At 70.0% G+C, this 57,671-nt stretch carries 43 protein-coding genes and 1 other RNA gene (1 of these 44 running past the window's edge); 20 read left to right on the forward strand and 24 right to left on the reverse strand.

Features of this window, described 5'->3' with window-relative positions; all coding sequences use genetic code 11:
* Positions 1-155: 155 nt before the first annotated feature.
* The 6 genes from ACFXC1_RS43385 to ACFXC1_RS43410 all read right to left on the reverse strand — a co-directional run bounded on the left by ACFXC1_RS43385 (position 156) and on the right by ACFXC1_RS43410 (position 7,299).
* Positions 156-437 (reverse strand): HU family DNA-binding protein, encoded by a 282-nt coding sequence (locus tag ACFXC1_RS43385; protein ID WP_019056394.1) that lies wholly within the window; start codon positions 435-437, stop codon positions 156-158.
* Between the two features lie 406 nt (positions 438-843).
* A complete protein-coding gene (locus ACFXC1_RS43390; protein WP_381253836.1) occupies positions 844-2,283 on the reverse strand; it encodes an NAD-dependent malic enzyme in 1,440 nt (479 codons plus the stop codon).
* 306 nt (positions 2,284-2,589) lie between these two features.
* The gene (locus ACFXC1_RS43395; RefSeq protein WP_381253837.1) at positions 2,590-4,902 is read right to left on the reverse strand and encodes a HelD family protein; all 2,313 of its coding nucleotides are present in this window, start codon (positions 4,900-4,902) and stop codon (positions 2,590-2,592) included.
* A gap of 152 nt (positions 4,903-5,054) precedes the next feature.
* Complete coding sequence (locus ACFXC1_RS43400) at positions 5,055-5,816, reverse strand: anti-sigma factor family protein (protein WP_093627213.1); 762 nt, start codon at positions 5,814-5,816, stop codon at positions 5,055-5,057.
* A gap of 38 nt (positions 5,817-5,854) precedes the next feature.
* A complete protein-coding gene (locus ACFXC1_RS43405; RefSeq protein ID WP_019056398.1) occupies positions 5,855-6,376 on the reverse strand; it encodes a sigma-70 family RNA polymerase sigma factor in 522 nt (173 codons plus the stop codon).
* A gap of 329 nt (positions 6,377-6,705) precedes the next feature.
* Positions 6,706-7,299: a CGNR zinc finger domain-containing protein gene (locus ACFXC1_RS43410; RefSeq protein WP_381253841.1), complete on the reverse strand. Its 594-nt coding sequence runs from the start codon at positions 7,297-7,299 to the stop codon at positions 6,706-6,708.
* A gap of 137 nt (positions 7,300-7,436) precedes the next feature.
* On the opposite strand from ACFXC1_RS43410, the gene ACFXC1_RS43415 reads away from it, so the two are divergent.
* Positions 7,437-8,030, forward strand: coding sequence for an anthrone oxygenase family protein (locus ACFXC1_RS43415; protein ID WP_381253843.1), 594 nt, complete (start codon positions 7,437-7,439; stop codon positions 8,028-8,030).
* Positions 8,031-8,356: 326 nt separating this feature from the next.
* Here the strand turns inward: ACFXC1_RS43415 and ACFXC1_RS43420 are convergent, their stop codons facing one another.
* The 4 genes from ACFXC1_RS43420 to ACFXC1_RS43435 form a co-directional block, all read right to left on the reverse strand.
* Positions 8,357-9,517 (reverse strand): uroporphyrinogen-III synthase, encoded by a 1,161-nt coding sequence (locus ACFXC1_RS43420; RefSeq protein ID WP_381253845.1) that lies wholly within the window; start codon positions 9,515-9,517, stop codon positions 8,357-8,359.
* 139 nt (positions 9,518-9,656) lie between these two features.
* Complete coding sequence (locus tag ACFXC1_RS43425) at positions 9,657-11,012, reverse strand: nitrate/nitrite transporter (RefSeq protein WP_381253847.1); 1,356 nt, start codon at positions 11,010-11,012, stop codon at positions 9,657-9,659.
* A 153-nt stretch (positions 11,013-11,165) separates the two neighbouring features.
* On the reverse strand, positions 11,166-12,395 hold the full coding sequence (locus tag ACFXC1_RS43430) for an outer membrane protein assembly factor BamB family protein (RefSeq protein ID WP_381253850.1): 1,230 nt from the start codon (positions 12,393-12,395) through the stop codon (positions 11,166-11,168).
* Between the two features lie 112 nt (positions 12,396-12,507).
* Complete coding sequence (locus ACFXC1_RS43435; protein WP_381253852.1) at positions 12,508-12,957, reverse strand: ATP-binding protein; 450 nt, start codon at positions 12,955-12,957, stop codon at positions 12,508-12,510.
* Between the two features lie 229 nt (positions 12,958-13,186).
* Here ACFXC1_RS43435 and ACFXC1_RS43440 point away from each other — a divergent pair, with 229 nt between their 5' ends.
* The 3 genes from ACFXC1_RS43440 to ACFXC1_RS43450 all read left to right on the forward strand — a co-directional run bounded on the left by ACFXC1_RS43440 (position 13,187) and on the right by ACFXC1_RS43450 (position 14,816).
* Complete coding sequence (locus ACFXC1_RS43440; protein WP_381253855.1) at positions 13,187-14,038, forward strand: helix-turn-helix domain-containing protein; 852 nt, start codon at positions 13,187-13,189, stop codon at positions 14,036-14,038.
* 12 nt (positions 14,039-14,050) lie between these two features.
* The gene (locus tag ACFXC1_RS43445) at positions 14,051-14,245 is read left to right on the forward strand and encodes a DUF397 domain-containing protein (RefSeq protein WP_381253858.1); all 195 of its coding nucleotides are present in this window, start codon (positions 14,051-14,053) and stop codon (positions 14,243-14,245) included.
* Between the two features lie 142 nt (positions 14,246-14,387).
* A complete protein-coding gene (locus ACFXC1_RS43450; protein WP_381253860.1) occupies positions 14,388-14,816 on the forward strand; it encodes a DUF3592 domain-containing protein in 429 nt (142 codons plus the stop codon).
* Between the two features lie 37 nt (positions 14,817-14,853).
* Here the strand turns inward: ACFXC1_RS43450 and ACFXC1_RS43455 are convergent, their stop codons facing one another.
* The 5 genes from ACFXC1_RS43455 to ACFXC1_RS43475 form a co-directional block, all read right to left on the reverse strand.
* A complete protein-coding gene (locus ACFXC1_RS43455) occupies positions 14,854-15,291 on the reverse strand; it encodes a DUF4240 domain-containing protein (RefSeq protein WP_381253863.1) in 438 nt (145 codons plus the stop codon).
* 86 nt (positions 15,292-15,377) lie between these two features.
* Complete coding sequence (locus ACFXC1_RS43460) at positions 15,378-16,658, reverse strand: acyltransferase family protein (protein ID WP_381253866.1); 1,281 nt, start codon at positions 16,656-16,658, stop codon at positions 15,378-15,380.
* A complete protein-coding gene (locus ACFXC1_RS43465; protein WP_381253869.1) occupies positions 16,655-18,832 on the reverse strand; it encodes a bifunctional polysaccharide deacetylase/glycosyltransferase family 2 protein in 2,178 nt (725 codons plus the stop codon). Before ACFXC1_RS43465 ends, ACFXC1_RS43460 begins: the two co-directional genes overlap by 4 nt.
* A 62-nt stretch (positions 18,833-18,894) precedes the next feature.
* Complete coding sequence (locus tag ACFXC1_RS43470) at positions 18,895-19,812, reverse strand: hypothetical protein (protein WP_381253872.1); 918 nt, start codon at positions 19,810-19,812, stop codon at positions 18,895-18,897.
* 429 nt (positions 19,813-20,241) lie between these two features.
* Complete coding sequence (locus ACFXC1_RS43475) at positions 20,242-21,210, reverse strand: LysR family transcriptional regulator (RefSeq protein WP_381253875.1); 969 nt, start codon at positions 21,208-21,210, stop codon at positions 20,242-20,244.
* Between the two features lie 84 nt (positions 21,211-21,294).
* On the opposite strand from ACFXC1_RS43475, the gene ACFXC1_RS43480 reads away from it, so the two are divergent.
* The 7 genes from ACFXC1_RS43480 to ACFXC1_RS43510 all read left to right on the forward strand — a co-directional run bounded on the left by ACFXC1_RS43480 (position 21,295) and on the right by ACFXC1_RS43510 (position 31,938).
* Positions 21,295-22,464, forward strand: coding sequence for an MFS transporter (locus ACFXC1_RS43480; protein ID WP_381253877.1), 1,170 nt, complete (start codon positions 21,295-21,297; stop codon positions 22,462-22,464).
* Positions 22,465-22,669: 205 nt separating this feature from the next.
* Positions 22,670-23,938, forward strand: a complete 1,269-nt coding sequence (locus ACFXC1_RS43485) for an ABC transporter substrate-binding protein (protein WP_381253880.1) — start codon at positions 22,670-22,672, stop codon at positions 23,936-23,938.
* Positions 23,935-24,894: a carbohydrate ABC transporter permease gene (locus ACFXC1_RS43490; RefSeq protein ID WP_381253883.1), complete on the forward strand. Its 960-nt coding sequence runs from the start codon at positions 23,935-23,937 to the stop codon at positions 24,892-24,894. The genes ACFXC1_RS43485 and ACFXC1_RS43490 overlap by 4 nt, the downstream gene beginning before the upstream one ends.
* Positions 24,891-25,715: a carbohydrate ABC transporter permease gene (locus ACFXC1_RS43495; RefSeq protein WP_381253886.1), complete on the forward strand. Its 825-nt coding sequence runs from the start codon at positions 24,891-24,893 to the stop codon at positions 25,713-25,715. Before ACFXC1_RS43490 ends, ACFXC1_RS43495 begins: the two co-directional genes overlap by 4 nt.
* Before the next feature lie 15 nt (positions 25,716-25,730).
* Positions 25,731-27,971 (forward strand): alpha-xylosidase, encoded by a 2,241-nt coding sequence (gene yicI, locus ACFXC1_RS43500; protein WP_381253889.1) that lies wholly within the window; start codon positions 25,731-25,733, stop codon positions 27,969-27,971.
* Positions 27,971-28,981: a LacI family DNA-binding transcriptional regulator gene (locus tag ACFXC1_RS43505; RefSeq protein ID WP_381253892.1), complete on the forward strand. Its 1,011-nt coding sequence runs from the start codon at positions 27,971-27,973 to the stop codon at positions 28,979-28,981. The genes yicI and ACFXC1_RS43505 overlap by 1 nt, the downstream gene beginning before the upstream one ends.
* A 44-nt stretch (positions 28,982-29,025) precedes the next feature.
* Complete coding sequence (locus ACFXC1_RS43510; RefSeq protein ID WP_381253894.1) at positions 29,026-31,938, forward strand: glycoside hydrolase family 3 protein; 2,913 nt, start codon at positions 29,026-29,028, stop codon at positions 31,936-31,938.
* Positions 31,939-31,989: 51 nt separating this feature from the next.
* Here ACFXC1_RS43510 and ssrA read toward each other — a convergent pair.
* The 5 genes from ssrA to ftsE all read right to left on the reverse strand — a co-directional run bounded on the left by ssrA (position 31,990) and on the right by ftsE (position 35,986).
* Positions 31,990-32,377, reverse strand: a transfer-messenger RNA (tmRNA) gene (ssrA, locus tag ACFXC1_RS43515).
* A gap of 105 nt (positions 32,378-32,482) precedes the next feature.
* Positions 32,483-33,025: an SsrA-binding protein SmpB gene (smpB, locus tag ACFXC1_RS43520; RefSeq protein ID WP_043259227.1), complete on the reverse strand. Its 543-nt coding sequence runs from the start codon at positions 33,023-33,025 to the stop codon at positions 32,483-32,485.
* A gap of 46 nt (positions 33,026-33,071) precedes the next feature.
* The gene (locus ACFXC1_RS43525) at positions 33,072-34,256 is read right to left on the reverse strand and encodes a S41 family peptidase (protein WP_381253898.1); all 1,185 of its coding nucleotides are present in this window, start codon (positions 34,254-34,256) and stop codon (positions 33,072-33,074) included.
* A gap of 67 nt (positions 34,257-34,323) precedes the next feature.
* Positions 34,324-35,241: a permease-like cell division protein FtsX gene (gene ftsX / locus ACFXC1_RS43530; protein ID WP_381253900.1), complete on the reverse strand. Its 918-nt coding sequence runs from the start codon at positions 35,239-35,241 to the stop codon at positions 34,324-34,326.
* Between the two features lie 55 nt (positions 35,242-35,296).
* A complete protein-coding gene (gene ftsE, locus ACFXC1_RS43535) occupies positions 35,297-35,986 on the reverse strand; it encodes a cell division ATP-binding protein FtsE (RefSeq protein WP_019065989.1) in 690 nt (229 codons plus the stop codon).
* A gap of 251 nt (positions 35,987-36,237) precedes the next feature.
* Between ftsE and ACFXC1_RS43540 the strand changes: the two genes are divergently transcribed.
* Positions 36,238-36,429, forward strand: coding sequence for a hypothetical protein (locus tag ACFXC1_RS43540; RefSeq protein WP_019056429.1), 192 nt, complete (start codon positions 36,238-36,240; stop codon positions 36,427-36,429).
* A gap of 96 nt (positions 36,430-36,525) precedes the next feature.
* On the opposite strand, the gene ACFXC1_RS43545 is transcribed toward ACFXC1_RS43540, so the two are convergent.
* The 4 genes from ACFXC1_RS43545 to ACFXC1_RS43560 form a co-directional block, all read right to left on the reverse strand.
* Positions 36,526-37,143, reverse strand: coding sequence for a hypothetical protein (locus ACFXC1_RS43545; RefSeq protein WP_381253904.1), 618 nt, complete (start codon positions 37,141-37,143; stop codon positions 36,526-36,528).
* A gap of 311 nt (positions 37,144-37,454) precedes the next feature.
* On the reverse strand, positions 37,455-38,561 hold the full coding sequence (gene prfB / locus ACFXC1_RS43550) for a peptide chain release factor 2 (RefSeq protein ID WP_093627227.1): 1,107 nt from the start codon (positions 38,559-38,561) through the stop codon (positions 37,455-37,457).
* Between the two features lie 444 nt (positions 38,562-39,005).
* Positions 39,006-40,244 carry a serine/threonine-protein kinase gene (locus ACFXC1_RS43555; protein ID WP_381253907.1) on the reverse strand — a complete coding sequence of 413 codons (1,239 nt, stop codon included), beginning with the start codon at positions 40,242-40,244 and terminating at the stop codon, positions 39,006-39,008.
* A gap of 131 nt (positions 40,245-40,375) precedes the next feature.
* On the reverse strand, positions 40,376-42,076 hold the full coding sequence (locus ACFXC1_RS43560) for a serine/threonine-protein kinase (RefSeq protein ID WP_381253910.1): 1,701 nt from the start codon (positions 42,074-42,076) through the stop codon (positions 40,376-40,378).
* 346 nt (positions 42,077-42,422) lie between these two features.
* Between ACFXC1_RS43560 and ACFXC1_RS43565 the strand changes: the two genes are divergently transcribed.
* From ACFXC1_RS43565 to ACFXC1_RS43600, 8 genes are all read left to right on the forward strand, one after another.
* Positions 42,423-45,950 (forward strand): FHA domain-containing protein, encoded by a 3,528-nt coding sequence (locus ACFXC1_RS43565; RefSeq protein WP_381253913.1) that lies wholly within the window; start codon positions 42,423-42,425, stop codon positions 45,948-45,950.
* 155 nt (positions 45,951-46,105) lie between these two features.
* Complete coding sequence (locus tag ACFXC1_RS43570; RefSeq protein ID WP_381253916.1) at positions 46,106-47,491, forward strand: ABC transporter substrate-binding protein; 1,386 nt, start codon at positions 46,106-46,108, stop codon at positions 47,489-47,491.
* 7 nt (positions 47,492-47,498) lie between these two features.
* Positions 47,499-48,839, forward strand: a complete 1,341-nt coding sequence (locus tag ACFXC1_RS43575) for a carbohydrate ABC transporter permease (RefSeq protein WP_381253919.1) — start codon at positions 47,499-47,501, stop codon at positions 48,837-48,839.
* Positions 48,836-49,744 (forward strand): carbohydrate ABC transporter permease, encoded by a 909-nt coding sequence (locus tag ACFXC1_RS43580; RefSeq protein WP_381253921.1) that lies wholly within the window; start codon positions 48,836-48,838, stop codon positions 49,742-49,744. Before ACFXC1_RS43575 ends, ACFXC1_RS43580 begins: the two co-directional genes overlap by 4 nt.
* A gap of 154 nt (positions 49,745-49,898) precedes the next feature.
* The gene (locus ACFXC1_RS43585) at positions 49,899-52,160 is read left to right on the forward strand and encodes a bifunctional glycosyltransferase/CDP-glycerol:glycerophosphate glycerophosphotransferase (protein ID WP_381253924.1); all 2,262 of its coding nucleotides are present in this window, start codon (positions 49,899-49,901) and stop codon (positions 52,158-52,160) included.
* A gap of 150 nt (positions 52,161-52,310) precedes the next feature.
* Positions 52,311-54,497, forward strand: coding sequence for a bifunctional glycosyltransferase/CDP-glycerol:glycerophosphate glycerophosphotransferase (locus ACFXC1_RS43590; protein ID WP_381253927.1), 2,187 nt, complete (start codon positions 52,311-52,313; stop codon positions 54,495-54,497).
* A 7-nt stretch (positions 54,498-54,504) separates the two neighbouring features.
* Positions 54,505-56,727, forward strand: coding sequence for a bifunctional glycosyltransferase/CDP-glycerol:glycerophosphate glycerophosphotransferase (locus ACFXC1_RS43595; protein WP_381253930.1), 2,223 nt, complete (start codon positions 54,505-54,507; stop codon positions 56,725-56,727).
* Positions 56,724-57,671, forward strand: partial view of a hypothetical protein gene (locus tag ACFXC1_RS43600; protein WP_381253932.1) — the 5' portion only. It continues 327 nt past the right edge of the window; 948 of the gene's 1,275 nt are visible here — the first part of the coding sequence; the start codon lies at positions 56,724-56,726; its stop codon lies off the right edge, out of view. Before ACFXC1_RS43595 ends, ACFXC1_RS43600 begins: the two co-directional genes overlap by 4 nt.

The raw sequence follows: 57,671 nt of genomic DNA on the forward strand, positions 1-57,671 counted from the left end.
TCTCTGGGTCGGGTGGGGGGCGGGGGGGGGTGGCGCCGGCTCGCTGGAGATCACACGCGGGACTCCTCCCCGGGGGGGGGCCCCCCCCCGCGGGGGGGCCCCCCCCCATTCGCGTTGCTGAGCCTCGTACGCAATCCCGTCGCGTACGCGAGGGACTACTTGCCCTTGGCGGCTTCCTTGAGCTTGCTGCCCGCGGACACCTTGACGCTGTAACCGGCGGGGATGTTGATGGGGTCGCCGGTCTGCGGGTTGCGCGCGGTGCGAGCGGCACGGTGGGTGCGCTCGAAGGTCAGGAAGCCGGGGATGGTGACCTTCTCGTCGCCCTTGGAGACGATCTCGCCGACGGTCTCGGCGAAGGCGGCCAGAACGGCGTCGGCGTCCTTGCGGGTGACCTCGGCACGGTCGGCCAGCGCGGCCACCAGCTCACTGCGGTTCATGTTGTTACTCCCGTGTTCTTCTTGCCGTTTGAGGCGTGCCACGCGGCGGAGCCGCATATCGGGCACGGTGATGCCGATGCTGCCAGGGTCCTCGGTGAGTCCCCGGACCCGGGTCCGTCGTCCAGACCCTCGCGCCCGAAGACGCATCCTGCCCCTACCTGCGGCGGGAAAGCCAATCCGGCACCCGTAGGAGTCGCGAGAACACCCGTGGGAGTCACACGAAGAGCGCCACTGCATCAGTGTGGTGACGCTCCGTCGGCTCCCGGCAGCGAGGGCCGGGCCTGGAAAGGCCCGAAGCCTGGCCGCCACGATAAACGGCCGCCGAAGGCCCCGGGTTCCGCGACGCGCCGATGTACGGGCGGCCGTGGCGATCCTCACAGCCGCCGCACACACATCGTCCGACGGGCTACGACGCGGCGGGCGTCGCGGAGGGTGCCGCGGCTCCCGCCGCCTTCGCGGCCTCGCGGACCGCGCCGGCCACCGCGCCGGCGACCTTGTCGTTGAAGACGCTGGGGATGATGTAGTTCGCGTTCAGCTCGTCCTCGGTCACCACGTTCGCGAGTGCGGTCGCCGCGGCGAGCATCATCTCGGTGTTGACGGTGCGGGACTGCGCGTCCAGCAGACCGCGGAAGACACCCGGGAAGACCAGCACGTTGTTGATCTGGTTCGGGAAGTCCGAGCGGCCCGTGGCCACAACAGCCGCCGTCTGACGGGCGATCGTCGGGTCGACCTCGGGGTCCGGGTTCGCGAGCGCGAACACGATGGCGCCGTCGGCCATCGCGGCCACGTCGTCGCCGTCGAGGACGTTCGGGGCGGAGACGCCCACGAAGACGTCGGCGCCGCGCACGGCCTCCTTCAGGGTGCCGGTGAGGCCGTCGGGGTTGGTGTTGTCGGCGATCCAGCGCAGCGGCGAGTCGGACTTGGCGTCGACCAGGTCCTCGCGGTCGGCGTGCACGACACCGTGGATGTCGGCGACGACCGCGTTCTTGACGCCGGCGGCGAGCAGCAGCTTGAGGATGGCCGTACCGGCCGCGCCCGCGCCGGACATGACGACCCGGATGTCGCCGATGCCCTTGCCGGCCACGCGCAGCGCGTTGGTCAGCGCGGCGAGGACGACGATCGCGGTGCCGTGCTGGTCGTCGTGGAAGACGGGGATGTCGAGGGCCTCGCGCAGCCGGGCCTCGATCTCGAAGCAGCGCGGCGCGGAGATGTCCTCCAGGTTGATGCCGGCGAAGCCCGGGGCGATGGCCTTGACGATCGCGACGATCTCGTCGGTGTCCTGGGTGTCGAGGCACAGCGGCCAGGCGTCGATGCCGGCGAACCGCTTGAACAGGGCGGCCTTGCCCTCCATGACCGGCAGCGCGGCCTTGGGGCCGATGTTGCCGAGGCCGAGGACGGCCGAGCCGTCGGTGACGACCGCGACGGAGTTGCGCTTGATGGTGAGGCGGCGCGCGTCCTCGGGGTTCTCCGCGATCGCCATGCACACGCGGGCGACGCCCGGGGTGTAGATCATGGAGAGGTCGTCACGGTTGCGGATCGGGTGCTTCGACTGCATCTCGATCTTGCCGCCGAGGTGCATGAGGAACGTACGGTCGGAGACCTTGCCGAGGGTGACGCCCTCGATGCCGCGCAGCTGCTGGACGATCTCGTCGGCGTGGGCGGTGGACGACGCCGCGATGGTGACGTCGATCCGGAGCTTCTCGTGGCCGGAGGCGGTCACGTCGAGGCCGGTCACCGAGCCTCCGTGGGACTCCACGGCCGTGGTGATCTGGGAGACCGCGGTTCCGCTCGCGGGCACCTCCAGACGGACCGTGATCGAGTAGGAGACGCTGGGCGCCGTAGCCATGGCCGACTTCCTCTGCTTTCACCGTTGAGCTGAGTACGCGCTCCGATGGTCGCACCTACTGCCGGGTAGGCGTTAGCCGCCCCTGATTGCGAACGTTTTGTTCGCGAGAAAAAGAGGCCCCCGTCACCTTTCCCGTGACGGAGGCCTCTCTGACAAGCAATGACACCGACCCGCCATGCTCGCCTCGCGGCAAGTGGTCGCTCTAAGCGACGAAGGTTGGGCCCGGGGGCTTGGATCGGGCCGGTGTCACACCCAGGCTAACAAACGGATCCCGTAAGGCCATTCCCATCCCGCAGGTTCACAGAATCAGTCCCTCAGGAGATCCGGCACCCCGTTCGCGTCCGGCTCGTCCCGTTCGGCGGAGACGACCGTGAGCTGCTGGGTCGCGCGGGTGAGGGCGACGTAGAGGACGCGGAGGCCGGCGGGCGACTCGTCGGCGATCTCCGCCGGCGATACGACGACGGTCGCGTCGTACTCCAGGCCCTTGGCCTCCAGGCTGCCGAGGGCGACGACCCGGTCGCCGAGGCCGGCGAGCCAGCGGCGGGCCTCCTCGCGGCGGTTCATGGCGACGACGACACCGACCGTGCCGTCGACCTGGTCGAGCAGCCGGGCGGCCTCCGCGCGGACGGACTCCGAGAGCGAGTTCCGTACGACCGCGAAGTGAGGTTTCACCCCGGTCGAACGGACCGCGGACGGGGACTCGGAGCCGGGCATCGCGAGGGCCAGGACCTTGGCCGCCAGCTCCGCGATCTCGGCCGGGTTGCGGTAGTTGACGGTGAGGGTGAAGCGGCGGCGGGGGCGGGAGCCGAGGGCCTCGTCGCGGGCCTCGGCGGCCTCGTCGGGGTCGGACCAGGAGGACTGGGCCGGGTCCCCCACGACCGTCCAGGTGGCGTGTCTGCCGCGGCGGCCGACCATGCGCCACTGCATCGGGGTGAGGTCCTGGGCCTCGTCCACGATGACGTGCGCGTACTCGACGCGCTCCTGGGCGAGCCGCTCGGCCCGTTCGCGCTGTGTCTCCTCGCGTACGGGCATCAGCTCCTCGAGACCGGTGAGCTGGTCCAGCGGGTCCAGGTCGCGCCGCTTGCGGGGGCGGGCCGGGGTGCCGAGGATCGCCTGGAGTTCGTCGAGGATCGCCACGTCGTGGACCGAGAGGCCGTCCCGCTTGAGGGCGCGGGCGGTTCTGCGGACCTCGCCGGGGTTGAGGATGCGGCGGGCCCAGCGGCCGAGTCTGCGCTCGTCGGACATGGCCTCCAGGACTGCGCGCGGGGTGAGTTCGGGCCACCAGGAGTCGAGGAACGCGATGAACTCGTCCTCGCTCGCCACGTCCTCGTCGAAGGAGGAGCGCAGTTCGGCGGCGAGTTCGGGGTCGGTGTGCCGGCTCGCGGAGCCGGAGCGCTCCCACAGGGCGTCCAGGAGGAGCTTGCGGGCGCGCGGGCGCAGCATGTTGACCGGGGCCGTACCGCTTAGGGCGTTCTGCCGGACGCGCTCCAGGTCGGCGGCCTCCAGTTCGAGCCGGCGGCCGAAGGCGACGACCCGCAGCCGGGCCGGTGACTCGTTCGCTTCGAGGGCGCCGCGCGCGGCCTTCCGCAGCACGCGGAGCATGCGGTACGAGCCCTTGGTGCGGGCGACGGCCGGGGAGTCGTACAGGGTGGCCTCGGCGCCGTCGACGAGCGAGCCGATGGCCCGGATGGCGACCTGGCCCTCCTCGCCGAGGGACGGCAGGACGCCCTCGGTGTAGGCGACCAGCAGCGGGGTGGGCGAGACGATGAGGATGCCGCCCGCGTAGCGGCGCCGGTCCTGGTAGAGCAGGTAGGCGGCGCGGTGCAGCGCGACGGCCGTCTTTCCCGTCCCGGGGCCGCCCTCGACGTACGTCACCGAGGCGGCGGGGGCGCGGATCACCAGGTCCTGTTCGGCCTGGATGGACGCCACGATGTCGCGCATGGTGTGGCTGCGGGCCTGGCCGAGCGCGGCCATCAGGGCGCCGTCGCCGATGACGGCGAGCTTGTCGCCGTCGAGGAAGGCGGTCAGCTCGGGGCGCATCAGGTCGTCCTCGACCCCGAGGACCCGGCGGCCCTTGGAGCGGATGACCCGGCGCCGTACGACCCGTCCGGGATCGACCGGGGTCGAGCGGTAGAACGGGGCGGCGGCGGGCGCCCGCCAGTCGATGACCAGGGGCGCGTACTCCGTGTCGAGGACGCCGATGCGGCCGATGTGCAGGGTCTCGGCGATGTCGGCCGTGTTGTCGTCGCGCACGGAGCCGTCGGCGGGTTCCACGGCGGTGTAGGCGCCGTCGGGCCCCTTCTGGCCGTCCTTGCCGAGCAGCAGGTCGATCCTGCCGAAGAGGAAGTCCTCGAACTCGTTGTTGAGCCGGTTGAGGTGGATACCGGCGCGGAACACCTGCGCGTCGCGTTCGGCGAGCGCGCCGGGCGTGCCGACCTGGCCGCGCTTGGCGGCGTCGTTCATGAGGAACTCGGCCTCGCGGATCTTCTCCTCGAGACGCCGGTACACCCGGTCCAGGTGTGCCTGTTCGCCGCTGATCTCCCGGTCCCGTAGCGAATCCTGGGCGGATTTGTCGGACACCGCATCGAGCGCGGTCTCCTGTTGAGCCTGTGCGGCCACCGGGCCCCCTTCTGACGTGCTGGGCAGCCGTCAACCGTACGCGAAGGGAGGCCGCCGAGGCGAGGGGCCCGCCCGGCGGATCCTGACAAAGACGCGGGGTCCGGTGCGCGCCTGGCGCGTCCCGGACCCCGTCGAACACAGTCGACCTGGTGCTATGCGTCGACTTCCACGAGCTTCTTGCCGTCGAAGGTCATGACCTCGAAGTGGTCGATCTCGTTCGGCGTGAGCGCCGCACCGCCCTGGGCGTAGAGCGGCGCCTTGGCCTCGGCCTTCGTGGCGTTCGCGATGCCGTAACCCCAGGCCGGGACCGACCAGGAGCTCATGGTCTCGCGCTCGCCGTTCTTGCCGACGGCGATCAGGGAGCACTTCAGCGGGCCCTTGACGTTGCTGAGCTCGACGACCCCGAGGGTGCCCCAGTCCTTCTTGGTCATCGCCACGGTCGCGGAGACCTTGGTGGTCTTGTCCGTGGCCGACACCTTGTCGGACAGAGTTTCGAAGGTGTCCTTCGCGGTCGCCGCGGCCACGGTGCCCTTCTGACCGGAGCTGTCGCCACCGTTGGCCGCGATGACGGCCAGCGGTCCGGCAATGATCAGGGCGGCCGCCGCGGCGATCATGTAGAAGCTGCGCCGGCGCTTCATGGCCCGGCGTTCACCTACGTCGTCGACCAGCCGTTCCACCAGCCGCGGGCTCGGCTTGGCCGACAGGGACTCGCCGATCGCGGGGGTGCCGGAGCCCGGCAGGTCCGCGAGCGCCGCGAGCATCGGTTCCATCCCGGCCAGCTCGTCGAGCTGCTGGGCGCACCACTCGCACGTGGCGAGGTGTGCCTCGAAAGCGGTTGCTTCGGCGTCGTCGAGAATCCCGAGGGCGTAGGCGCCGACGGTCTCGTGTTCGTTCGAGCCCTGAGATCCCTGCATGGAACCAGGACTACCCGTTCCGTATCCCCCGTAAATGCTCATGCCGTCACCCCCCGCTCCTCCAGAGCAAGCTTCATCGATCGAAGGGCGTAGAACACCCTTGAGCGCACCGTGCCACTGGGGATGCCAAGCGTCTCGGCCGCCTCATTGACGGTACGCCCCTTGAAATACGTCTCGACGAGCACCTCCCGGTGGGCCGGGGTCAGGTCGTCCAGCGCGTCCGACAGTGTCATCAGCCACAACGCCTTGTCGATCTCGTCCTCCGCGGGGATGACCTCCAGCGGCGACGGGTCCACCTCCTGCGGCCGGGCCTGCCGGCTGCGGTGACCGTCGATGACGATGCGCCGTGCGACCGTCACCAGCCAGGGTCGTACCGATCCGGTCGCCCGGTTGAGCTGGCCGGCGTTCTTCCAGGCCCGGATGAGCGTCTCCTGCACCACGTCCTCGGCACGTTGCCGGTCGCCGGCGACGAGCCGCAGCACATAGGCGAGCAAGGGTCCGGCGTGCTCTCGGTACAGGGCACGCATCAGCTCCTCATCAGGTTCCGAGGACTGGGACATGCGATGTCGGGCCCTCGGCGCTTGTTCATTGGCCACGACGGAATCCTTGCGCACGCCCACCTCCGGTGTCCGGGGGTTGCCCCGGTCGGTCGCTCATGGAGAGGTACGCGAGAGGGCGGGCGGGTGTTCAACGTGAGGCGACAGTTTTCTTCGAAGTGACGTGACGACCGGGACATGAGTGCACATTCCCACCGTACGATCTTTACATTTCCACCACATCAGCAAGATCGCGCGAGCTGCCCGTGCGGTTGCGGAGTGAAACGCACTGTTGTCAAAATCACTTCATCAATTGACGGTACGTCACCTCGCAGAAGCCGCATATGGGATTCTCAGGCGCGGGCGAGTGCCGCGCGCCGACGATGCCGGGCCACTCTCTCCCGATTCCCGCAGACCTCACTGGAGCACCAGCGCCTCCTGCGCCCCCGTGACGTATCCAGGTACACGATGGGGCAGTTGTCGCCTTCGCACTCCCGCAGCGAGGCCCGCGCGACCGGGTCGGTGAGCAGCTCGACGGCGTCCCTCGCGATCACCGCGAGCAGCGCCTCGCACCCCGGCGGACCGGTCAACTCCCGCACCAGCGCCCCGTCTTCCGCCTGTACGGCACGGGGTGCCGGGGGCGCGGCGCGGGCGCGGTCGTTGAGGTGGGCGAGCGCGAGGTCGTAGGACCGGGCCTCGGTCTGCGGCCTGCTGCGCACCAACTGTCCGATACGTCCCCGCAGTTCACGGAAGCCGACGAGCCAGGTCGCGTCGACGTGCGCGAGCTCGGTGGCCGCCGGGACGAGCCCGGAACGGACGATCCACGCGCGCAGCGGCGCCGGCGCGTCGAGCCGTTCCTCGGGATGCGTGGTCGCGAGAAGGTCCAGGCAGATCCGCCCGGCGTCGAAACGCAGCTCGTACGGGGCCATGGTCGTACCCAGTGCCATGTGCCTGTCACCGCCTAGGGATTACCCCGGTCGGGAAACCGTTGCCTCTACAGTGCCTGCCCGCCCGCGCTGCCGGAACCCCTCGTACCGAGTGCGCGTGGGGAGCGCGCGTGGGGAGTGTGCCTGGACGGCCGCGTATGCGTGTGCGCGTCTCGGCGATGTCGGGGGCGGGGCCAGGTCCGTTGACTGGAGGCATGACAGAGAACAGGACTTCCAGCACCGTCGGGACTGCAACGGGTTGGGTATTGGGCGCGGCCACGGTCGCGATGGGGCTGATCGCCGGGGCCTTCTACGTCTTCGCCTGCGCGGTGATGCCGGGGCTGGCGCGCAGCGACGACCGGGTGTTCGTCGAGGTGATGCGGAACATCAACGACGTGATCCAGAACCCGGTGTTCTTCCTGAGTTTCATGGGCGCGCTGGTGCTGTCCGCGGTATCGGCGTGGCAGACACGCGGGCGGCCGTACCGGGGCTGGGTGTGGGCGGGGCTGGCGGCGTACGCGCTCGCTTTCCTCGTCACGGTCGCCTTCAACATCCCGCTGAACGACGATCTCGCGCGTACAGCGGATGTGGGGGTGGCGCGGGAGCGGTTCGAGGGCGCGTGGGTGGGGTGGAATGTGGTGCGGGCGGTGTTGTCGACGGTGGCGGTGGGGTGTCTGGGCCGGGGGTTGGTGTTGTACGGGGGCGATCGACGCGGGTCGGCGCAGGTGAGCCCGTCCCGACTCACTTCCTGACACGGGCCGGGGCAATCCAGCCCGCGCCGGCTCAGTTCCTGACGCGGGCCGAGCAATCCAGCCCGTCCCGGCTCACCTCATGACGCAGGTCCACACAATCCAGCCCGCACCGGCTCGCCTCTTGACTCAGGCGGACACGATCCAGCCCGTCCGGCCCGCTTCACGACGGGGGCCGCGAAATCCAGCCCGTCCCGGCTCACCTCATGACGCAGGCCCACACAATCCAGCCCGTCCGGCGTTTGAGGACGAGGCTCCTTCGGGGCCGATCGGGGGCTGGGGGCGGAGCCCCCGGAGGCGCCCGCATCAAGACCCCGCACGACAACCGCTCAACCGTCGGAGTACTTCTCGTCCGCCGCCGGATCCAGCGCCAGCCGGTACCCCCGTTTCACCACCGTCTGGATCAGCTTCGGCGCACCGAGTGCCGTACGGAGACGCGCCATCGCCGTTTCTACGGCGTGCTCGTCGCGCCCGGCGCCGGGGAGGGCCCGCAGGAGTTCCGCGCGGGCGACGACCCAGCCGGGGCGGCGGGACAGGGCGCGGAGCAGGGACATACCGGCCGGCGGGACCGGCCGTAGCGTGCCGTCGACCAGGACCGCGTGGCCGCGGATCTCCACCCGGTGGCCCGCGATGGGCAGGGTGCGGGCGCGGGCGGGGAGTTCCTGGCAGAGGAGCTGGACGAGCGGGCCGAGGCGGAAGCGTTCGGGCTGGACCGTGGTGACGCCGTGGTTCTGGAGCGGGAGCGCGGTGACGGGGCCGACGCAGGCCGGGAGGACGTCGTGGTGCAGGGCGGCGAGGAGTTCGGGCAGCAGGCCCCGGGTCTCGGCGCGGGAGAGGAGCGAGGCGGCGGCCGGCGCGCTGGTGAAGGTCAGCGCGTCCAGGCCGCGTGAGACCGCCGCGTCGAGGAGCCGGTCCACCGGGGCGATGTCCTCGGGCGGCATCCACCGGTACACGGGGACCACCACGACGTCCGCTCCCCCGGCCCGCAACGACTCCACGAACCCGGGCAGCGGTTCCCCGTGCAGCTGTACGGCGACCCGGCGGCCGTCGACCCCCTCCTCCAGGAGCCGGTCGAGCACCTCGGCCATGGACTCGGAGGACGGTGACCACTCCTCGGTCAGACCGGCGGCCCGTACCGCGCCCTTCACCTTGGGCCCGCGGGCGAGCAGTTCCACCCCGCGCAGCCGGTCGAGGAGAGCCTCGCCGAGCCCCCATCCGTCGGCGGCCTCGACCCACCCGCGGAACCCGATCGCGGTGGTGGCCACCACGACATCGGGCGCCTGGTCGATCAACTCCTTGGTGGCGGCGAGCAGTTCGCTGTCGTCGGCGAGGGGCACGATGCGCAGCGCGGGCGCGTGCACGACCACCGCGCCGCGCCGCTGGAGCAGAACCCCCAGCTCGTCGGCGCGGCGCGCGGCGGTGACGCCCACGGTGAAGCCGGAGAGGGGGCCGTGGGGCGCGCTCTCCGGTCGCTGCGGTTGTTCGTCCATGTCTCTCGTCCCGAACGTAGTCGTGCATGTAGTCGTGCATGCGGTCGTGCAGGAGATGGTGCGGCGGCGCCTACATGCCGAACGAGCCTGTCAACGGTGCGTGACAGGCTCGGTTCGACTTCATGTCAACAGTGTTACGTCACACCTCGGCATAGCTGAGCTGCGGCTTCGCCTCCGATGCGGAAGCTTTGGCCTGCGCCTCGGCGGTCGGGCGGCGAAGGTATACGGCCCAGGTGACCACGAAGCAGAGGCCGTAGAAGGCGAGGAAGGCGACGAACGCGCCGGTTCCGGAGCCGTAGGAGAGGAAGGACTGCCGGAAGGCGAGGTTGATGCCGACCCCGCCGAGCGCGCCGACTGCCCCGATGAGCCCCATGGAGGCACCGGAGAGCCGACGCCCGTAGGCGGCCGCCTCGTCACCGGTGAGCCCCTTCGCGAGGGCCTTGGTCTGGAAGATGCCGGGGATCATCTTGTACGTCGACCCGTTGCCGAGCCCGCTGAGCACGAACAGGACGATGAAGACGGCGACGAACAGCGGCAGCGACTTCTGCATGCTGGCGACGACCAGGATCGCGGTGGCGGCGGCCATGGCGACGAAGTTCCACAGCGTGATCTTCGCGCCGCCGTAGCGGTCGGCGAGCCAGCCGCCGACGGGGCGGATCAGCGAGCCGAGCAGCGGGCCGATGAAGGTGAGGTACGCGGCCTGCAGCGGCGTACGGCCGAACTGGACCTGAAGCACCTGTCCGAACGCGAACGCGTACCCGATGAACGACCCGAAGGTGCCGATGTACAGGAACGCCATGATCCAGGTGTGCCAGTCGCGCGCGGCGTCCTTGGCGGCGCCGGTGTCGTTCTTCACGGACGTGAGGTTGTCCATGAAGAGGGCGGCGAGCGTGGCGGCGACGAGGATCAGCGGGATGTAGATCCCCAGCAGCACGCGCGGCCCGCCGCTCGCCCCGATGATCGCGAGGGCGATGAGCTGGATGACCGGGACCCCGATGTTGCCGCCGCCGGCGTTGAGCCCGAGAGCCCACCCCTTCTTCCGCAACGGGAAGAAGGCGTTGATGTTGGTCATGGAGGAGGCGAAGTTGCCGCCGCCGATGCCGGCCAGCAAGCCGATCCAGAGGAAGGTGTCGAAGGAGGTCCCCGGCTTCATCACCACGAAGGCGGCGATGGTGGGGATGAGGAGGAGGCTCGCGGAGACGATCGTCCAGTTCCGCCCACCGAATATGGCGACCGCGAAGGTGTACGGCACCCGGACGACCGCGCCGACGAGCGTGACCATCGAGGTCAGCAGGAACTTGTCGGCCGGGGTCAGCCCGTACTCCGGGCCCATGAAGAGCACCAGCACGGACCACAGAGTCCAGATCGAGAAGCCGATGTGCTCGGAGAGCACGGAGAACACGAGATTGCGACGGGCGACCTTCTCTCCGGTCTCCCGCCAGAAGGTCTCGTCCTCCGGATCCCAGTGCTCGATCCACTTGCCAGTGGCTGTCATGACGCCTCCACGGTCTGCACTACGGGGTAACGAGCGGTTTGTCTTCCAAGGGCTGCATCCCGAAGGTAGGGAGGGCGGGTTTCCGCGCTGTGGCTGTGAGTGACCGGAAGGGAACGTTGCTCTCACGAGCGGGGGAAGCGCACGGTGAGGTCCTCAGGGCAGCAGGCGCCGGCCCGTCTCCACGTCGGCGCAGTACAGGCGGGTCTCCTTGCCGTTGCGGCTCGGGGCCCTGAACAGGAAACGGTCGCCGTCGAGCGGCACCGGCCGGAAGTCCGGCCGGACGGTGTCCCACACCCACAGCACGCGACCGTCACGGAGCATGCCCACCCCGTCCCGGCCGGAGGCGAGAACATACCCGGGCCCGGCGGTGAGGTGGTCCAGATCCCACAGGACCCGCTCGTACCTGCCCCGCATCGTCAACCGCCGCAGACCACGCCGTCGGCCGACCTCGGCGGCGTACACCCGCCCACTCCAGTTGAGGGCGTACACCCAGTCGCCGACGCACGCCACTTCTCTGGGGGTGCCGTACCTCAGCCGCCCCAGCTTCCAACTCCCCAGCGACTCGGCCCGGTCCAGGCCCGCGTACGCGAACAGCCGGATCCCGCGCTCGAAGGCCCGGGCGAACAACACGCGCCCGCCGTCGACGAGTTCGGGGTGTCCGTAGAAGTGCTTCAGGGCCTTCTCGGGAAACAGGGTCTCGGCGAGTTCTTCACCCGTGTCCGAGGCTCGTACGGCGAGGCTCTTGGGCTCGCGGTATCCGCTGCGCCAGCGAAGGAAGACGGCCGCGTCCTCGACACCCCCGTCCCGGTTGAGCAGCGTCCCTTCCCCTCCGCTCCAGATCTCGTCGCCGCTACGGCCGTGCAGCGCCCGGAAGCGACCGCCGCCCAGAATCACCAACTCCCCCCGCACCAGGAGCCCCTCGATCCCTTCGAACTCGTCCTCCCACAAGGTCTCGCCGCTGAGCGCGTCGACGCCGGCGATCGATCCGCGTTCACCGGAGGTGCCGCTCCACACCACGAAGGTCGAGTCGCCGACGGCGGCGATCCCGCGCAGGACACTCCTGCGGCGGGTCCAGCGCACCTCGCCGGTGGCCGCGTCCAGCGCGGTGACCGCATCGCGCTCCGTCTCCGTCCGTACGGGAACGGCGACCACGGCACCGGCGACGGCCACGTGCCACGGCCACACCTCCGCGACCACGTCACTGCACCAGCGCACCTGCCCACTGCCGACGTCGAGGGCGGCGAACCGCCCGCCCGGCACGGCCACGTACACCGTGCCGCCCACCACGACCGGGTGCCCCACCCCGGCGCCCACTGCCCGCAGCGTCCACAACCGCCGCTCGGCGTCCGCGGTGACGCTCAACGGCACTTTGTCGTCGGCCACTTGTGCCCCCTGGGTCGGTGGCGATCGTGCGGGTCAGTATGCGATATCGGGTGGTGCGGTCGGTGGGGTTGGCGCGGGGACACTCGGGGCCTTCGGTGTGTGGCTCATCTCTTCAACGGCCCCCCACTTCGAACCACAGCAGCTTTCCGGCTCCCCGGTCCAACAACCCGCCATCACCGATCGGCCAGCCGCCCCAGGAAGTGGCGTACGCCTGGATGAGGTGGAGACCGCGTCCGTTGTCGGCGTCGGGTGGGGCGGGCAGGAGTTGTTCGCCGAGCCGCTTGTCGAAGGGGGCGGGGATGTGGGGGTTCGAGTCCCAGACGCCGACCCGCAGTCGTCCGCCCCCGAGCGCGGTGAGACGGAGGGAGGCGGGACCTCTCGTATGCCGGTATGCGTTGGTGACGAGTTCGGAAGTCAACAGCTCGACCACGTCCAGGACTTCGGGCATGCCGTGGCCGTGGAGGGCGGCCCGTACGGTCATACGTGCGACGCGTGCGGCTCGGGGGTCGTGCGGTAGTCGAAGGGCGTACACCCAGGTGGCGGGCGGGGATACGGTGACCATGAAGGCTCCGGGAGGGGGTGGACGGACTCGGGTTTGCTCAACGGCTGCGCCGGGCGGTGGCAGTGCCGAGGGTTCGGTGCGCTTCCGGCTTAGGGCGGGGGCAGTTGGGCGGTACGGGCTCTACAGTAGAGCCGCGCGGGAGATAAATCTCCCGAACTTTAGAGATGTACCTGTAATTACCTCGTGTGAGTTACACGAGCGCCGCGTCGCGGCCCGAAGCGGAGGTGCTGTGCCGCCCACCAACAACCCCACCCTGCGTCAACGGCGACTCGGTACGGAGCTGCGCAAACTCCGCGAACGCGCTGGGCTCAACGTGACGCAGGCCGCCGCACGTCTGGGCGTCAACCAGGGGCGGGTGAGCATGATCGAGACCGGCCGCAGCGCCCTCAGCGCCGACCGCGTCCGCAGCATGACGCGCTCGTACGACTGCTTCGACGACCAACTGATCGACGCCCTGGCCGAGATGACAGGCCGGCGCTCACGCGGGTGGTGGGAGGAGTACCGCGACAACCTGCCCGTCGGCCTGATCGATCTCGCCGAATTGGAGCACTACGCGACCGCGTTGCGCGTGGGACTGGTCGTCCACATCCCCGCGCTGCTGCAGACCACCGAACATGCCCGAGCCCTCTCCAAAGAGGCGGTGCCGCCCTTGAGGCAGTTCGAGATCGAGCACCGGGTGAGTCATCGCGTCAAACGACAGGGCATCCTGCACCGCGAAACTCCGCCCCCTTACACAGCGGTGATCCATGAGGCCGCGCTGCGCATGGGATACGGCGGCCCCTCCACGGTCCGTGGCCAACTCCGCCACCTGCTGGACATGAGCGAACTGGACCACGTCACCGTGCGGATCATCCCGTTCGGGAAAGGCTCGTTTCCCGGCACTGGACAACCCATCGACTACCTCATGGGCGCAGTCCCACAGCTCGACACTGTCCAGTTGGACGCGCACCACGGGTGCGAATTCCTCGATGCCGCTTCGCAGTTGGACAAGTACCGTCACGTCATCGACCGGATGGAGGAGAACGCCTTGAAGCCCGAAGCGTCTCGCGACCTCATCCACCGCATCAGCCAAGACATCTGAGAGAGTCGCACGATGCCCAACCACGTCTGGCAGAAGTCCACTTACAGCCCCGACGCCTCCAACTGCGTCTACGTGTCAGCCGACCACCCCACAGGTACCGTCCGCCTCCGCGAGAGCGACGCCCCCGACACCATCGTCACCGCCACAACCGACGGCCTACGGCACCTCATAGACACGCTGAAGTCCCGCTCCCCCACCGAGATGTAGCCGCCCCCGAACCCCCACCATCGACAGCGGCGATCATGCACGGCAATATGCAATATCGGACTGCCGGTCGAGGACACCTCCGAGACCCCGGGCAATTCCGTCCTCGTCATAGTTCTTCGACCCGACAGACGGAGAGACCGCGATGGTGAGTGGCGTAGTCATCTTGCTGATCTTCTCGCTGATGCCCCTTGCCACGAGCATCGTCACAGTGCACACGTTCCGGAAGTACCGGGCGGCTCTGCGGCTCAAGGCATCCGGCGTCGAGACGACGGGACTGTGCACCTTGCTCTCGTGGCGCGAGGACTATGTCTCGGTGCACTGCTCGTACACCGCCACGGACGGCACGGAACACGACGCGGTTTCGTCCCCGATGCGGTACCAGTCCCTGTCGCCGGGCGACACCGTCACCATCGTGTACCTCCCCGACTCACCCGAAACAGCGGTACTCGCAAGGGACTTGGAAGACGCGAGGAAGGACCACCGTCGCATCCTGTGGTTCGTCACTCCGATGTTCGTCGCGTCTGTCGTCGGATGGGCATTGCTCGTCCTGTGGTTCGCCCTTTCCTGGTGACCCGCTGCCGGGGCAGAAGGGATGGAGGCCTGAGGGGCTACGCGTCGGCCCATCCCTCGGTGTTCGAGTAGGACTCGTAGGAATAGCGCGTACTGCGATCCCACTCCTCACCCGTGATACGGCCGTATGCCTCGTCCGGCACGTAGAGCAGTCTCTCCGCCCAGATGAGGTCTTCGACGTAGGGAGTGAAAAGCCGGGGATCGTGGAGCGTGGCTTCGTAGGTTCCACGGCCGGCGGCGACAACGGCTGCGCGGGTGTAGAGAAAGCCGTCGCCCGACAGGCCCTTCCTGTTCCCGAACTCCCTGCGGTCCAGTCGGTAGAGGGCCCAGGAGAGTTGCTCGGCGAAACCGACGACCGTTACCAGTGGCCCGGCGGAGAGACGGTACGTCAACGCCGCGGCCAGTTGTTCGGCGTCCGGGTCGGGCGTAGGTGGTGTGCAGTCGTCGATGAGCTGCCAGAAGGTGTTCTCGTGCATGCGCAGAGCATGACGCAGGCCTGTGACAATCCCAGCGCGCCGCCCTTCCGGCTTACGGCAGGGCAGTCGGGCGGGGTGCGCCGATTTCAACTCGTCCGTCGGGCCCTCCCACGACGCCCCCCGTCAGGCCACAACCTCGGCACCCGCTTCGCCGCGATGTCCTCGATCCACCCGAACGCGAGAATCGCCACCGCGATGAGCGGCCAGATCAGCAGGAACATCAGGAACGTGTCCGCCTGGTCGAGCAACGAAGTCGCCGCGTCGCTCTCCATGAACGGCAGGTTGTACAGCTGGTCGAGGATCGGGACCGTGGCCATGATGAGGAGGTTGTGCCACAGGTAGATCGTGACGGCGCGGTTGTTGGAGAGGGTCACGAGCTTGTCCAGGCGGGCCAGGCGGCCCGGCAACTCCTGCCAGGACGGGGCGTATTGGAGCAGGATCACCACGATCCCGAAGGACCACGTCGCCTGCGCCAGCGGGATGTCGTTCAAGTCCCAGCCGTCCGGGCCCAGATGACCCGAAGCCCACCACAGGCCGAACCCCATGATGACGGTCGCGCCCGACACCGCGAGATAGCGCGGGACTTGCTTGAGCACGCCCTCGTGGTGCGCGAAGCCCAGAACCCAACAGCCGCCGTACACCGCGAAGTCGGACACCGCGTTGCCCGTCTCACCGGGGATCGTCACAACTCCCGTGCCCACGACCGCCGTCAACGCCAACGGCGCCAGCAGCGTCGCCCACGGAACCCGCCGGAACGCCCACAGCAGCAGCGGTGACGCGATCACGAACCACAGATACGCCCGCAGGTACCAGAGCGGCCCCGCCGCCTGGTCCGCCCACGTGCTCTCCAACAGGCCCGATTCGGAGCCCAGATGCTCGGGGTACGGCGGTGCGCCGAACGGCACGATGTAGTCGAAGACCTTCGCCGCACCCCACCAAGTGCCGCCCAGGTCAGGGTCCTTGAGGGGATTCCAGCCCATCGCGAACATCAGCACCAGCACCACCGCGCTGAACGCCCAGAGCGGGGGCAGCAGGCGCCGTAGCCGACCCTTGATCACGCCCAGCGCGGGACGGTTCAGCGAACGGGCCATCAGGGAACCCGCCAGCGCGAACATCACGCCCATGGACGGGAAGAGGACCGACAGCCAGGCCCAGCCGAAGAGGTGGTAGACGACCACTCGGACGAGGGCGATCGAGCGGAGGAGGTCGAGGTAGCGGTCCCGGCCGCCGCCCCCCGGCTTGGGCTTCGCCTTCGCCGGCTCCTGCGCCAACTCCGGTTCCTGCTGGCGCTGTTGGGGAATCCCGTAGGCCGGCGTCGACTCTGGGCCGGTACCCGTCCCTGCCGTGTATCCGTGTCCGTGCGTCATGCCACAGTCCTCCGATCGTCACTGCCACTGCGGCTGCCGCTGCGCTGGGTCGGTACGGGCCCGCCGGGTGCCTCCACGACCCCCGTGCGCCGCAGCTTCTGCCAGCGCAGGCGGCCTCCGGTGAGTGCGGTGATCCAGGACTGGAGCAGTACGACGTACATGAGTTGGCGGTAGAGGATCTGCTGGAGCGGGAGCGAGACGAGGTGGGTCATGCGTTCGCGGTCCAGGCGGAAGGCGTACGCCGCGCAGACTGCCTGGATGGCGAGCACGCCCAGCCACGCCAGGAACGTCTTCTCCGTCGGGCCGAACACCAGGCCGTAGAGCAGGAATACGTCGATCAGCGGGGCCAGGATGGGGGCGATGACCATGAAGAGGGCCACCAGCGGGAGGCCGACGCGGCCGAAGCGGCCGGACGGGCCGCGGTCGAGCAGCGCGCCCCGGTGTTTCCAGATCGCCTGCATCGTGCCGTACGACCACCGGTAGCGCTGGGACCACAGCTGCTGGACCGTTTCCGGGGCTTCGGTCCACGCGCGGGCCTGCTCGGCGTACACCACCCGCCAACCGTCCCTGTGAATCGCCATCGTGATGTCGGTGTCCTCGGCGAGGGTGTCGTCGCTCATGCCGCCGACCCGCTCCAGCGCGCTTCTCCTGAAGGCCCCCACGGCGCCCGGGATCGTCGGCATGCAGCGGAGGATGTCGTACATCCGGCGGTCGAGGTTGAAGCCCATCACGTACTCGATGTGCTGCCAGGCGCCGATCATCGAATCCCGGTTGCCCACCTTCGCGTTGCCCGCCACCGCGCCCACGCCCGGGTCGCCGAAGGGCTGGACCAACTCCCTTACGGTGGCCGGTTCGAAGACCGTGTCGCCGTCCATCATCACGATGAGGTCGTGACTGGCGTTCGCCAGGCCGCGGTTGAGGGCGGCCGGTTTGCCCGCGTTGTGCTGGCGTACGACCCGGACGTTCGGGAGGTCCATCGCCTCGACGATTCTCGCCGTGCCGTCCGCCGAGCCGTCGTCGACGACGATCACCTCGACGGGGTGCTCGCTCGCCATCAGTGAACGGACCGTGTTCTCAATGCACTTGGCCTCGTTGTACGCCGGCACGAGGACCGTGACCGGTTCGGTGACCGGCGGGCCCCAGGAGAAGTTCTTACGGCGGACCCGGCGGGCGTGGATCACGGAGAGCAGGAGCATCAGCGCGAAGCGGGCGATGACGAGGGAGCCGGTGATCGCCAGGCCGACGACGAGGATGTCGGTGATGTTGTCCGAGGCCTGGACCAGGAAGATCCACGCCTTGCCCTTCCACAGGTCGAGGCCGGTCACCGGGGTGAGCGCGCTGGGCGCGCCGAGGGCCTCGGTGAGGTTGTCGAACTTGTAGCCCTTGGCCTGCATCTCCGGCAGGAACCTGTCGAGCGCCTGCACGGTCTGGTGGCGGTCGCCGCCGGAGTCGTGCATGAGGACGATCGCGCCCTTGCCGTCGCGCGGGGTGGCATTGCTGATGATCTTCGCGACGCCCGGCTTCTGCCAGTCCTCGCTGTCCGTGTTGTTGACGGCGGTGATGTAGCCGCGGGTGCCGATGTACTCGGTCACCGGCCAGGACAGGTTGTCCATCGCGTCGGCGGAGGACGAGTACGGCGGCCGGAACAGCGACGTCCGGATGCCGGCCGCGCCGGAGATCGCGAGCTGGGTCTGCGACAGCTCCCAGTCGATGCGCTTCTTGGACTGGAAGGAGAGGTCGGGATGGCTGAAGGTGTGCACACCGACCTCGTTGCCCTCGTCCACGATGCGTTTGACCAGGTCCGGGTAGCGCGAGGTCATGGTGCCGGTGACGAAGAAGACGCCGTGCGCGTGATGCTTCCTGAGCACGTCCAGGACCTTGGGGGTCCAGGTCGGATCGGGGCCGTCGTCGAAGGTCAGGACGATGTCACGGTCCGGCACGTCCAGACTCGTCGTACGGCCGCTGCGGGTGTCGATGACCGGGCCGCCGTCGAGGATCTTCTCCGGCACCTTGTCGGTGGCCGCCTCGGGGCGGATGCGGTGGTCGGCGAGGATCTCGCTGTGCACGTAGCCGCGCAGCATCAGCATCGCCAGCATCGCGACGAGAAGCAGCATCGGCAGCAGGAACCGCATGGAGAGACGGCGCCGCCGGGAGCCGCGGGCCGCTTTGGGCATGCCTCCGTGACGGCCGCCCGGGGCCGTGTTCGTGGCTGCGGGGCGGCGGTTGTGCGATGCCATCAGACGATGTGCTCCGAGGTCATGGAAGGTGCCGGTGCCGGGGCCGATGCCGGTGCCGATTCGGAGGGCGCGGCAGGCCCCTGTGCCACGGGCGACGGCGAGTTCGGTGCGTCGGCGACCGTGCCGGTGCCCGCCGTCGGGGTCGGGGCCGGCGTCGTCGGCTGCGCCGGGGCGCTCGTACCGCCCGTCGGCGTGCTCGGGTCGGCGGACGGGGTGTCCTGCGGATGCGAGTGCGAGGGCTGTACGACCGGATTGGTCACGGTCCCGCCGGCCGGCGTCGGCGTGCTCTTGCTCGCGGACGGCTTGGCGGACGCGGACGTACTCGCCTTGCTGCCCGGGGCCTTGGACGCGCCGCTCGCGCTCGCACTGGCGCCCGGCGACGGTGTCGTACCGTCGCTCGCCGTCGGGATGTTCCCCGGCGCGACGCCGCCGCCTGCGCCGGACGGCCGGCCCGACTCGGCGGGCAGCGGCGAGGTGTCGACCTTGCTCGCGGGCGGGTCGTCCTTCTGCCCCGGCACCGGGAGCCACGGCGCGTCGGAGCTGCCGGACAGCAGCGTGGCGACGATGACGACGGCGTACACCGCGCAGGCGATGCCGACGGCCATGCCGATCCGGCGGTACCTACGGCTGCGGCGGCCGGACTCGTCGACGAAGACGGGCCCGTCCGATCCGTCGTGACCGGCACCGCCCTTCGCCCCCGGATCGTCCAACTCCTCGGCAGGGCCGTCGAGTTGGACGGTCACCTCGTCGGGGTCGTTCGCCGCGGGCGCACCCCAGGGATCGGCCAGGGCACCGGAGGGACCGACGGACGGACCGGCGGAGGGACCCGCGGAGGGACCGACGGACGGACCGACGAATGGACCGATGGGCGGACCGGTGAGCGGCCCTGCCGGTCCCTTGCGTACTCCCTTGGGCACGACGGGCCAGGACGACCCCGGCGGTCCGGACGACTGGGACGGCTCGGTCCGTATACGACCGGCATGACCGGCGCGGCCACCATGACGGCCGTGCCGACCGCCCTCCAGGATCTCCGATCCGCCGGCCACTCCAGCCGATCCGGCTGCTCCGACCGCTCCGGTCGCCGGGAACGCCTGGGCCTCTCCGCCTACGACCGGTACGTCTCTGGTCGCGGATGCAGCCTGGGGCCACTCCGGTTGGGCGTCTTCTCGCCACTTTTCCACGCGCACGCACATCCCCCCACGGAACTGTTCGGGACGCGCAGACGACTCTGAGCACACGCCGTCGAACCGGGCCCCCACCCGGTCCACGCGCCCCCCTTACCACACCGTGCTCAGGTCCCCGAAGGTAGCGCAACGGAACCGCGCGTGTACTGGGATGCGTAATTTCTACGTCTTTAGCATGTCCACGTCGATGGCCGGAATCCATCCATCGGCAGGCCGACTCAGCCACCCTTCCGCGGCACCGATCTCCACCGCAGCCCGTCGAAGCGCGTCGAATCCGGGGTGCACCAGCCCCTTTCGCCACACGAGCGACACGGGGGACAGAGGCACCGGCTTCACCAGGGGCCGCAGCACGGTCCGACGCATGGCCGGAAAGTCCACTACAGCAAGAATCGGGTTCCGAGTCCGGCCCATCACCCGTTCGAATTCCTCCTCCCCCACGGCCATCGGTGCGGGCGCCGCAACCTCGATGTCACGCCCCTCGAACAACCGCCGCGCGAGATCCGTCCACTCCGGTGTACGCGGATTCCCGGCCCCCGCGTACACGGCCTCCCCCTTGAGCGCGTCCACGGGCACCTCCGGGAGGGACGCCAGCCGGTGATCCTCGGGGAGTACGACCGCCATCGGCTCGTACCGCACGAGTTGATGACCGAGCCCGGCCCGCAGCGCCCAGTCGAGCCCGGCGAACCTCCCGAACGACACATCGAGCCGCCCCGCCAGCAACTCCCCCGCGGCGCCCGTCAGTCCGCTCTCGTAGCGGGCCATCAGCTCCTGCTCCGGGGCGAGTTCACGAGCCCGGCGCAGCACCCGGCGCCCGGTGCCGAGCCCCGGCGAGTTGAGATCCACGAGCAGGGGCCGGGCCCGCCGGAACGCGGCGAGCAACTCCTCCTGCGCGGCCAGCACTTGCCGGGCATACGGCACCAGCCGCGCACCGTCCGCCGTCAGCGTCACCTGCCGGGTGGTCCGCACGAAAAGCTCGGCCCCCAACTCCCGCTCCAGCCGCCGCACATCACGACTCAGCGCCTGCTGGGCGACGTACAGGCGGGTGGCGGCGCGGGTGAAGTGCAGTTCCTCGGCGACTGCGAGAAAGGCGCGGAGGAGTCGGGCGTCCACGTGGGCCGGTATCCGGGGCATCCGGCGAACTTACAACGCAGGTGCGTGAATCGGCGCGGAACAGGTGTTGGACCCCTTGATCGTCCGCGGGTGACGGTGGGAGACATGTACCGCCACCTCTTCTCCCTCCCCGGCACCCGCGCCTTCACCGCCGGGAACCTGATCGCCCGCCTCCCCGCCGGCATGTTCAGCGTGAGCGCGGTCGTGATGATCGCCGGTTCACGGGGCTCGTACGCCCTCGCAGGCGCCGTCACCGCGACCGGCCTCGCAGCGACGGCACTCGCCGGCCCATGGATCGCCCGCCTGACCGACCGCCACGGCCAGTCCCGAACAGCCGTACCGGCAACGGCGGTTGCGACCCTCGGCTCCCTGGCCCTCCTCCTCTGCGTCCACTACGGCGCCCCCGACTGGACCCTGTTCGCCGCCTACGCGGCCACCGCGACGACCCCCAACACCGGCGGCATGTCCCGCGCCCGCTGGGCCCACCTTCTCGACGGCGACACGGAGGCCCTGCACACGGCGAACTCCTTCGAGCAGGCGGCAGACGAGCTGTGCTTCATGCTGGGCCCGGCGCTCGCGGCGTTCCTGTGCGGCACGTTCTTCCCGGAAGCGGGGACGCTGACCGGGGCGGCACTCCTGCTCACCGGCATCCTGATCTTCACGGCACAGCGTTCGACGGAACCACCGCCGAGCCCGACCCCGAGAGGTGGTCCGCCCTTGCGCGTGCCCGGCATCCCTCCCCTCCTCGCCGGTTTCGTGGCGACGGGCGCGGTCTTCGGTTCGACGGAGGTCGCCACGCTCGCATACACGAACGCGACGGGTCACCGTGCGGTGGGCGGCGCGGTGCTGGCCCTCCAGGCGGCCGGCTCATGCGCGGCGGGCCTGCTGTACGGGAGGCTGAAACCGACGGGGGCGCCGGAACTCCGGCTGCGGTGGTGCCTGTTGGCGATGAGCGCCCTGATGCCCCTGCCGCTGCTGGCAACAAGCACGCTGGGCTCCCTACCCGCACTGGCGGCGGCCCTGCTGGTGGCGGGCATGGCAACGGCCCCGACGATGGTCACCGCGATGACCTTGCTCCAACACCGCACGCCTGAGGGCCGGTTGAACGAGGGCATGAGTTTGGCGGTTACGGGCTTGCTGCTGGGCATCGCGTGCGGGTCGGCGGCAGCGGGTTGGACAACGGACCATGCCTCACCGACGGCGGCGTTCTGGGCGCCAGTTGCGTCAGCAACAGCAGCGCTGCTGATCGGCGTACTGAGCAAGTCAACTCCCTAGGGACAGCTCCCCAGGGGCGCGGGGAACTGCGCGACCAGCCCCCACCGACCCGCACCCGACCAACAACTCATCGAACCGCTTGCGCCAATCTCCGCCTAACCCATTGACGCACCACCACCGCCTACATACGTTCCTTCATCGAAGCGCTTCGACACCCATCCGACTCCCCCGGAGGCCCTGGATGTTGACGACCCGAAGGCGAACGATGACGGCTGCGGTGATCGTGACAGGAGCCCTGCTCCTCACGTCCTGCGGCAACTCGGACAGCGGCTCCTCAGACGGCAAGACCCTGAAGCTCTGGCATTACGAGGGCCCGGACAGTGCGATGGGCGTGGCCTGGAACGAGGCCATCAAGGAGTTCGAGGCCCAGCATCCGGGCGTGAAGGTGAAGTTCGAGGAGAAGGGGTTCGAGCAGATCCAGAAGACGGCTCCGATGGTCCTCAACTCCTCCGACGCGCCGGATGTCATGGAGTACAACAAGGGCAACGCGACCGCCGGCCTGCTCTCCAAGCAGGGCCTGCTCACCGACCTCACCGCCGAGGCTACGAAGCGCGGCTGGGACAAGAAGATCCCCAAGAGCGTCGGCACCACGGACCTGTACGACACCAACGGAGTGATGGGCTCCGGCAAGTGGTACGGCGTGACCGACTACGGCGAGTACACGATGGTCTACTACAACAAGGACCTCTTCAAGAAGTACAAGATCGCCGAGCCGAAGACGTTCGACGAACTCACCGCCGCCATGGACCAGTTCGTGGCGAAGGGCGTCACCCCGCTCGCCAACGCGGGCGCCGAGTACCCGGCCCAGCAGTACCTCTACCAGCTCGCGCTGTCGAAGGCCGACCGCGCCTGGGTCGACAAGTACGAGCTGTACAAGGGGAAGACGGACTTCCACGACCCGGCCTGGACCTACGCGGCGACCACTTTCGCCGACTGGGTGAAGAAGGGCTACATCGCCAAGACCTCCAGTTCCACCAAGGCCGAGGACGCCGGTGTCTCCTGGATCCAGGGCAAGGCGCCGATCCTGTTCTCCGGCAGCTGGTGGTACGGCCGTTTCCAGACGGAGGCCAAGTTCGACTGGGGCACGACCCTTTGGCCCGACTCGAACCTCACCCTCGGCTCCGGCGGCAACATCTGGGTCGTTCCCAAGGGCGCCAAGAACAAGCAACTCGCCTACGACTTCATCGACATCACCCTGTCGAAGAAGATCCAGAACCTGATGGGCAACAAGGGCGGCATCCCGGTCGCGGCCGACACCTCCGCGATCACCGACCCCAAGTCCAAGGAACTCATCGCCAACTTCAACACCCTCACTGCCCGCGACGGTCTGGCCTTCTACCCGGACTGGCCGGTCCCCGGCTTCTACGACGTCCTCGTCTCCGAGACCCAGAAGCTGATCACGAGCAGCGAGAAACCGGACGCCTATCTCAGCAACCTCCAGAAGTCGTACGACAAGGGCGTTCCGTCGACATGACGGTCACCGTCGAGAAGGGCGCGCGGGCCGGCAACAGGCACCACACCACCGGCCCGCGCCGCCCTCGCCCCCGCGACTCGTACGCCCTGTTCCTGCTCCCCGGCGCCCTCGCCGCGCTCGCCGTGATCGTCGTCCCGTTCCTGATGAACACGGCCGTGAGCTTCACGAGTTGGCAGGGCGTCGGCGACCCCAAGTGGACCGGCCTCGCCAACTACCGTGACCTGCTGGACGATTCGGAGTTCTGGGCGTCCTTCCGGCACAGCCTGTTCATGGTCGTGGCGATGGCCGCCGTACCGACGATCGTCGGACTCGTCCTGGCCGCCGCCCTGTTCGACTACGTCGGCAAGCACTTCGGCAGCCGTATCGCCTCGATCCTCCGCGCCTGCTTCTACCTCCCGCAGGTGCTCCCGATCGCGGTCGCCGGCATCGTGTGGAGCTGGATCCTCGCCCCGGACAACGGCTCCCTCAACACCCTGCTGAAAGCGGTCGGGTTGGGCTCCTGGCAGCAGGACTGGCTCGGTGACCCGGACATCGCGCTCTACAGCGTCATGGGGGTCATGGTCTGGGTCCAACTCGGCTTCCCGCTCGTGGTGTTCATGGCCGGCCTGCAACGCGTCGACCCCCAGCTCTACGAGGCCGCCGAGCTGGACGGCGCCGGCTGGTGGCGCCGCTTCTGGCACATCACGCTGCCGCAGATCCGCCCCGAGATCTACGTCGTCCTCACCTGGTGCACGATCGCCGCGCTCAAGGTGTTCGGCGCGGTGTACGTCCTCACGAAGGGCGGCCCGGGCGGCGCGACCGACGTCCCGTCCTACTTCTCCTTCACCACTTTCTTCGAGAAGACCCAGGTCGGCTACGGAGCCGCGATCTCCACGGTGCTGACCGTGATCATCCTCGTGCTCTCCCTCGCCTTCCTCAAACTCCAGACCCGCGCGGAGGAAGGTGACCGCGCATGACGACCGCCCTGCGCCGCTACCCGGTGCTCATCGCCCTCTGCATCGCCGCCCTCTTCATGGTCGTCCCGTTCCTCATCGTCCTGATCAACGCCGTGAAGTCACCGGCCGAGTACTCCGAGCACGGCCCGCTCAGCCTTCCCCACGGCCTCTACCTGGACGGCCTCAAGGACTTCTGGCAGCGCGTCGACTACGGCCAGAAACTCTTCAACTCGGTCCTGATCAGCGGCTCGGTCGCCCTCCTCGCGGCCGCCCTCTCCGTCCTCAACGCCTACGCCATCGGCATCGGCCGTATCCGCGGCCGCACCTGGGTCCTGGCCTTCTTCGTCCTCGCCAACATGCTGCCGCAGGAGACGCTGGTCTACCCGATCTACTACCTGAGCAAGCAAGTCGGCCTCTACGACACGAGGTTGAGCGTGATCATCGTCTTCACGGTGATCCAGGCGGCGTTCGGCACGTATCTCCTCTCGTCCGTCCTCGGCCAGTTCCCCCGCGAGATCCTCGAAGCCGCCCGGATCGACGGCGCCAACAAGTGGCAGGTGCTGTGGCGGATCGTGGTCCCGGTCAGCCGCCCCACGATCGGTGTCCTCCTGGTCTTCTTCTTCATCTGGACCTGGAACGAGTTCCTGCTCCCCCTGGTCATGCTGATCTCCAACGACAACCAGACCGTGTCGGTGGCCCTCGGTGTCCTCCAGGGCCAGCGCCTGATGGACGCCACGATGACCAACGCGGCTGCCCTGCTGGGTGTGTTGCCCGCCATCGTCTTCTTCCTCGTCTTCCAGCGGACCCTCACGCGCGGCATCGCCGTAGGTGCCGTCAAGTAGTAAGGGGACCCCCACATGAAGTTCACCGACGGCTACTGGCTGCTGCGCGAGGGCGTCACCGCCGCCCACCCGGTCGAGGTCCTCGATGTCACCGCCCCGGACGGCGCGTTGGAGATCCACGCGCCCACGATGCCCATCCGCCACCGCGGCGACCTGCTGAAGGGACCGGTCGTGACGATCAGCGCGCACTCCCCGATGCCCGACGTCATCGGCGTCACCTTCACCCACTTCGAGGGCGAACAGCCGCGCGGCCCCCAATTCGACGTGCGGAAGGACGAGTTCGCCGTACACACCTCCTACGACGACGAGAGCGCGACCCTCACCTCCGGCGCACTGTCGGTCCAAGTCGCCCGCACCGGCCCCTGGCACGTCGACTTCCTCGCCCACGGCCGCACCCTCACCAGCAGCGGCCCCAAGGGCATGGGCATCATGCGGGACGCGACCGGCGCGCACTACCTCCGCGAGCAACTCGGCCTGGGAGTCGGCACATCCGTCTACGGACTCGGCGAACGCTTCGGCCCGCTCGTCAAGAACGGCCAGGTCGTCGACATGTGGAACGCCGACGGCGGCACCGCCACCGAACAGGCCTACAAGAACGTCCCGTTCTATCTGACCGACGCGGGCTACGGCGTCTTCGTCGACCACCCCGGCCGGGTCTCCTTCGAGGTCGGCTCGGAGGCGGTGTCCCGGGTGCAATTCAGCGTGGAGAGCCAGCAGTTGACGTACTACGTCATCTACGGCCCGACTCCCAAGGACATCCTCCGCAAGTACTCCGCCCTCACCGGCCGCCCGGCGCTCCCGCCCGCCTGGTCGTTCGGGCTGTGGCTGTCGACGTCCTTCACCACCTCCTACGACGAGGAAACGGTGACGTCGTTCATCGAGGGCATGCGGGAGCGTGAACTCCCGCTCTCCGTCTTCCACTTCGACTGTTTCTGGATGCGCGAGTTCAACTGGTGCGACTTCCAGTGGGATCCGCGGGTCTTCCCCGACCCGGAGGGCATGCTCGCCCGGCTGAAGGACCGCGGGCTGCACATCTGCGTCTGGATCAACCCGTACATCGCGCAGCGCTCGCCGCTCTTCGCCGAGGGCAAGGCGCTCGGGCATCTGCTGCGCCGGCCGGACGGCAGTGTCTGGCAGTGGGACCTGTGGCAACCGGGCATGGCCCTGGTCGACTTCACCAGCCCGGCCGCCCGCGACTGGTACGCGGGCAAACTGGAGGCGCTGCTCGCGCAGGGCGTCGACTGCTTCAAGACCGACTTCGGCGAGCGGGTCCCGGTCGACGTCGCCTACGCGGATGGCGCGGACCCCGAGCGGATGCACAACTACTACACCTACCTCTACAACCGCACGGTCTTCGACGTCCTGCGCAAACACCGGGGCGAGGGCGAGGCCGTCGTCTTCGCCCGCTCGGCAACAACGGGCAGCCAGAAGTACCCCGTTCACTGGGGCGGCGACTGCGAGGCGACGTACGAGTCGATGGCCGAGTCCCTGCGCGGCGGCCTCTCGCTCGGCCTGTCCGGCTTCGGCTACTGGAGCCACGACATCGGCGGCTTCGAGGGCACCCCGACCCCCGCCCTCTTCAAACGCTGGCTGGCCTTCGGCCTGTTGTCCTCCCACAGCCGCCTGCACGGCAGTTCCTCGTACCGGGTCCCGTGGCTCTTCGACGAGGAATCCGTCGACGTACTACGGCAGTTCACCCGCCTCAAGCTGAGCCTCATGCCCTATCTCTACGAGACCGCCCGCACCGCCTCCGCCGAGGGCGTGCCGATGATGCGGGCGATGGTCCTGGAGTTCCCGGACGACCCCGGGTGCGCGCATCTGGAACGGCAGTACATGCTCGGCAGCGATCTGCTGGTCGCGCCCGTCTTCAGCGACGACGGCGACGTCTCGTACTACGTCCCCGACGGCACCTGGACCCACTACCTCACCGGCCGCACGGTCACCGGACCGCGCTGGGTGCGCGAGCAGCACGGCTTCGACAGCGTGCCGCTCCTCGTCCGGCCGGGCGCGGTGATCCCGGTCGGCGCGGTGAGCGACCGGCCCGACTACGACTATGCCGACGGGGTCACCCTGCGGGCGTACGGCCTGGAGCGGGGCGCGCAGGTGACGGTGCCGGTCGGCGACGTGACGTTCACCGTCGTACGGGAGGGGGACACGCTCCGGGCGTCGTGCAGTGACGCGTCCGTGGCGTGGGCGCTGGCCGCCGGGGAGCGGTCGAAGCCGGGCAGCGGGTTTCTGACCCTGGAGCTGGGCTGATGGTGAAGATCACCGATGTGGCCCGGCACGCCGGGGTCTCCCCCAGCACCGTGTCGTACGCGCTGAGCGGCAAGCGCCCGATCTCCGAGGAGACCCGACAGCGCGTCGAGGCGTCCATCCGGGAGCTGGGCTACCGGCCGCACGCCGGTGCCCGCGCCCTGGCCAGCAGCCGGTCGAACGTGCTGGCCCTCGTCATCCCCTTACGCACCGGCATCCACGTCCCCGTGGTCATGCAGTTCGCGATGTCGGTGGCGACCACGGCCCGCCGCCACGACCACGACGTACTGCTGCTCACCCAGGAGGAGGGCGAGGAGGGCCTGCGGCGGGTCGCGGACTCGGCACTCGTCGACGCGATGATCGTGATGGACGTCCAACTCGACGACCCCCGGCTGCCGTTGCTCCGCTCCCTGGACCGGCCGTCCGTGCTGATCGGCTTCCCCGCCGAGGCCGACGGGCTGACCTGTGTCGACCTCGACTTCAGGGCGGCCGGTGAGCTGTGCGTGGAGCGGCTCGCGGGGCTCGGGCACCGCGTCGTCGCCCTCGTCGGATCGCCGCCCGAGGTGTATGTCCGCCGAACCGCCTTCGCCCAGCGGGTCGTTCAGGGCTTCACGGCCGCCGCGCACCGCAACGGGCTCATCACCTGCGTCCACCCCTGCGAGCCGGCACCCGCCGCGGCAGCCGCCGTGGCCGAACAACTGCTGCGCGAGCAGCCCGCGTTGACCGGAGTCGTCGTCCACAACGAACCGCTTCTGGAACCCCTCGTCGACGCCTTCGAGCAGCTGGGCCTGCGCGTCCCCGGCGACCTCTCGATCACCGCGATCTGTCCCCACGAACTCGCCGAGTCCGTACGGGTCCCGGTCACCTCGGTCGCGCTGCCCGCCGCCGAACTCGGCTCCCGCGCCGTCGAGCTGCTGATGAAGAAGCTGGGCGGCAAGACCGTGCCCGACGCGACGCTGCTCGCACCCCGGCTGACGGAACGCGCGAGCACGGCACCGCGCAACGCGCCCTGACCTCAACACCGTTGGAGCAAGGCCCTACCCGAAGGAGCCGCGACATGAGAGGCACGAGAAGAAGACACAGAACCACACTCGTCATGGCGTTCACCCTGATCGCCGCCCTGGGTGCGACGGTCCCGGCGGCAGCCGACACCACCCCGTATCCCTTCCGCGACCCGACTCTCCCCGTCACCAACCGCGTTGACGACCTCCTCGGCCGACTGACCCTCGACGAGAAGATCTCCCTCCTCCACCAGTACGAACCCGCGATCCCGCGCCTCGGCATCCAGTCCTTCCGCACCGGCACCGAGGCGCTGCACGGCGTCGCCTGGCTCGGCAAGGCCACCGTCTTCCCGCAGGCCATCGGACTCGCCTCCACCTGGGACCCGGCGCTGATGGAACAGGTCGGCTCGGCGGTCGGCGACGAGGCCCGCGGCTTCCAGCAACAGCGCCCGGACGGCTGGGGGTTGAACCTCTGGGCCCCGGTGGTGAACCTGTTGCGCGACCCGCGCTGGGGCCGCAACGAGGAGGGCTACAGCGAGGACCCCGAACTGACCGGCGCCCTGTCCACAGCCTACGGCGAGGGCCTGACCGGCGGCGACCCGGACCACCTCAAGACCGCCCCCACTCTCAAGCACTACCTCGCCTACAACAACGAGGTCGACCGCGCGACCACCTCCTCCGACCTGCGCCCGCGGGTGGAGAAGGAGTACGACGAGGCCGCCTTCAAACCGGCGATAGAGGCGGACGCGGCGACGGGCGTGATGACCTCGTACAACCTGGTCAACGGCCGCCCCGCCACGGTGAATCCGGACCTGAACGACGTGGTGAGGACCTGGACCGACCAGAACCTGCTGAACGTCACCGACGCCTTCGCCCCCGGCAACCTCGTGTCACCGCAGCAGTACTACCCCACGATCGCGGAGGGCGACGCGGCGGCGCTCAAGGCGGGCGTCGACAGCTTCACGGACAACAGCGCGGACCCGGGCCCGACGTCTACGGCGATCAACTCGGCCCTGCAACAAGGCCTGTTGAAGGTGTCGGACATCGACAAGGCAGTGTCGGACATCCTGTCCGTCCGCGTCCGGCTCGGCGAGTTCGACCCGGGCGGCGGAAAGTACGGCTCGATCGACGCGTCGGTCATCGACAGCCCGGCGCATCGGCAGCTGGCGCGCAAGGCGGCGGCCGAGGGGACGGTACTGCTCAAGAAAAGTGCGTCACTTCCACTGAAAGCGACACAGAAAAACGTTGCGGTGGTCGGCCCCCTCGCCGACACCCTCTACACCGACTGGTACTCCGGCACGCTCCCCTACGCCGTCACCCCCGCACAGGGCATCGCCGCGAAACTGAAGACACCCGTGGCCACCAGCGAGGGAGTCGACCGCATCGCCCTCCGCGACACGACCACCGGCAAGTACGTCACGGCCGGCACCGGCGACACGGGTGCCCCCTTGCAGGAGACCACCAACACCCCAACAATCAGCGCCCAGTTCGACGCCTTCGACTGGGGCTCGGGCATCGTCACCCTGCGCTCGGCCGCCAACGGCAAGTACGTCGGCTACAACTGGTCGAACTTCGTCAACGACCAGACACAGCCCAACGGTTGGTACGTCCAGCAGCAGTTCAAGCTGGAACAGCAGGACGACGGAACGTACTTGCTGAAGTACGCGGGCTACGAGACGTCCGAGTCCTGGTGGTCGAACCCGGTCTACCTCGGCCCGACCGACGCGAACGGCACCCTGGGTCTAGTACCCAAGGACCAGGCGGCGCACTACGCGAAGGACGTGGTCCGCGACGGCATCGACGACGCCGTGACCGCGGTGAAGGGCAAGGACACGGCGGTCGTCGTCATCGGCTCCATGCCGTCGATCAACGGCCGCGAGGCCCACGACCGCACGGACCTGTCCCTGGCCCCCTCGCAAGAGGCCCTGGTCAAGGCGGTCCACCAGGCCAACCCGAAGACGGTAGTGATCGTCGAGAACAGCTACCCGACCACCCTCGGCGCCGTCCAGCAGGAAGTCCCGGCCCTCCTCTGGACCTCCCACGCCGGACAGGAGACGGGCAACGCCCTCGCCGACGTCCTCTACGGCGACGTCAACCCGTCCGGCCGCCTCACCCAGACCTGGTACCAGTCGTCCTCGGATCTCCCGTCGATCCTCGACTACGACATCATCAAGTCCGACCGGACCTACCAGTACTTCCAGGGCACACCCCTCTACCCCTTCGGCTACGGCCTCTCGTACACGACCTTCCGCTACGGCACCCTGAAACCCGTCGCCGGCGGCTACGAGGTCCCGGTCACCAACACCGGCACACGAGCGGGCGACGAGGTCGTCCAGCTCTACACGCACCAGCGCACGTCCCGCGACAAGGAACCCCTGAAACAGCTCAAGGCCTTCCAACGGGTCTCGCTCAAGCCCGGGGAGACAAAGACAGTCCACCTGAAGATCCAGCAGAAGGACCTGGCCCACTGGGACGTCACGCGCTCGAAATGGGTCGTGGAATCCGGCACGTACGACGTCATGGCCGGAGCCTCCTCCGCCGACATCCGCACCCGTACGACCTGGCAGGTCCACGGGGAGACCATCCCGCCCCGGAACCTGTCCCGGACGACCCGCGCCGAGAACTTCGACGACTACTCCGCCGTCCACCTCGTCGACGAGTCCAAGGCGAGCGGCACGGCGGTGGGCGCGGCGGCGGACGGCGCGTGGCTGAAGTTCGCGGACACCCAACTGGGCGCGGGGGCAAGGACGTTCACGGCGCGGGTGGCGGGCACGGCCGCCGGCGCGATCGAGGTCCGGCTCGGCTCCCCGACGGGAAGGCTCGCGGGGACGGTTCACACGGCGGCGACTTCGTCGTCGTACGACTACGAGACGGTGACCGCGGATCTGTCGGGTGCGGCGAAAGGCCGTACGGACGTGTATCTGGTGCTCACCAACGGCCTACGAATGTCGACCTTCTCCGTTCAGTGACAGGAAAAAGCCCCCGCTGCCGAAACAGCGGGGGCTTTACCCACATGGGATGAGTGGAGATGGCGGGAATCGAACCCGCGTCCACCGGTGCAGAATCAGGGCTTCTCCGTGTGCAGTTCGCTGTGCTTTTCTCGGCCCCGGCAATCACGCGAACAAGTCGCCGACGGGCCCAGTCACTGTTTGATTTCCCACCGGACCCCGTGACCGGGCCCGATGGTTTAGTTCCCTAGATTATGCCAGGGTCCGGGTCGGGAACATCCCCGGTCTGACACCCTTTTAGGGTCCTTCAGTCGCTGTTATTAGGCAGCGAGGGCGAAGGACTGGGAATCGCTCTTGGAATTGGCGATTATTGGTTGCGACATATGGTTAACGAGATCATTGCCGCTTCCTCGACACGCTTCACCTGCTTCGACAGCCGCTGTCGAAACCGATCATCCCCATGTTGTTTTTTCAAACCCCTCCGAAGAGGAGCACGCACCCGCTGTGGGGTGCAGTAGCCATCGTACGTGACCAACGCACGCCGATGCCACCGTATTCCCCGTGGCTACTCGCCCCGCTGCTTCCGCTTCGCGGCGGCGATCGCGCGGTCCGACTCCCGGCGGTCCTGCTTCTCGCGCAGGGTCTGCCGCTTGTCGTACTCCTTCTTGCCTCGCGCGAGCGCGATCTCGGCCTTCGCCCGGCCGTCCTTGAAGTACAGGGCGAGGGGCACGATCGTGTGACCCGTCTCCTCCGACTTCGACGCCAGCTTGTCGATCTCCTCGCGGTGCAGCAGCAGCTTGCGCTTGCGGCGGACCGTGTGGTTCGTCCAGGTGCCCTGGCTGTACTCGGGGATGTGGGCGTTGTGCAGCCACGCCTCACCCCCGTCGATCTGGACGAAGCCGTCCGTCAGCGAGGCGCGCCCCTGGCGCAGCGACTTGACCTCGGTGCCGGTCAGGACGAGCCCGGCCTCGTAGGTGTCGACGATCGCGTAGTCGTGCCGGGCCTTCTTGTTCTGCGCGACGATCTTGCGCTTGCCGTCCTTGGCCTTCGCGGCCCCGCCGCCCTGCTTGGGCTGGGACTCCTTGGGTACGTACATTCCCTTGCTCATAGTGCTGCCCATTTTCGCACTACCAGGGGCCATGAGGGAAAGGCGATTACGAAGCGTCCCCGAGGCCGCTCAATACGGTCTCCGCGCGTTCTACGGCGGCCTGCCCCTGCGCGGTGACATCGAGGTCGGGGGTGATGCCCCGGCCGTCGACGGTGTGGCCGGAGGGGGTGCGGTAGTGGCCGACGGTGAGTTCGGCGACGACGCCGTCGGGGAGTTGGCTCGGCATCTGGACCGAGCCCTTGCCGAAGGTCCTGGAGCCGACGACGGCCGCGCGGCCGCGGTCCTGGAGGGCGCCGGTGAGCATCTCGGCCGCGCTCATCGTGCCGCCGTCGACGAGCGCGACCAGGGGTCTGGTGGTGTCGCCGCCGGTGGCCGCGTGCAGGACCTGCTGCTCGCCGTCGACGTCGTACGTGGCGACGAGGCCGCCGTCGAGGAAGGCGGAGGCGGTGGTGACGGCCTCGGCGACCAGGCCGCCGGAGTTGCCGCGCAGGTCGAGGATGAACCCGGAGTCGGCGGGGGCCTGGCGGACGGCGGTGCGGACGATGTCGCCGACGCCCTTGGTGAACGCGGAGATCTTGATGACGGTGACCTCGTCGGCGGGTCTGGTGACGGTCACGGAGTCGGTGGAGAGGCGGGCGCGCCGTACGGTCACGCTCCACGCGCGCGTGCCGCGCTCCAGGCCCAGGGTGACGGCGGTGCCGGCGGCGGCGTCCTGGGCGTCGCCGCGCAGTAAGGCCACGACCTCGGTGACGGGCTGTCCGTCGACGTTCTCGCCGTCCACGGTGCGCAGCCGGTCGCCCTTGAGGATCCCCGCGGTGGCGGCGGGCGACCCGGACTGCACCTTGGTCACCTCGATCCGGCCGTCGCGCTCCCGGCGGGCCCAGAGCCCGACGCCGGTGTACTGGCCGTCGAGGGCCTCCTCGAACTCCTCGTACTCCCCCTGGGAGTACACGGCGCCCCACCGGTCTCCGCTGCGGCTGACGGCGCGCTCGGCGGCCTCCATGGGCGACTTGCCGTCGGCCTTCGCCTCGGCGGCGGCCTTCGCGACGTCCTCGTGCTTGGCGATGGGCGCCGAACGGGCCGTACCGGACGCCGATTTACGGTCCGGCGGGACGGGTTCCTCGAACGACCCGGTCGCCGCACCGGCGACCAGCACGCTCGCGAACACCAATGTCAGGGCTGCCCCGCGGCGGATGCGGCGGGGCTGACAGAACAGGTCACGGCCTGACATGGCGGTGAGTCTAGGACAACGGGAAGGGCCGCACGGGCGGTTGCCCGTACGGCCCTCTTGGCATGCGTCACACCTTCAGATACTTGCGCAGCGCGAAAAACGCTGCCAGCGCGGGCATCAGGAGGCTCGTGGCGAGGATGAGCGGGAGCTTGGTGAGGACGGCGTCCCAGCCGATGAAGTTGATCAGATTGAGTTTGTGGGACAGGTCCAGGCCGTGGTCGATGATGAAGTACCGGGCGACCACCAGGAATCCGCAGGCGACCGTGCCGCCGATCAGGCCGGCGACCGCGGCCTCCATGATGAACGGGGCCTGGATGTAGAAGCCCGAGGCGCCGACCAGGCGCATGATGCCGGTCTCGCGCCGACGGCTGAACGCCGAGACGCGCACGGTGTTGACGATCAGCATCAGGGCGACGACGAGCATGAGGGCCATGACCGCGCGGGCGGCCCAGTTCATGCCGTTCAGGAGGCCGAAGAGGTTGTCCAGGATGCCCTTCTGGTCCTGCACCGACTGGACGCCGTCACGGCCGTCGAAGGCGGTCGCGATGACCTGGTACTTCTCCGGGTCCTTGAGCTTGATGCGGTACGACTCCTGCATCTGGTCCGGGGTGAGCGAACTGGCCAGCGGGGAGTCGCCGAACTGCTCCTTGTAGTGCTTGTACGCCTCGTCCTGCGACTCGTAGACGACCTTCTCGACGACCGACATCTTGCTGAGGTCGGACTTGATCTGCGCCTTCTGGTCGTCGGTCACCGCGCCCTTGGCGCAGTTGGGGTCGGACTCGGCGTCGCTCTTGTTGCAGAGGAAGATCGAGACGTTGACCTTGTCGTACCAGTAGCCCTTCATCGTGGTGACCTGGTCGCTCATCAGGAGCGAGCCGCCGAAGAGGGCCAGGGACAGGGCTACGGAGACGACGACCGCGAAGGTCATCGTCAGATTGCGGCGGAGACCGACACCGATCTCGGACAGTACGAACTGGGCGCGCATGGCGGCTGCTTCAGGCCTTTCCGTGGACGGACATCAGACGGCGGTCGAACGGCGGTCAGTGCTGGTAGCCGTAGACGCCACGCGCCTGGTCACGGACGAGGCGGCCGCCCTCCAGCTCGATGACGCGCTTGCGCATCTGGTCCACGATGTTCTGGTCGTGCGTCGCCATCACCACGGTGGTGCCCGTCCGGTTGATCCGGTCGAGCAGCTTCATGATGCCGACGGAGGTCTGCGGGTCGAGGTTGCCGGTGGGCTCGTCCGCGATGAGGAGCTTGGGCCGGTTCACGAAGGCTCTCGCGATGGCCACGCGCTGCTGCTCACCACCGGAGAGCTCGCCGGGCCGCCGGTCCTCCTTGCCGCCGAGGCCGACGAGGTCGAGCACCTGGGGCACGGACTTGCGGATCTCGCCCTTGGACTTGCCGATGACCTCCTGGGCGAAGGCCACGTTCTCGGCGACCGTCTTGTTGGGCAGCAGGCGGAAGTCCTGGAAGACGGTCCCCAGCTGGCGGCGCATCTGCGGCACCTTCCAGTTGGAGATGCGGGCGAGGTCCTTGCCCAGCACGTGCACCTGGCCCTGGCTGCACCGCTCCTCGCGGAGGACCAGCCTCAGGAAGGTGGACTTTCCGGAGCCGGAGGACCCCACGAGAAACACGAACTCGCCCTTCTCCACTTCCAGGGAGACGTCCCTGAGAGCGGGGCGGGTCTGCTTGGGGTAGACCTTGGAGACACTGTCGAATCGGATCACGGGAGCACCACGGGTAGCCGGGGGTAGGTGAGCGTGACCATACGCGACCCGGGTGGGCCCGCGCAGTCGCCCTCCGGGGTTGTGCGAGGCTTGCACGTTTTGTCGCGGATCTGAAGGGCTGGAACGTACAAGGTCGGGGCAGGATAAGGCGAGCCGCGCCGAATCCCGCGGAACCTGGCACAGTGGAGGGGGAACGTTCTAGTTTCCCGAGGCGTTGTGTCTGTGAAAGCCGGTGCAAGGAGGGCGAGCGCATGACGTACGACCGGTTGGTGTGCGCGAACTGCGCGGCGCCCGTGAACGAGGGCCGCTGTCCCGTCTGCCGCGCGAACCGCGCGCGGCTGCAGCAGGAGAACCCGTGGGGCAATCTCAACCCCATGGCGTTGATCGCCCTGCTCGCGGTGCTGATCGCGGCGCTGGCGCTGGTGGCGCACCAGACCGCGTAGGCGGCCTGGACAAGGACACGCAGAAGGGCCCGGAGCGACAAGCTCCGGGCCCTTCGTCGTACGACGCACGTACGGTCCGTACGCGGACGGCTACCGTCAGGCGACCGTGCCGTTGCGGCCGTTCCCGAGGCGCGGGAGGACGCGGAAGGCGATGCCGCCGGCGATCATCGTCGCGGCGCCGATCAGCAGGAACGCGGTCTGGCCCGCACCGGTCTCGGCCAGCTCGTCACCGCTGCCCTGGGCCGAGGTGTCGGAACCGGTGTCGGTGAGGGCGGAGGTGCCCGCCTCCTGGGCGGAGGAGCCGCCGTCGGGGTCGGTGTTGTTGCCACCGGTGGAGCCGGTGCCGGAGCCGCTGGTGCTGCCGTCCGACGGGCTGTCGGTCGTGGGCTCGTCCGTCGGCTCGGTGGGGTTGTCCGTGGGCTCGGTCGGCTCGTCGGTGGGAGGCGTCGAGACCGGCGTGGACGGCGGGGTGGCCGGCGGCGTGCTGTCCGGCGCGGTCGGGATGCTCGAGTCGGTCGGGGTCGCGGGCGGAGTCGAGCCCGGGTCGCCGGACTCGGTCCCGTCGCCGGGCGCGGGGTCGTCGGCGGTGGTCGCGTTCAGCGTCACGCCCAGGTCGAGCGCCGATGCGGCACCCGCGGCGGTCAGCGAGGCGCCGGCGGCGATGATCGCGCCCGCCGCTATGCGCGCGACACGGATCCGCGTCTTCTTCGTCATTAGGTTGCTACCCCCATGTAGCTCGTCGTCAGTGGCGCGTCGGTGTCCGGGGCCGTGATCGACAGGGGTAGCGGCTGGCGAAAGCTCGACTCCCCCGGTTCACATGCGCCCCGGAGACACGCATGCCACGCTTCACCCTTCCCATTTTTCACAGCAACGTCAAGGCCGTTGCGAGCGCGATGTCCAACTACGGGTTCTTTGCTGGGGGATGGAACCTGTGAGTGTGATGTAAAACCCGGACATCGAAGAGCAGGACGGGAAAGCAAAAGGCAACTGCCGCCCGGTGGGCGGCAGTTGCCTTATCGACAAACTTACTTCTCCTGCTGCTTGCGCCAGCGAATTCCGGCCTCGAGGAAGCCGTCGATCTCGCCGTTGAACACGGCCTCGGGGTTGCCGACTTCGTACTCGGTGCGCAGGTCCTTGACCATCTGGTACGGGTGCAGGACGTACGAACGCATCTGGTTGCCCCAGGAGTTGCCGCCGTCGCCCTTGAGGGCGTCCATCCGGGCCTGCTCCTCCTGGCGGCGGCGCTCAAGGAGCTTGGCCTGGAGCACGTTCATCGCGCTGGCCTTGTTCTGGATCTGCGAGCGCTCGTTCTGGCAGGAGACGACGATGCCGGTGGGCAGGTGGGTGAGGCGGACCGCGGAGTCGGTGGTGTTGACGCCCTGACCGCCGGGACCGGAGGACCGGTAGACATCCACCCGCAGCTCGGACTCGTCGATCTCGATGTGGTCGGTCTGCTCGACGACCGGCAGGATCTCGACACCCGCGAAGGAGGTCTGGCGGCGGCCCTGGTTGTCGAAGGGCGAGATCCGGACCAGCCGGTGGGTGCCCTGCTCGACCGAGAGCGTGCCGTAGGCGTACGGGACGTGCACGGCGAAGGTGGTCGACTTGATGCCGGCCTCTTCGGCGTACGACGTCTCGTAGAGCTCCGTCTTGTAGCCGTGGCGCTCGGCCCAGCGCAGGTACATGCGCTGGAGCTTCTCGGCGAAGTCCGAGGCGTCGACGCCGCCGGCCTCCGCGCGGATGGTGACGACAGCCTCGCGGGAGTCGTACTCGCCGGAGAGGAGGGTGCGGACCTCCATCTCGTCCAGCGCCTTCTTGACCGCCGCCAGCTCGTTCTCCGCCTCGGCGAGGGTGTCCGGGTCGTCCTCCTCCTCGGCCATCTCGAAGAGGACCGAGAGGTCGTCGATCCGGCCGCGCAGGGCCTCGGTCTTGCGGATCTCGGCCTGGAGGTGACTCAGCTTGCTGGTGACCTTCTGCGCCGCCTCCGGGTCGTCCCACAGGGAGGGCGCTGCCGCCTGCTCCTCAAGGACGACGACATCTGCCCTCAGCTTGTCCAGGTCCAGGACGGCCTCGATCGACTCCATGGTCGAGGAGAGGGACTTGAGCTCTTCGGAAACATCGACGACTGCCACGCCCCCAGCGTAACGGCTCCGCCAAGCGGGGTGCGCCGAGCCTGCGGCGCCTGACCGTCCCTGGGGGCTCCGCCCCCGGACCCCCGGCCTTTGCCCACCCACCACCCGACTCGGTCCCTCAAGAGGTGACCCACTTCAAACCCGTCCGACTCGGTCGGTCGAGAGGCGCGCCACCCCCAGCCCGTCCAGCGCTTGAGGACGAGACCCGTGCAGAGCCGAACCGCGGGCCGACTCGGTCGGCCGAGAACCGCATCACCCCAGCCCGCCCGACTCGGCAGACCGAGAGGCGCGCCACCCCCAGCCCGTCCGACTCGGCCTCTCAATCCCGGTCGCGTCACTCAGCCCGTCCGGCGTTTGAGGACGAGGCCGTTCAGGCCGAAGCGGGGGGCTGGGGGCGGCAGCCCCCTGGGATGGGACGGGTAGGGGCGGCGGGGGCGAAATCCCTCACGGCGAAGCCGGTGCCGAGTTCTTCGTGTCCGGGGAGTCCCCGCCGGAGTCCCCCGACGTCGCCGCCCACGTACCGACCCCCACCGCCGCGACCAGCACCACCGCCGCCGCCCCGAGCGTCAGCCGCCGACGCCGGGTGGCGGCCCGGTGCCGGGCCGAACCGGGCCGCGGCGCGCCCGCCGCACGCGGAACGCGGGCCGTGCCGCGCGCCCCGCCGGCGAGCTCGTCCGGCGCGGGCACCCGCATCGAGGTGTGCGTGTCCCGGTTGGAGTCCGCGGGCTTGGCGCCGGGCACCAGCGGCACGGCCCCCCGCCGCACCCGCTCCCCGCGCGCGGGCGCGGCCACCGGCGCCTCCTCCGGCTCCGCGTCCTCCTGCTCGGTGTCCGGCTCGTCGACGTCCAGCGGAGGCATCCCGGCCAGCAACGGCAGCTGTTCACGCAGCCGGGCCGCGAGCTCGGAGGCACGCAGCCGCGACGCCGGCGCCTTCGCCAGACACTGGACGAGCAGCGCCCACAGCTCCTCGGGAATCCCGGGCAGCGGTACGACGGTCTCCGTCACATGCCGTCGTAGGACCGCACCGGGGTGGCCGCCGCCGAACGGGGTGAATCCGGCGAGGAGTTCGTACAGGACGGTCGCCAGGGCGTAGATGTCGACGGCCGCGCGCGGGGGCAGGCCCTCGACGATCTCGGGGGCGAGGTAGTCGGGCGTGCCGATGATCTTCGTGGCGCGGGTGCGGCGCGGGGAGTCGATGAGTTTGGCGACCCCGAAGTCCGTCAGCAGGGCGGGGTGCGCGCCGCCGGGGCCGAGCGGGCCCTGCATGTCGAGGAGCACGTTCTCCGGCTTGACGTCCCGGTGCACGACGCCGGCCGCGTGGGCCGCCGCGAGCCCGTCCGCGATGTCGGCGACGATCGCGACCGCGGCCTCGGGGGCGAGCCGGCGTTCCCGGTCGAGGCGGGTGCGCAGATCGGTGCCGCGGACCAGGTCCATGACGAGGGCGAGGTCGTTGCCGTCGACGACCAGGTCCCGTACGGACACGATGTTCGGATGCTCCAGGCCGAGCAGGGCGGTGCGCTCCTGCACGAAGCGGCCGACGAGCTCCTGGTCGGACGCGAGGTCCTCGCGCAACAGCTTGACGGCGACGGGCCCCTCGGGACCCTCGCCCAGCCACACCGTGCCGGCGCTGCCCCGCCCCAGGATCTGGTTGGCGGTGTACCGGCTGCCGATCTTCCGTGCCAAGACTGCTCCTACCGACGCGTGTGTCGCTAAAACTACGCGTCAGATGAGCCAACCTTCACCGCCAGGGCGGAAATCACCCACTGGGTGTCGACAAATCACCAACCCAGCGTCCGACTTGGGCTTTTCGGGAGTCAGTTGCCCGCGGCCGAACCCAGATCCTTGACCCAGCCGCTCACCTGTCCGGCGACTTGGCTGATCTCCTGCCAGTAGCTCTTGCCGGTGCCGATCCAGTCCTGCAACGGGGTCAGCTCCCAGACCAGCCAGCCCGCGACGAACAGCAGGACGATCGTGAAGAGGCAGCCCTTCAGGCAGCCGAGACCGGGGATCTTCATCGGGTTGGCGCTGCGCTGCCGCGGCTGGCGGGGCTCGCGCGCCGGTTCCTGAGGCCGCTGCTGGGGCTGCTGGGGCCTCGGCGGGGCGTACTGCTGCGGCTGTTGCTGCTGCGGATAGCCGTAGCCCTGCTGGGGCTGCTGGCGCTGCGAGGGCCGCTGCTGCGGGCGCTGCTGGGCGGCCTGGCGGGGTTGCTGCGGCGGCTGCTGGGGGCGGGAGACCTGGCGCTGGGGGCGGCGGCGCAGCGGGTCCTCGCCCGGGTCCAGGTAGGGCTGGAACTGTGTCTGTTCGTTGCGGTCGCGGGCGGCGCGCAGCTGGTTCTGCCAGGGGTGCGGCTGCTCGGGGCCGGGGCCGCCGGGCTGTCCCTGCTGGCCCTGCCCGCCCTGCTGGCCGTACGGGTTCTGCGGCATGACCGTGGTCGGGTCGGCCGCGCCCCGGTTCGGCATGACGGTGGTCGGGTCGGCCGCGCCGAGTGGGCCGCCGGTGTGCGGGAGGACGCTGGTGGCGGCGTTCGGGTCGAAGCCGCCCGCGCCGTGCGAGAGGACCTGCGTCGGGTCGGCGGCGCCGGGCACGCCCGGTACGGCGGCGGGCGCGGGGTCGGGGGCGAGCAGCCTGCCGACGTTCTCGGCGGCGGCGATCTGCGCGGAGTTGGCGTGTACGCCGATGCCTTCGGCGACGGTGCGCAGGCCGCGGGCCAGGTTCTCGGCGCTGGGCCGCTCGTCCGGGTTCTTGCGCAGGCAGCGCTCGATGACCGTCCACAGCGGGTCGGGGACGGTGGAGGGGCGGCGCGGTTCGGCGCTGAGGTGCTGGTGCAGGACTTCGAGGGCGGAGCCGCCGGAGAACGGCGGGTGGCCGGTGACCAGCTCGTACATCAGGATGCCGGCGCCGTAGATGTCGACGGCGGAGGTCTGCGGGCGGCCCTCGGCGGACTCCGGCGCGATGTACGCGGGCGTGCCGACGAACTCGTGGGTGCGGGTCAGGCCCGGGGAGTCGGCGAGGCGGGCGATGCCGAAGTCGGTGAGCATCGGGTGCATCTGGCCGCCGTCCTGCTTGAGCAGGACGTTCGCCGGCTTGAGGTCGCGGTGGACGACGCCGTCGGCGTGGCTCGCGGCGAGCGCGTCGGCGATCTGCGCGGTGAGCAGTGCGGCGCCGACGGGGCTGAAGGGGCCGTTCTCGCGCAGATAGCGGTGGAGGTCGGGGCCTTCGACGATGTCCATGACGAGCGCCAGGAGGTCGCCCTCGACGACCAGGTCGCGGACCCGGACGATGTTCGGGTGGGTCAGGCGCAGCAGCACCGACCGCTCGCGCAGGAACCGCATCACGATGTCGGGATCGCTCGCGAGTTCTTCCTTGAGGACCTTGATCGCGACGGTCTCGCCGGGCTGACCCTGGACAGCCGCCTCGGCGCCCGCGGTCTCACGCTGGCGGGCCCGCCAGACGGTGCCCGTGGCGCCGCGTCCGAGCGGCTCCTCCAGGAGGTACTTGCTGCCTACCGGCCGCACGTCTGCGCTCCCTGCTGCTTGCCTGTGTTCCGGTCCACTGTAGTGCCGCCCCTCTTGGGGCTACCTACGTAAGCATCGCCGTACATGTTCGAAGGAAAGACGCTCACCCCGGTCTCCCGGTTGCCCCAATGGTCACCGAAGCCGGACATGACCGGTCTCACTCGATCACCGGTGCGGCACTGGTCAGGCACTTTTGGGGACAGAGCTGACCAATCAAGATCACTTGCTGCCGGGCCCCGGGCGCGTTGTCAGTGGCAGGTGCGAGGATGCGTGCAGAACTGGCCGATGTGCTCGCGCGGGGTGGGGGAATATTCCGCGCCCGGGGCAGAAGGGACCGCTGACGGCGATGCAGATCCGGCTGACCGTCGTAGACCCGCTGGGGCCGCCCGCGCAGCCGCGGGGCCGCTCCGCGAGCTGCGATGTGCTGGTCACCGCGCCCGCCGGCACGGCCCTGGCCGCGGTGGCCTCGGCGCTGGCCTCGGCGGTCTCCGCCGACCCGTCCGCGCCCGAGCGGAGCCGCGAGTCCGGCGCCCCGGTCGTGCTCTACGCGGGCGTGGAGCGCCTGGACACCCAGCGCTGCACCCTCGGCGAGCCCCCGCTGACGGACGGCGCGGTGCTGTCCCTGGGCGCCCCGGCCGAGCCGGAGGCGCACCCCGAGCTGGACGACGCCCCGACCCAGCTCCATGTGGTCGCGGGCCCGGACGCGGGCGGGGTGCATCTCCTGCACGGCGGCCAGATCCACATCGGCCGCTCCGCCGACGCCGACGTCCCGCTCGACGACCCGGACGTCTCCCGGCTGCACTGCGCGGTCACGGTCGACCCCGGCGGCCGGGTCTCGGTCGCCGACCTGGGCTCGACGAACGGCACCACGCTGGCGGGCACGCGCGTGGGCACCCGCCCGGTGCGCTTCGCCCCGGGCGCGCTGCTGCGCATCGGCGAGTCCGCCCTGCGGCTGACCCCGTCCGGCGGCCCGGGAGCGCGCACCGAGACGACCCCGGACGGCGAGGGCCACGTGCGCGTGTCCCCCGGCACCCCCGCGGGCCCCCGTACGCAGCCGCCCGTGGTGCCCGGCCAGGGCGCCGCCCCGAGCATCGAGCACCGCGTGGTCCCCGACGGCGGGGACACCCACGCCGGCCGCTTCGGATCGCTCGGCGAGGCCCTTGAGGGCGAGCGCGCCGAGGAATCGTTCTCCGCGCGGACGACGACCTCCCGCATCCCCGCGCGCGACGAACCCGGCGAGGACGACGGCCGCAAGGGCACCCCCCTGCGGGGCACCGAGGTGCCGCAGGGCGTGCGCAGGCGCGGCGGCATCGGCAAGTGGGCCCGCCGCCTGACGGGTGGCCGCGGCGAGTCGGCCGGCGAGGACCCCGAGTCGTCGTACGACCCCTCGTACGGCGATTCCTACGACTCCTACAACGGGGAGGGCACCGGCCAGAACGCGCCGACCCCGCCCGTGCCCGCCCAGCAGCCGGACACCTGGCCCGACCCGGCCGCCCTGCTGCTCACCGCCCTGGGCCCGGGACCCCGGCTGTGGGAGCGCGGCCCCGGTCACCCCGAGGCGCTCACCGTGCGGCTCGGCACCGCGGACCGGGCGACACCGGACGGCTCGGCGCTGCTGCCCGCGGTGCCGGTGACCTCCGGGCTCCGCGAGGTCGGCGCGCTGGGCCTGGCCGGACCGCGCACGCGGCTCGCGGGGCTGGCCCGCGCGGTGGTGGCCCAGCTCGCCGCGCTGCACTCCCCCGAGTCCCTGGAGATCGTGCTGATCAGCACGGACCGGGCGCGTCCGGTGGCCGAGCGCACCGCCGAGTGGTCCTGGCTCGGCTGGCTGCCGCATCTGCGCCCCGGGCACGGCCAGGACTGCCGTCTCCTGCTGGCCTACGACCGCGAACAGGCCACGGCCCGCACCGACGAACTCCTGCGGCGCCTGGAGGACCACGCCACGGACCCGTACGTCGGGAGCGGTCCGAGGGCCACCTACGGGAGTTCCCTCGGCTCCGGCCGGCGTACTCCGGGGATCGGCGCGCAGCGCGGTCCGGCGGACGACCGTCCCCAGCCGGGCGCGGGTTCCCCGTCGAGCGCCCCCACCGCGTACTCGACCACAGACGAGGCCCATCACGACCGCTCCGGCGCACCCGGCCCGCACTCCTTCGACGACCCGGACTCCGGCGCCACCAGGCCCCGTTCGTCCGACGCCACCGACTCCGCGCGCGGGGCCTTCCACCGCCCCTCCTGGGCCCGCACCGACGACGGCGACGGCTCGGCGGACGGGTTCGCGGGGCCGTACACCGTGCTGGTGGTGGACGGTGACCCCGGTGGCGCCGATGTGCGCGAGGCGGTGGCGCGGCTGGCCCACGACGGGCCCCGGGCCGGCATCCACGTCGTGTGCCTCGCCGAGACGGAGGCGGCCTCGCCCACGTCACCGGTGACGGAGACCTACGAGGCGGCCTGCGCGGCGGCGCCGACGTTCCGGGAGTGCGGCGCGGTCGCACTGCTCAGCGGTGACGTGGCGACGGCGCTGCGGCTGCTGCGGGTCGCGCACGACGGGGCGCAGCAGCCCGGCACGGCGGAACCACGCCCCAGTGCGCCCGGCTCGGCGGACTCCACTCCCGTGGGCCCCGTCGGCGAAGGCACCGTGGCCGCCGTGGACGCGGTCTCGCTCGCGTGGGCCGAGCGGTTCGCGCGGGCGCTGGCGCCGCTCAGGGCGGACGGCGCGACGGGCGAGCGGCACACGCGCGTGTCGGCGCCGTTGCCCCAATCGGCGCGGCTGCTGGACGAGTTGGGGCTGGCGCGGGCCACCCCGGCGTCCCTACTCGCGCGTTGGGCGGACGCGGGTGACGACAAGGACGCGCTCGGCGGCCGGGCCTGGGCGGTGCTCGGGGCCGGACCGCGCGGGCCGGTCAGCGCGGACCTCGCCGCCGAGGGCCCGCATCTGCTGATCGAGGGCCCGCCGGGCAGCGGCCGTACGGAGTCGCTGCGGGCGGTGGTCGCCTCGCTCGCGGCGGCCGAGCGTCCCGACCGGCTGGGCATCGTGCTGATCGACGGCCGGGACAGTGTCGGCGCGGGCGGCGGTCACGGCGAGGGCCTGCGGGTCTGCACGGACGTACCGCATGTGACCACCCATCTCACGGCCAACGACCCTGTCCGCATGCGGGAGTTCGCGCAGTCGCTGAGCGCGGAGCTGAAGCGGCGGGCCGAGTTGCTGGGCCGGATCGGGTTCGCCGAGTGGCACGCGCGGCACGAGGTGTCGGGCCGGATCGTCGCCCAGCGGGGTTCGTCCGGTGCCGGGGATCTGGAGAGTCCGACGAGTTCGACGATCCGGCTGCGTCCGGCGGCGGCCCGTCAGCAGACGGAGGCGGCACCGCCGTTGCCCCGGCTTGTGGTGGTCGTCGACGATCTGGACGCCCTGGTGAAGCCGCCGTTGGGCTCGCCCGGCCGTCCCGCCGCCGGTTCGGTCATACGCGCGCTGGAGGCGGTGGCCCGCGAGGGCGAGCGGCTCGGCGTGCATCTGGTGGCGGCCGCCGCGTTGGACGCCCGTACGGCCGAGACGGAACCCGCCCGGCACGCCACGCTCCGCGTCACCCTGGACCCGACGACCCAGGGTCCGGAGGAACCGGCGCCCGGCCGGGGCCGGTTGACCCTCGCGGACGGCCGGAGCACCCCCTTCCAGGGTGGCCGCGTGACGGGCCGTATCCCGCGCACGGCGACGCTCCGCCCCACGGTCGTCCCGCTGGAGTGGCAGCGCATGGGCGACCCCCCGGCCCGCCGCCCGGTCCGCGAACTCGGTAACGGGCCGACGGACTTGGCGCTCCTGGCCAGCGCGCTGGAGCGGGCGACGCGTTCGGTGTCGGCGGCGGAGGTCCCGTCACTCCTCTGATCGTTCACAGGTTGCCCACACAACCCCACGTCACGACCCAGTCACGATCCCGGTCTTGACAGCGGACGCCATCTTGCCGCGTTCAAGTACCGGGCGTAGACCAGTGCGCACGGAAGCGTTCGAGCGTTCGACGAGGAACGAAGAACGGGGCAGTGATGCGCATGACGAGCAGCACAATCCGGACACGCACCACCGTACGCACAGCGGCAGTTGTCGCCGCGGGAGCACTGGCGCTCTCGCTCACCGCCTGTGGAGGCAGCGGCGACAAGAGCGACAGCGGTAAATCCAGCACCCCTTCGGAGAGCACCGGCACGGTGACCCTCCCCAAGCTGAACGGCGAGAGCCTCGAAGTGGCCGCCGTGTGGACGGGTGCCGAGCAGAAGAACTTCAAGGCGGTCCTCGCGGAGTTCGAGAAGCGCACGGGTGCCAAGGTCACCTTCGTGCCCGCGCAGGACCCGATCATCAACTTCCTCGGCTCGAAGATCGCGGGCGGCCAGCCGCCGGACGTCGCGATGCTCCCGCAGCCCGGCGCGATCAAACAGGCCGTCGACAAGAAGTGGGCCAAACCCCTCGGAGCCGACGCGCTCGCGGAGTTGCAGAAGAACTACTCGCAGGGCTGGCAGGACATCGGCAAGGTCGGCGGCAAGCAGTACGGCGTGTACTACAAGGCCGCCAACAAGTCGCTGATCTGGTACAACGCCAAGGTATTCGCGAACGCGGGCGCCAAGGAGCCCAAGACCTGGCAGGACCTGCTGACGACCGCGCAGACGGTCTACGACTCCGGGGTCACCCCCTTCTCGATCGCGGGCGCGGACGGCTGGCCGCTCACCGACTGGTTCGAGAACGTGTATCTGTCGCAGGCGGGCCCGGAGAAGTACGACGCGCTCGCCCAGCACAAGATCAAGTGGACGGACCCCTCCGTGAAGGAGGCGCTGACCACGCTGGCGCAGATCTGGGGCAAGAAGGCGTACATCGCGGGTGGTCAGAGCGGCGCGCTGCAGACCGAGTTCCCCGCCTCGGTCACCCAGACCTTCACCGGCGGCGACCAGCCGAAGTCCGCGATGGTCTACGAGGGCGACTTCGTGCAGGTCAACATCGGTGAGACGAAGGCGAAGGTGGGCACCGACGCGAAGGTGTTCCCGTTCCCGTCGGTGGGCTCGACCGCGCCGGTGGTCTCCGGAGGCGACGCGGCCGTCATCCTGAAGGACTCCAAGGCTGCCCAGGCGCTGGCGACCTTCCTCGCCTCGCCCGACGCGGCGACGATCCAGGCGAAGCTCGGCGGCTATCTCTCCCCGAACAAGAACGTGCCGGACTCGGCGTACCCGAACGCGGTGCAGCGGACGATCGCCAAGTCGCTGGTCGCGGCCGGTGACGACTTCCGCTTCGACATGTCCGACCAGGCCCCGCAGTCCTTCGGCGGCACTCCGGGCAAGGGCGAGTGGAAGGACCTCCAGGACTTCCTGAAGAACCCGACCGATATCGCGGGCGCACAGGCGCAGTTGGAGAAGGACGCGGCGGCGGCGTACGCGAGCGGGAGCTGAGCCCGAGATGGCATCGGCAGCGGCGGAGGCCCCCGGGGCCTCCGTCCCTCCCCGCAACCGCAAGAGCGTGACCGGCACCCGCAGGACCGTGGCAGTGCTGTTCCTGCTGCCCGCCCTGGTGCTGCTCGGCGCGCTCGTGGTCTACCCGATCGGGTACTCGCTGGTCCGCAGCTTCGGCAACCAGGCCGGCGACGGTTTCGCCGGATTCGACAACTACAAGGCCCTGTTCACCGACGACGGCATCCGCACCGCCCTGAAGAACAACATCATCTGGGTGATCTTCGCGCCGACGGTCGCCACCGCCCTCGGCCTGATCTTCGCGGTGCTGACCGAACGGGTGCGCTGGGGAACGGCGTTCAAGCTGGTCGTCTTCATGCCGATGGCGATCTCGATGCTCGCCGCCGGCATCATCTTCCGGCTCGTCTACGACCAGGACCCGCACAAGGGCGTCGCCAACGCGGTCTGGGTCGGCATCCACGACACGTTCGTCTCGTCGTCGGCGTTCCCCAACGCCCACCCGGGCCGCGAGTCGCCGCTGAAGGCGGACAAGGGCGGCTTCATCACGAGTACGACGGTCCACACCGGCCAGACCGTCACGCTCCCGCTGGTCGGCGTCGCCCCCGACCAGATGCCCGACAGCGCGAAGAAGGCCGCCGCGGCGAAGCCCGAGCCGGGCAGGATCACCGGCACGACCTGGCAGGACTTCACCCGCGGCAAGGGCGTCGGCAGGCTCGGCGCGGTCGACCCGTCCGAGCTCGGCTACGGCGGGATGCGCGTCGAGGCGGTCAAGGACGGCAAGGTGGTCGCCTCGACGAAGGCCGCGGGCGACGGAACCTTCACGCTGCCCGCGAGCGCGGACGGGGCCCAACTGCGGCTCCCGGCAAGCAACTTCAAGGCGCCGTACAACGGAGTGGAGTGGCTGGGCCCGTCGTTGGTGACGCCGGCCATCATCGGGTCGTACGTGTGGATGTGGGCCGGGTTCGCGATGGTGCTGATCGCGGCCGGACTCGCCGGTGTGCCAAGGGAGTTGCTGGAGGCGGCGCGCGTGGACGGCGCCAACGAGTGGCAGGTGTTCCGGCGGGTCACGGTGCCCCTCCTCGCACCCGTGCTCGCGGTCGTCGTCGTCACGCTGATGATCAATGTGCTGAAGATCTTCGACCTGGTCTTCATCATCGCCCCGGGCTCCTCGCAGGACGACGCCAACGTGCTCGCCCTTGAGCTGTACCGGAAGGGCTTCTCGGAGGGCCAGCCGGGGATCGCCAGCGCCATCTCGGTGTTCCTGCTGCTGCTGGTGATTCCGGTGATGCTCTTCAATGTGCGCCGGCTACGGCGGGAGGTGCGGCGATGACGACGGATGCCGGAACTCTGGAAAAAACAGGGCCTGTTGAGGTAGTCAAGGCGCGGGAGTCGCTCGGCGGGCGGCTCGCGGCGGCGGCGAGCGGCGGGCTGGTCCGCGTGTTCCTGATCGTCGTCGGCCTGTTCTGGCTGGTGCCGACGATCGGGCTGCTGCTGTCCTCGCTGCGCAGCCCGGAGGACATGAACGCGAGCGGCTGGTGGAAGGTTTTCAGCCAGCCGTCCCAACTCACCTTCCACAGCTACAAGACGCTGCTGGAGAACAGCGACATCACCAGCTCGCTGTGGAACACCGTTCTGATCACCGTCCCGGCGACGATCCTCGTCGTGGTGATCGGCGCGCTCGCGGGCTACGCGTTCGCGTGGATGGAGTTCCCGGGCCGCGACTGGTGGTTCCTGGGCGTGGTCAGCCTGTTGGTCGTGCCGGTGCAGGTGGCGCTGATCCCGATCGCCGAACTCTTCGGAAAGATCGGCCTGTTCGGGACCATTTTCGGGGTGATCCTGTTCCATGTGGGGTACGGGCTGCCGTTCGCGGTGTTCCTGCTGCGGAACTTCTTCGCGGAGATCCCGCGCGAGTTGCTGGAAGCGGCCCGTCTCGACGGAGCCGGTGAACTCCGGCTGTTCGCACGGGTCGTGATGCCGCTCGGCGGGCCCGCGATCGCGAGCCTGGGCATCTTCCAGTTCCTGTGGGTGTGGAACGACATGCTGGTCGCGCTGGTGTTCACCAAGTCCAGCACGCAGCCGATCACGGTCGCACTGCAGACCCAGGTACGCCAGTTCGGCAACAACATCGACGTGCTGGCGCCCGGTGCGTTCATCTCCATGGTGATCCCGCTGGCCGTGTTCTTCGCGTTCCAGCGGCAGTTCGTGTCCGGTGTGATGGCGGGCGCGGTCAAATAGCTATAAACCGCACATAGTTCAAGGGGTGGGCCGTCACCGGCCCGCCCCTTCGCGTTCACCGTGCGTCCCCCGTATGCCGTACGGGGCGTAACCAAGTCACTCCATCGGCCGTTCCCGGGCAGAACGCCCGCGCCGACCGACCCATGGATGTCCCTTGCCCAGGTTCAGTGTCATTGTCCCCGCGTACAAGGTCCAGGCGTACCTGCACGACTGCCTGGAATCGGTGCTCTCGCAGTCGTATCCCGATCTGGAGCTGATCGCGGTCGACGACTGCTCGCCGGACGCCTGCGGCGCGATCATCGACGAGTTCGCGGCCCGCGACGCCCGCGTACGCGCCGTCCACCTCCCCGAGAACCACGGCCTCGGCCGCGCCCGCAACGCCGGTCTGGAACAGGCGACCGGCGACTATCTGCTCTTCCTCGACAGCGACGACACGCTCACGCCCGACGCGCTGCGCTCGATCGCCGACCGCCTCAAGGAGACCGGCGAACCCGACGTCCTCGTCTTCGACTACGCCCGCACCTACTGGTCCGGGGAGGCCCAACGCAACAAGGTCGCCGCCCAGTTGACCGAACAGGGACCGGCCCCCTTCCGCCTGGAGGACCGCCCCGGGCTGCTGCGGGTCATCATGGTCGCCTGGAACAAGGCCTACCGGCGGGAGTTCGTCGAGCGCGAGGGCTTCGCCTTCCCGCCCGGCTACTACGAGGACACCCCGTGGACCTACCCGGTGCTGATGGCGGCGGAGACGATCGCGACCCTCGACCGGGTCTGCGTCCACTACCGCCAGCGCCGCCAGGGCAACATCCTCGGCACCACCAGCCGTAAGCACTTCGACGTCTTCGACCAGTACGACCGGGTCTTCGCGTTCCTCGACGCGCGCCCCGAACTCGCCCAGTGGCGGCCGGTGTTGTTCCGCCGCATGGTCGACCACCTCGCGACGGTGTTCACCAAGCCGGACCGCCTGCCGCGCGGTACCCGCGCCGAGTTCCTGCGCAAGGCCCGTGCCCACTACCGCCGTTACCGCATCCCCGGCACCTCGGTCCCGCTGCGCACCCGGATGCGGCACACCTTCGTGCACTTCGGCGTCCACCGCACCTTCCGGGCCGTGCAGAAGGCGATGACCTGGCGCCGCCGGGCGGTCAAGCTCACCGCCAAGCTCCTGCGCAACCTCAAGGCGGCGGTCCTCCAGCTCCACTACCGCGTCCAACTCCGGCTCCCGCTAAGGGATCGCGCGGTGTTCGCCGCCTACTGGGGGCGCGGCCACAGCTGCAACCCGGGCGCGCTGGAGACCGCGTTCCGCACCCACGCCCCGCACATCCGCACCGCGTGGATCGCCCGACCCGAGCACCACCACACGATCCCGGCCGCCACCCGCAGACTGCGCCCCAACACGGTCGCCTACTGGACCGCGCTCGCCCGCTCCAAGTACCTGGTGAACAACGTCAACTTCGACCGCCGCCTGGTCAAGCGCCCCGGCCAGGTGCTGATCCAGACCCAACACGGCACCCCCCTCAAGCACATGGGCCTCGACCTCCAGGAACGCCCGGCCGCCGCACGGGACATGGACTTCGGCGAACTCCTCAAGGGCGTCGACAAGTGGGACCACGTCCTGTCCCCCAACCGCCACACCACCCTGACCTGGGAGCGGGTCTACCCCGGCAGCTACACCACGCTCGCCTACGGCTATCCCCGCAACGACGTGTTCCAGCACGCGACTTCGGCCGACGTGCACCGCCTGCGCGAGTCCCTCGGCATCCCGCAGGACGCGATCGCCCTCCTCTACGCGCCGACCCACCGCGACTACCGCCGCGTCCAGCGCGCCCACTTGGACCTCGACCGCGTACTGCGCCGCCTCGGCCCGCGCTTCGTCGTGCTGGCCCGCGCCCACTACTGGCACGAGGGCCCCCTCGCCGCCGCCGCGTCCGGCCGGATCATCGACGTCACCGACCACCCCAGCGTCGAATCGCTCTGCCTCGCCTCGGACGCGCTGGTCACCGACTACTCGTCCCTGATGTTCGACTACGCCAACCTCGACCGCCCGATCGTCATCCACGCCGACGACTGGGAGGCCTACGAGGCGGCCCGCGGCACCTACTTCGACCTGCGGGCCTTCCCGCCTGGCGCGGTCGCGCGCAGCGAGGACGAACTGATCGACATCTTCGCGACCGACCACTGGCGCGGCTCCCGCTCGGCGCAACTGCGCACCGCGTTCCGCGAGCGCTTCTGCCCCTACGACGACGGCCGCGCCGCCGAACGGGTCGTACGCCACGTGGTGTTGGGCGAGACGGACCTCCCGCCGGTGATCCCGCTCGCCGACCGCCACCCGGTCCCGTCGGCCGCCGCGAGCCGCACGCACTCCCCCCTCACGACCGTGCCGCAGCCCACGGCGTCCCGGCCCGTCACCGACCGCCTCTGAACGCCGTTCCCACACCGGGGAGTTCGCATGCCGTCAAGCCCTTCGCGCCCGACCCCGACCAGGCCGTCCACCTGGCGTCCCACCGGGCGCCCCGGCCGCCGCGCGCACTGACCCGGAACCTCCCCTCCGGACCACTGGAGAAAGAACAGAATGCCCCGCTTCAGCATCATCGTCCCGTCCCACGGGGTCGCCGGCCGGCTCTCCCAGGCCCTGGACTCGGTCCTCGCGCAGTCCTACGGCGACTTCGAGCTGATCCCCGTGTGCGACGCCCCCGGATCCCCGGCCGCCGACGTCGCCGAAGCCCACGCCGGGCGGGACTCGCGGGTGGCCCCGGTCAACTCACCACCCACGGCCGGCCTGAGCGGGGCACGCAACACCGGCCTGCGGGCGGCGACCGGCGCCTACGTCCTCTTCCTGGACGGCGACGACACCCTCGCCCCGGGTGCGCTGGCCGCACTGCACGCCCGGCTGACGGAGACGAGCGACGTCGACGTCCTGTACTTCGAGCACGAGCGCACCCCGTGGTGGGAGGGCGAGCCCACCAACCCGGCCGCCCCGCTGCTGGCGAAGACCCCGGCCGGCGCCTTCTCCCCCACCCAGGCACCGCAGTTGACGGGCGTTCAGCTCCCGGCCTGGAGCGCGGCCTACCGCCGCGCCTTCCTCACCGACCACCAACTCACCTTCCCCGAGGGCCCGTTCACGGACCTCGGCTGGGGCGGCCTGGTCACCCTTGCCGCCGAGCGGGTGGCGGTGCTGCGCTCGGTGGTCGTCCGGCATCTGCTGCGCCGGCAGGGCAGCCGCCTCAACCTGCCGGGCGCGCACCACCACCAACTCCTCGACCAGGTCGACATGGTGCTGACGCGTGCCGCGGGGAGCGAGCTGTCCGGCGCCCTGTTCGAGCAGCTCTTCGCCGTGGTGCTGAAGACGGCCTCCCGGCCGGAACGCCTCCCGTCCGGGCACCGCGCCTTCTTCCGGCGGGCCGGGCGCCTGTACCGCTCGCACAGGCCCGCCGGTTTCCGCGCGCCGGGCGGGAGTGTGGGCGTGCAGCACCGGCTGCTGGCGTCGGGGGCGTACTCGGCGTTCCGGGCGCTGCGCGGCGCCAACCGGTCGGCCTCGGAGGCGGCCGAGCGGGTCCCGCGCCCCCGGATGCTCCGCACCCGCCTGCGCTACGCCCGCGACCTGCGCCGCCCCCTCGACCCCAACTTGGCGGTCTACTGCGCCTATTGGGGCCGTGGCTACGCGTGCAGCCCGGCCGCGATCCACGCCAAGGCGCGTGAACTCGCCCCGCACATCCGCTCGGTGTTCCTGGTCGAGCCGGACGCGGTGGACGCCGTCCCGGAGGGCGTCGAGCACGCCGTCATCGGCAGCCGGAAGTACTGGGAGGTGCTGGCCCGCGCCAAGTACCTGGTGAACAACGCCAACTTCGCGGAGGGCGTCGTCAAGCGGCCCGGCAGCGTGCACGTCCAGACGCAGCACGGGACCCCGCTGAAGAAGATGGGCGTCGACCAGTCGACGTACCCGGTGGTGGCCGCCGCGACCGGCAGCTTCGCCAAGCTCCTCGGCCGGGTGGACCGTTGGGACTACAACATCTCCTCCAACCGCCACTCCACGCAGATGTGGGAGCGCGCCTTCCCGGGCTCGTACGAGGCGTTGGAGTACGGCTATCCGCGCAACGACGTGTACTACACGGCGACGGCCGACGAAGTGGCCCGTATCCGGCGGGAGTTGGGTGTCCCGGAGGGCAAGACGGCCGTCCTGTACGCGCCGACCCACCGCGACTACCAGACGGGCTTCGACACCGGCCTCGACCTGGAGGCCTTCTGCGCGGCGGCCGGCGATGACGTGGTCGTGCTGCTGCGCGCCCACTACTTCTACGACCAGGGCCGGGCCAAGAGCAGCGGCCGGATCATCGACGTGACCGGGCACCGCTCCTCCGAGGACGTGTGCCTGGCCGCCGACGCGCTGGTCACGGACTACTCGTCGATCATGTTCGACTACGCCAACCTCGACCGGCCGATCGTCGTGTACGCCGACGACTGGGACGTCTACCGGGAGACGCGGGGCGTCTACTTCGACCTCATGGAGGCCCCGCCGGGACCGGTCGCGCGCACTCCCGACGAGCTGGCGCAGGTGTTCCGCGACGGCTCGTACGCGGGGGCGGAGTCCAAGGCCCTGCGGACCGAATTCCGCGCCCGTTTCTGCGAGTTCGACGACGGACTGGCCGCCGAGCGGGTCGTACGCCGGGTGTTCCTCGGTGAGCCGCCGGAGGCGGTCCCGCCCGTGATCCCGCTCGCGGAGCGCGTCCCGGCCCCCGCCGCCACCCTCGTAAGGAGCTGAACCCGAAGTGCCCCGCTTCAGCGTCATCGTCCCCGTCTTCAAGGTGCAGGGCTTTCTGCGCGAGTGCCTCGACTCGGTCCTGGAGCAGTCCTACCGGGACATCGAGGTGATCGCCGTGAACGACTGCTCGCCGGACGGCTGCGGCGCGATCCTCGACGAGTACGCGGCCCGCGACCCGCGCCTACAGGTCCTGCACCTGCCGGAGAACGTCGGCCTCGGCCGCGCCCGCAACGCCGGAATGCCCCTGGCCACCGGCGACTTCCTCTTCTTCCTCGACAGCGACGACACCCTCACCCCGGGCGCCCTGCGCGCGATGGCCGACCGGCTCGACGCGAGCGGCGACCCGGACGTCCTGGTCTTCGACTACGCGCGCACCTACTGGTGGGGCGGCACCCGGCGCAACGTCCTCGCGCACGTCCTCACCGAGGTCGACGACACGTTCACGGTCGCCGAACACCCGGAGATCCTCGACCTGTTGATGGTCGTGTGGAACAAGGTGTACCGCCGGGAGTTCGTGCACAAGAACGCCTTCGAGTTCCCGCCGGGCTACTACGAGGACACGCCCTGGACCTTCCCGGTGCTGCTGAGCGCCGAGCGGATCGCCACCCTCGACCGGATCTGCCTCAACTACCGGCAGCGGCGGCAGGGCAACATCCTGTCCACCACCAGCCGCAAGCACTTCGACATCCACGACCAGTACGAGCGGGTCTTCGCGTTCGTCGACTCCCGCCCGGAGCTGGCGAGTTGGCGCCCCTACCTCCACCGCAAGATGGGCGAGCACTGTCTCGACATCCTCGGCAAACCGGACCGCCTGCCCCCGTCCGACAAGGCCGAGTTCTTCCGCCGTACGGCCGAACTGTTCGCCAAGCACAAGCCGGCGGGCGTGACGGTGGATCCCGAAGTCCGTGTCCTGGAAGGGAGTTACGCGCTGTACCGGGTCAAGCGGCAGGCAGGGCGGGCCGCGCGGCAGCTCGAAGGGCGGGCGCTGCAAGCGCGCAAGTCGGCGGCCGGGCGGGTCAAGGGCGGCTGGGGCGCGCTGCACGCCCGCCGCTCCATCGACCCCAACCTCGTTGTGTACTCGGCCTTTTCGCACCGCGGGGTCCTGGGCGACCCGGCCGCCGTGTACCACAAGGCGCGGGAGATCGCCCCGCAGCTCCGGGGCGTGTGGGTCGTACAGGACGCGGAACAGGCCGCGCTGCTGCCGCCGGACGTCGAGCACGTCCTCCTCAACACCCCGCGCTTTCACCAAGTCAGCGCGCGGGCCAGGTACTTCGTGAACAACGTCAACTGGCCCGGCACCCTCACCAAGCGCCCCGGCAGCGTCCACATCCACACCCATCAGGGCACCCCGCTCAAGTACATGGCGGCCGACCTGCTGGACAAGCCCGGCGCCCGCTACGGCGTCGACGTGCCGCAGATGCTGCGCCGCGCCGACCGCTGGGACCACAGCCTGGTCGCCAACCGGCACTCGGAGCTGGTGTGGGAGCGGGCCTATCCGTGTCACTTCGCGTCGGCGCGGACGGGGAGCCCGCGCAACGACGTGCTCGTCGGAGCAACTGCCGAGGCGCAAAAGGCCGTTCGGGAACGGCTCGGCATCTCCGCCGGGCACACCGTCGTGCTGTACGCGCCGACCCGCCGCGAGTACGTCCGGAGCGGCCACGTAGACCGGCTCGACCTGGCGCGGTTCGCGGAGGACCTCGGCCCCGAGCACACCCTCGTCGTACGCCTGCATCCGTCGCTGGCGACCGGTCCCGCGCGGGGCATGGGGCTCGCGGATCTGCACCGGCGGGGTGTGCTGGTCGACGCGACCGACGAACCCTCCGTGGAGGACGTCATGTTGGCGTCCGACGCGCTGGTCACCGACTACTCGGCCCTGATGTTCGACTACGCCAACCTCGACCGGCCGGTCGTCCTCCACGCCGACGACCGGGAGGCGTACGCGGCGAGCCGCGGCACGTACTTCGACGTCACCGCCGCGCCACCGGGCCATGTGTCCGGTTCCTACCGGGAGTTGGCGTGGCTGTTCGCTTCGGGTGCCTGGCGGGACGAGGACTCGACGCGGCTGCGGGCCGAATTCCGGTCGCGCTACTGCGAGTTCGACGACGGGAACGCCGCCGAGCGGGTCGTACGGACGCTGTTGCTGGGTGAGGACGGCTGGCAGCCGCCGGCCCGATCCGCCACGCGCGTCCCCTCGCCCGCCGCCGGTCACGACCAGTTGGCGTCCTCATGAGGCCCCGCACGTGGGTGCTGGTGCTGGCCGCCGTGTTCGCGGTGCTCCAACTCGCCAATGTCACCGGCCGGGACACCCCGGACACCAAGAACTACCTTTCGTACGCGCTGAGTCTGAGCGGTGAGAGCAAGCGCGCGGCGGCGACCGTCACCATCGACTACTACTGCGCGAGCAGGGGGGCGATCGCGCGGCGCGACCAGAGCGTGAACGTGCTGAACTTCCACGGCAAGGACCCGGCCGCGCGGGTCGCGAAGAAGTGCCGGGCCGCCCAGTGGCGGGTGGTGGACGCGCAGGTGCGGGCCGGGAACAGTGGCGGGTTCATCACGCCGTTCATGCCCGAGCGGTTCATGCGGATCTTCGAAGTGCGGCCCGGATACCCGGTGTTCCTGGTCCCGTTCGTCACGCTGCTCGGGCCGGTGTGGGGGCTGTGGACGTCGAGTGTCGTCCTCACGGTCGCGGGCGGCATCCTCGTGTTCCTGATCCTGCGCACGCTGTCCGTGCCGGTGCCGCTCGCGCTGACCGGGCAGGCCCTCTACTACGTCCTGCCGTGCGGGACGACCGCGATGCGCCCGATGACCGAGGGTCTGATGATGGCCCTGACTCTGGCGGCGGTGTGGGGCTGTGCGCTGGTGTCGACGGGCCGCCGTACGCGCGCCGGACTCGCCCTGGTCGGCGGCTCGTTGCTCCTGCTCTTCACGGTCAAGCACTCGCAGGCCCTGTTCCTCGGGCTGTGCCTGGCCGGTGCGGGCGCGCTGGCCGCCGTACGGCAGCGACAGCGGTGGCGGGCGTGGGCGGTGGTCGCGGGGCTCGGCGGGGCGGCGGCCGTAGGAACTCTGCTGTTGGCGGGACTTCTGCACTACCCGTCGCAGACCGACAGCCTCCAGGATCTGCTGACCGATCACTACGCGCGGCCCGACCGCGCCCGGCTGTACCCCGAATTCCTG

Source organism: Streptomyces hokutonensis (assembly GCF_042751305.1).
GTDB lineage: Bacteria > Actinomycetota > Actinomycetes > Streptomycetales > Streptomycetaceae > Streptomyces > Streptomyces hokutonensis_A.

Excerpts from the sequence above, each read along its gene's own strand:
- ACFXC1_RS43565 (WP_381253913.1), top strand. The coding sequence starts at position 42,423 with ATGCAGATCCGGCTGACCGTCGTAGACCCGCTGGGGCCGCCCGCGCAG.
- ACFXC1_RS43460 (WP_381253866.1), bottom strand. The coding sequence starts at position 16,658 with ATGACGCACGGACACGGATACACGGCAGGGACGGGTACCGGCCCAGAG.
- yicI (WP_381253889.1), top strand. The coding sequence starts at position 25,731 with ATGAAGTTCACCGACGGCTACTGGCTGCTGCGCGAGGGCGTCACCGCC.
- ACFXC1_RS43465 (WP_381253869.1), bottom strand. The coding sequence starts at position 18,832 with ATGCCCAAAGCGGCCCGCGGCTCCCGGCGGCGCCGTCTCTCCATGCGG.
- ACFXC1_RS43580 (WP_381253921.1), top strand. The coding sequence starts at position 48,836 with ATGACGACGGATGCCGGAACTCTGGAAAAAACAGGGCCTGTTGAGGTA.
- ACFXC1_RS43575 (WP_381253919.1), top strand. The coding sequence starts at position 47,499 with ATGGCATCGGCAGCGGCGGAGGCCCCCGGGGCCTCCGTCCCTCCCCGC.
- ACFXC1_RS43400 (WP_093627213.1), bottom strand. The coding sequence starts at position 5,816 with ATGCAGGGATCTCAGGGCTCGAACGAACACGAGACCGTCGGCGCCTAC.
- ACFXC1_RS43410 (WP_381253841.1), bottom strand. The coding sequence starts at position 7,299 with ATGGCACTGGGTACGACCATGGCCCCGTACGAGCTGCGTTTCGACGCC.
- ACFXC1_RS43435 (WP_381253852.1), bottom strand. The coding sequence starts at position 12,957 with ATGGTCACCGTATCCCCGCCCGCCACCTGGGTGTACGCCCTTCGACTA.
- ACFXC1_RS43420 (WP_381253845.1), bottom strand. The coding sequence starts at position 9,517 with ATGGACGAACAACCGCAGCGACCGGAGAGCGCGCCCCACGGCCCCCTC.
- ACFXC1_RS43590 (WP_381253927.1), top strand. The coding sequence starts at position 52,311 with ATGCCCCGCTTCAGCATCATCGTCCCGTCCCACGGGGTCGCCGGCCGG.
- ACFXC1_RS43425 (WP_381253847.1), bottom strand. The coding sequence starts at position 11,012 with ATGACAGCCACTGGCAAGTGGATCGAGCACTGGGATCCGGAGGACGAG.
- ACFXC1_RS43450 (WP_381253860.1), top strand. The coding sequence starts at position 14,388 with ATGGTGAGTGGCGTAGTCATCTTGCTGATCTTCTCGCTGATGCCCCTT.
- ACFXC1_RS43505 (WP_381253892.1), top strand. The coding sequence starts at position 27,971 with ATGGTGAAGATCACCGATGTGGCCCGGCACGCCGGGGTCTCCCCCAGC.
- ACFXC1_RS43510 (WP_381253894.1), top strand. The coding sequence starts at position 29,026 with ATGAGAGGCACGAGAAGAAGACACAGAACCACACTCGTCATGGCGTTC.
- ftsX (WP_381253900.1), bottom strand. The coding sequence starts at position 35,241 with ATGCGCGCCCAGTTCGTACTGTCCGAGATCGGTGTCGGTCTCCGCCGC.
- ACFXC1_RS43540 (WP_019056429.1), top strand. The coding sequence starts at position 36,238 with ATGACGTACGACCGGTTGGTGTGCGCGAACTGCGCGGCGCCCGTGAAC.
- ACFXC1_RS43495 (WP_381253886.1), top strand. The coding sequence starts at position 24,891 with ATGACGACCGCCCTGCGCCGCTACCCGGTGCTCATCGCCCTCTGCATC.
- ACFXC1_RS43445 (WP_381253858.1), top strand. The coding sequence starts at position 14,051 with ATGCCCAACCACGTCTGGCAGAAGTCCACTTACAGCCCCGACGCCTCC.
- ACFXC1_RS43475 (WP_381253875.1), bottom strand. The coding sequence starts at position 21,210 with ATGCCCCGGATACCGGCCCACGTGGACGCCCGACTCCTCCGCGCCTTT.
- ACFXC1_RS43390 (WP_381253836.1), bottom strand. The coding sequence starts at position 2,283 with ATGGCTACGGCGCCCAGCGTCTCCTACTCGATCACGGTCCGTCTGGAG.
- ACFXC1_RS43480 (WP_381253877.1), top strand. The coding sequence starts at position 21,295 with ATGTACCGCCACCTCTTCTCCCTCCCCGGCACCCGCGCCTTCACCGCC.
- ACFXC1_RS43405 (WP_019056398.1), bottom strand. The coding sequence starts at position 6,376 with ATGTCCCAGTCCTCGGAACCTGATGAGGAGCTGATGCGTGCCCTGTAC.
- ACFXC1_RS43570 (WP_381253916.1), top strand. The coding sequence starts at position 46,106 with ATGCGCATGACGAGCAGCACAATCCGGACACGCACCACCGTACGCACA.
- ACFXC1_RS43525 (WP_381253898.1), bottom strand. The coding sequence starts at position 34,256 with ATGTCAGGCCGTGACCTGTTCTGTCAGCCCCGCCGCATCCGCCGCGGG.
- ACFXC1_RS43385 (WP_019056394.1), bottom strand. The coding sequence starts at position 437 with ATGAACCGCAGTGAGCTGGTGGCCGCGCTGGCCGACCGTGCCGAGGTC.
- ACFXC1_RS43545 (WP_381253904.1), bottom strand. The coding sequence starts at position 37,143 with ATGACGAAGAAGACGCGGATCCGTGTCGCGCGCATAGCGGCGGGCGCG.
- ACFXC1_RS43485 (WP_381253880.1), top strand. The coding sequence starts at position 22,670 with ATGACGGCTGCGGTGATCGTGACAGGAGCCCTGCTCCTCACGTCCTGC.
- smpB (WP_043259227.1), bottom strand. The coding sequence starts at position 33,025 with ATGAGCAAGGGAATGTACGTACCCAAGGAGTCCCAGCCCAAGCAGGGC.
- ACFXC1_RS43455 (WP_381253863.1), bottom strand. The coding sequence starts at position 15,291 with ATGCACGAGAACACCTTCTGGCAGCTCATCGACGACTGCACACCACCT.
- ACFXC1_RS43415 (WP_381253843.1), top strand. The coding sequence starts at position 7,437 with ATGCGTGTGCGCGTCTCGGCGATGTCGGGGGCGGGGCCAGGTCCGTTG.
- ACFXC1_RS43490 (WP_381253883.1), top strand. The coding sequence starts at position 23,935 with ATGACGGTCACCGTCGAGAAGGGCGCGCGGGCCGGCAACAGGCACCAC.